Annotated in this window: 50 protein-coding genes (2 of these 50 cut by a window edge); 31 read left to right on the top strand and 19 right to left on the bottom strand. The window is 37.0% G+C overall.

Annotation, left to right across the window (positions count from 1 at the left end):
* The 5 genes in view from miaA to H4J66_RS10345 are tightly spaced (at most 38 nt apart) and all read right to left on the bottom strand, a layout consistent with a single transcriptional unit that may run on beyond the window.
* Window positions 1-124, bottom strand: partial view of a tRNA (adenosine(37)-N6)-dimethylallyltransferase MiaA gene (miaA, locus tag H4J66_RS10325; protein WP_182174267.1) — the 5' portion only. The gene continues 842 nt to the left of window position 1, outside the view; 124 of the gene's 966 nt are visible here — the first part of the coding sequence; the start codon lies at window positions 122-124; the stop codon falls past the left edge of the window.
* Between the two features lie 4 nt (window positions 125-128).
* Window positions 129-2,036 (bottom strand): DNA mismatch repair endonuclease MutL, encoded by a 1,908-nt coding sequence (mutL, locus tag H4J66_RS10330; protein ID WP_182174012.1) that lies wholly within the window; start codon window positions 2,034-2,036, stop codon window positions 129-131.
* Window positions 2,037-2,067: 31 nt separating this feature from the next.
* The gene (locus H4J66_RS10335) at window positions 2,068-3,372 is read right to left on the bottom strand and encodes an N-acetylmuramoyl-L-alanine amidase (protein ID WP_182174015.1); all 1,305 of its coding nucleotides are present in this window, start codon (window positions 3,370-3,372) and stop codon (window positions 2,068-2,070) included.
* Between the two features lie 38 nt (window positions 3,373-3,410).
* The gene (gene tsaE / locus H4J66_RS10340; protein WP_409049362.1) at window positions 3,411-3,884 is read right to left on the bottom strand and encodes a tRNA (adenosine(37)-N6)-threonylcarbamoyltransferase complex ATPase subunit type 1 TsaE; all 474 of its coding nucleotides are present in this window, start codon (window positions 3,882-3,884) and stop codon (window positions 3,411-3,413) included.
* Between the two features lie 19 nt (window positions 3,885-3,903).
* On the bottom strand, window positions 3,904-5,526 hold the full coding sequence (locus H4J66_RS10345) for an NAD(P)H-hydrate dehydratase (protein WP_182174021.1): 1,623 nt from the start codon (window positions 5,524-5,526) through the stop codon (window positions 3,904-3,906).
* A 44-nt stretch (window positions 5,527-5,570) separates the two neighbouring features.
* Between H4J66_RS10345 and queG the strand changes: the two genes are divergently transcribed.
* Window positions 5,571-6,731: a tRNA epoxyqueuosine(34) reductase QueG gene (gene queG, locus H4J66_RS10350; protein WP_182174024.1), complete on the top strand. Its 1,161-nt coding sequence runs from the start codon at window positions 5,571-5,573 to the stop codon at window positions 6,729-6,731.
* On the opposite strand, the gene H4J66_RS10355 is transcribed toward queG, so the two are convergent.
* The 5 genes from H4J66_RS10355 to orn form a co-directional block, all read right to left on the bottom strand.
* Window positions 6,718-8,382, bottom strand: a complete 1,665-nt coding sequence (locus H4J66_RS10355; protein WP_182174027.1) for a response regulator — start codon at window positions 8,380-8,382, stop codon at window positions 6,718-6,720. The genes queG and H4J66_RS10355 overlap by 14 nt on opposite strands.
* A gap of 12 nt (window positions 8,383-8,394) precedes the next feature.
* The gene (locus H4J66_RS10360) at window positions 8,395-8,598 is read right to left on the bottom strand and encodes a DUF1289 domain-containing protein (RefSeq protein WP_182174030.1); all 204 of its coding nucleotides are present in this window, start codon (window positions 8,596-8,598) and stop codon (window positions 8,395-8,397) included.
* A gap of 205 nt (window positions 8,599-8,803) precedes the next feature.
* Window positions 8,804-12,157, bottom strand: a complete 3,354-nt coding sequence (locus H4J66_RS10365) for a hypothetical protein (protein ID WP_182174033.1) — start codon at window positions 12,155-12,157, stop codon at window positions 8,804-8,806.
* A 176-nt stretch (window positions 12,158-12,333) separates the two neighbouring features.
* Window positions 12,334-12,819: a DUF4442 domain-containing protein gene (locus tag H4J66_RS10370; protein ID WP_182174036.1), complete on the bottom strand. Its 486-nt coding sequence runs from the start codon at window positions 12,817-12,819 to the stop codon at window positions 12,334-12,336.
* A 172-nt stretch (window positions 12,820-12,991) separates the two neighbouring features.
* Entirely contained in the window at window positions 12,992-13,537 is a 546-nt protein-coding gene (gene orn, locus H4J66_RS10375; RefSeq protein WP_070375104.1) for an oligoribonuclease, read from the bottom strand.
* A 325-nt stretch (window positions 13,538-13,862) separates the two neighbouring features.
* Between orn and rsgA the strand changes: the two genes are divergently transcribed.
* On the top strand, window positions 13,863-14,900 hold the full coding sequence (gene rsgA, locus H4J66_RS10380; RefSeq protein ID WP_182174039.1) for a small ribosomal subunit biogenesis GTPase RsgA: 1,038 nt from the start codon (window positions 13,863-13,865) through the stop codon (window positions 14,898-14,900).
* A gap of 68 nt (window positions 14,901-14,968) precedes the next feature.
* The gene (gene asd, locus H4J66_RS10385; RefSeq protein WP_182174270.1) at window positions 14,969-15,802 is read left to right on the top strand and encodes an archaetidylserine decarboxylase; all 834 of its coding nucleotides are present in this window, start codon (window positions 14,969-14,971) and stop codon (window positions 15,800-15,802) included.
* A 162-nt stretch (window positions 15,803-15,964) separates the two neighbouring features.
* Here asd and H4J66_RS10390 read toward each other — a convergent pair whose 3' ends face one another.
* Window positions 15,965-16,114 carry a hypothetical protein gene (locus H4J66_RS10390; protein WP_182174042.1) on the bottom strand — a complete coding sequence of 50 codons (150 nt, stop codon included), beginning with the start codon at window positions 16,112-16,114 and terminating at the stop codon, window positions 15,965-15,967.
* 196 nt (window positions 16,115-16,310) lie between these two features.
* On the opposite strand from H4J66_RS10390, the gene H4J66_RS10395 reads away from it, so the two are divergent.
* Both H4J66_RS10395 and H4J66_RS10400 read left to right on the top strand, forming a co-directional pair.
* Entirely contained in the window at window positions 16,311-16,691 is a 381-nt protein-coding gene (locus H4J66_RS10395) for a BlaI/MecI/CopY family transcriptional regulator (protein ID WP_070375106.1), read from the top strand.
* 71 nt (window positions 16,692-16,762) lie between these two features.
* Entirely contained in the window at window positions 16,763-18,745 is a 1,983-nt protein-coding gene (locus H4J66_RS10400) for a M56 family metallopeptidase (RefSeq protein WP_182174045.1), read from the top strand.
* A gap of 5 nt (window positions 18,746-18,750) precedes the next feature.
* On the opposite strand, the gene H4J66_RS10405 is transcribed toward H4J66_RS10400, so the two are convergent.
* On the bottom strand, window positions 18,751-19,248 hold the full coding sequence (locus H4J66_RS10405; RefSeq protein ID WP_182174047.1) for a Spy/CpxP family protein refolding chaperone: 498 nt from the start codon (window positions 19,246-19,248) through the stop codon (window positions 18,751-18,753).
* A 241-nt stretch (window positions 19,249-19,489) separates the two neighbouring features.
* On the opposite strand from H4J66_RS10405, the gene H4J66_RS10410 reads away from it, so the two are divergent.
* The 3 genes from H4J66_RS10410 to H4J66_RS10420 are packed head-to-tail and all read left to right on the top strand — an operon-like array spanning window position 19,490 to window position 22,701.
* Window positions 19,490-20,203 carry a response regulator transcription factor gene (locus H4J66_RS10410; RefSeq protein ID WP_182174050.1) on the top strand — a complete coding sequence of 238 codons (714 nt, stop codon included), beginning with the start codon at window positions 19,490-19,492 and terminating at the stop codon, window positions 20,201-20,203.
* Entirely contained in the window at window positions 20,203-21,606 is a 1,404-nt protein-coding gene (locus tag H4J66_RS10415; RefSeq protein WP_182174053.1) for an ATP-binding protein, read from the top strand. Before H4J66_RS10410 ends, H4J66_RS10415 begins: the two co-directional genes overlap by 1 nt.
* A 60-nt stretch (window positions 21,607-21,666) precedes the next feature.
* A complete protein-coding gene (locus H4J66_RS10420; RefSeq protein ID WP_182174056.1) occupies window positions 21,667-22,701 on the top strand; it encodes an alpha/beta fold hydrolase in 1,035 nt (344 codons plus the stop codon).
* A gap of 14 nt (window positions 22,702-22,715) precedes the next feature.
* Here H4J66_RS10420 and H4J66_RS10425 read toward each other — a convergent pair whose 3' ends face one another.
* The gene (locus H4J66_RS10425) at window positions 22,716-23,648 is read right to left on the bottom strand and encodes a cation diffusion facilitator family transporter (RefSeq protein WP_259369105.1); all 933 of its coding nucleotides are present in this window, start codon (window positions 23,646-23,648) and stop codon (window positions 22,716-22,718) included.
* Window positions 23,649-23,743: 95 nt separating this feature from the next.
* On the opposite strand from H4J66_RS10425, the gene trmL reads away from it, so the two are divergent.
* Window positions 23,744-24,208, top strand: a complete 465-nt coding sequence (trmL, locus tag H4J66_RS10430) for a tRNA (uridine(34)/cytosine(34)/5-carboxymethylaminomethyluridine(34)-2'-O)-methyltransferase TrmL (protein ID WP_182174059.1) — start codon at window positions 23,744-23,746, stop codon at window positions 24,206-24,208.
* A 43-nt stretch (window positions 24,209-24,251) separates the two neighbouring features.
* On the opposite strand, the gene gpsA is transcribed toward trmL, so the two are convergent.
* Genes gpsA through H4J66_RS10450 form a run of 4 tightly spaced genes read right to left on the bottom strand, consistent with a single transcriptional unit; the run spans window position 24,252 to window position 26,586 of the window.
* Complete coding sequence (gene gpsA, locus H4J66_RS10435; RefSeq protein ID WP_182174062.1) at window positions 24,252-25,259, bottom strand: NAD(P)H-dependent glycerol-3-phosphate dehydrogenase; 1,008 nt, start codon at window positions 25,257-25,259, stop codon at window positions 24,252-24,254.
* A 55-nt stretch (window positions 25,260-25,314) separates the two neighbouring features.
* Window positions 25,315-25,833 (bottom strand): protein-export chaperone SecB, encoded by a 519-nt coding sequence (secB, locus tag H4J66_RS10440; protein ID WP_182174064.1) that lies wholly within the window; start codon window positions 25,831-25,833, stop codon window positions 25,315-25,317.
* 43 nt (window positions 25,834-25,876) lie between these two features.
* Window positions 25,877-26,131 carry a glutaredoxin 3 gene (gene grxC, locus H4J66_RS10445; protein WP_182174067.1) on the bottom strand — a complete coding sequence of 85 codons (255 nt, stop codon included), beginning with the start codon at window positions 26,129-26,131 and terminating at the stop codon, window positions 25,877-25,879.
* 26 nt (window positions 26,132-26,157) lie between these two features.
* Window positions 26,158-26,586 (bottom strand): rhodanese-like domain-containing protein, encoded by a 429-nt coding sequence (locus H4J66_RS10450; protein ID WP_182174070.1) that lies wholly within the window; start codon window positions 26,584-26,586, stop codon window positions 26,158-26,160.
* 251 nt (window positions 26,587-26,837) lie between these two features.
* Between H4J66_RS10450 and gpmI the strand changes: the two genes are divergently transcribed.
* The 3 genes from gpmI (at window position 26,838) to H4J66_RS10465 (ending at window position 30,537) form a co-directional block, all read left to right on the top strand.
* Entirely contained in the window at window positions 26,838-28,379 is a 1,542-nt protein-coding gene (gene gpmI / locus H4J66_RS10455) for a 2,3-bisphosphoglycerate-independent phosphoglycerate mutase (RefSeq protein WP_182174073.1), read from the top strand.
* A gap of 28 nt (window positions 28,380-28,407) precedes the next feature.
* Entirely contained in the window at window positions 28,408-29,559 is a 1,152-nt protein-coding gene (locus H4J66_RS10460) for a peptidoglycan DD-metalloendopeptidase family protein (protein WP_182174076.1), read from the top strand.
* 213 nt (window positions 29,560-29,772) lie between these two features.
* The gene (locus H4J66_RS10465; RefSeq protein WP_259369106.1) at window positions 29,773-30,537 is read left to right on the top strand and encodes a divergent polysaccharide deacetylase family protein; all 765 of its coding nucleotides are present in this window, start codon (window positions 29,773-29,775) and stop codon (window positions 30,535-30,537) included.
* Window positions 30,538-30,543: 6 nt separating this feature from the next.
* Here H4J66_RS10465 and H4J66_RS10470 read toward each other — a convergent pair whose 3' ends face one another.
* Window positions 30,544-31,320: a serine protease gene (locus H4J66_RS10470; protein ID WP_182174082.1), complete on the bottom strand. Its 777-nt coding sequence runs from the start codon at window positions 31,318-31,320 to the stop codon at window positions 30,544-30,546.
* Window positions 31,321-31,472: 152 nt separating this feature from the next.
* Between H4J66_RS10470 and H4J66_RS10475 the strand changes: the two genes are divergently transcribed.
* Window positions 31,473-32,297, top strand: a complete 825-nt coding sequence (locus H4J66_RS10475) for a patatin-like phospholipase family protein (RefSeq protein WP_182174085.1) — start codon at window positions 31,473-31,475, stop codon at window positions 32,295-32,297.
* Between the two features lie 112 nt (window positions 32,298-32,409).
* Window positions 32,410-33,216 carry a PEP-CTERM/exosortase system-associated acyltransferase gene (locus H4J66_RS10480; protein ID WP_182174088.1) on the top strand — a complete coding sequence of 269 codons (807 nt, stop codon included), beginning with the start codon at window positions 32,410-32,412 and terminating at the stop codon, window positions 33,214-33,216.
* A 113-nt stretch (window positions 33,217-33,329) separates the two neighbouring features.
* On the opposite strand, the gene prsT (H4J66_RS10485) is transcribed toward H4J66_RS10480, so the two are convergent.
* On the bottom strand, window positions 33,330-36,077 hold the full coding sequence (gene prsT / locus H4J66_RS10485; protein ID WP_182174091.1) for an XrtA/PEP-CTERM system TPR-repeat protein PrsT: 2,748 nt from the start codon (window positions 36,075-36,077) through the stop codon (window positions 33,330-33,332).
* Between the two features lie 195 nt (window positions 36,078-36,272).
* Between prsT (H4J66_RS10485) and H4J66_RS10490 the strand changes: the two genes are divergently transcribed.
* The 17 genes from H4J66_RS10490 to H4J66_RS10570 form a co-directional block, all read left to right on the top strand.
* Window positions 36,273-37,127 carry a ThiF family adenylyltransferase gene (locus H4J66_RS10490; protein WP_182174094.1) on the top strand — a complete coding sequence of 285 codons (855 nt, stop codon included), beginning with the start codon at window positions 36,273-36,275 and terminating at the stop codon, window positions 37,125-37,127.
* Between the two features lie 80 nt (window positions 37,128-37,207).
* Window positions 37,208-39,931: an XrtA/PEP-CTERM system TPR-repeat protein PrsT gene (gene prsT / locus H4J66_RS10495; protein WP_182174097.1), complete on the top strand. Its 2,724-nt coding sequence runs from the start codon at window positions 37,208-37,210 to the stop codon at window positions 39,929-39,931.
* A 32-nt stretch (window positions 39,932-39,963) separates the two neighbouring features.
* Window positions 39,964-41,334 carry an exosortase gene (xrt, locus tag H4J66_RS10500; RefSeq protein ID WP_182174100.1) on the top strand — a complete coding sequence of 457 codons (1,371 nt, stop codon included), beginning with the start codon at window positions 39,964-39,966 and terminating at the stop codon, window positions 41,332-41,334.
* 187 nt (window positions 41,335-41,521) lie between these two features.
* Entirely contained in the window at window positions 41,522-42,535 is a 1,014-nt protein-coding gene (locus H4J66_RS10505) for a THxN family PEP-CTERM protein (protein ID WP_182174103.1), read from the top strand.
* A 214-nt stretch (window positions 42,536-42,749) separates the two neighbouring features.
* Window positions 42,750-45,095, top strand: coding sequence for a hypothetical protein (locus H4J66_RS10510; RefSeq protein WP_182174106.1), 2,346 nt, complete (start codon window positions 42,750-42,752; stop codon window positions 45,093-45,095).
* Between the two features lie 8 nt (window positions 45,096-45,103).
* Window positions 45,104-46,213 (top strand): glycosyltransferase, encoded by a 1,110-nt coding sequence (locus H4J66_RS10515; RefSeq protein ID WP_182174109.1) that lies wholly within the window; start codon window positions 45,104-45,106, stop codon window positions 46,211-46,213.
* A gap of 79 nt (window positions 46,214-46,292) precedes the next feature.
* Window positions 46,293-47,489: a glycosyltransferase gene (locus H4J66_RS10520; protein WP_182174112.1), complete on the top strand. Its 1,197-nt coding sequence runs from the start codon at window positions 46,293-46,295 to the stop codon at window positions 47,487-47,489.
* Window positions 47,476-47,991, top strand: coding sequence for a serine O-acetyltransferase (locus H4J66_RS10525; protein ID WP_182174115.1), 516 nt, complete (start codon window positions 47,476-47,478; stop codon window positions 47,989-47,991). The genes H4J66_RS10520 and H4J66_RS10525 overlap by 14 nt, the downstream gene beginning before the upstream one ends.
* Window positions 47,988-49,130, top strand: coding sequence for a glycosyltransferase family 2 protein (locus H4J66_RS10530; protein ID WP_182174118.1), 1,143 nt, complete (start codon window positions 47,988-47,990; stop codon window positions 49,128-49,130). Before H4J66_RS10525 ends, H4J66_RS10530 begins: the two co-directional genes overlap by 4 nt.
* Window positions 49,130-50,290, top strand: coding sequence for a hypothetical protein (locus H4J66_RS10535; protein WP_182174121.1), 1,161 nt, complete (start codon window positions 49,130-49,132; stop codon window positions 50,288-50,290). Before H4J66_RS10530 ends, H4J66_RS10535 begins: the two co-directional genes overlap by 1 nt.
* A gap of 7 nt (window positions 50,291-50,297) precedes the next feature.
* Window positions 50,298-51,293 carry a polysaccharide deacetylase family protein gene (locus H4J66_RS10540; RefSeq protein WP_182174124.1) on the top strand — a complete coding sequence of 332 codons (996 nt, stop codon included), beginning with the start codon at window positions 50,298-50,300 and terminating at the stop codon, window positions 51,291-51,293.
* The gene (locus H4J66_RS10545) at window positions 51,278-52,450 is read left to right on the top strand and encodes a hypothetical protein (protein WP_182174127.1); all 1,173 of its coding nucleotides are present in this window, start codon (window positions 51,278-51,280) and stop codon (window positions 52,448-52,450) included. The genes H4J66_RS10540 and H4J66_RS10545 overlap by 16 nt, the downstream gene beginning before the upstream one ends.
* Window positions 52,451-52,467: 17 nt before the next feature.
* A complete protein-coding gene (locus tag H4J66_RS10550) occupies window positions 52,468-54,192 on the top strand; it encodes an asparagine synthetase B family protein (protein ID WP_182174130.1) in 1,725 nt (574 codons plus the stop codon).
* Window positions 54,182-55,267 carry a GNAT family N-acetyltransferase gene (locus tag H4J66_RS10555; RefSeq protein ID WP_182174133.1) on the top strand — a complete coding sequence of 362 codons (1,086 nt, stop codon included), beginning with the start codon at window positions 54,182-54,184 and terminating at the stop codon, window positions 55,265-55,267. Before H4J66_RS10550 ends, H4J66_RS10555 begins: the two co-directional genes overlap by 11 nt.
* A gap of 10 nt (window positions 55,268-55,277) precedes the next feature.
* The gene (locus tag H4J66_RS10560; protein WP_182174136.1) at window positions 55,278-56,222 is read left to right on the top strand and encodes a sulfotransferase; all 945 of its coding nucleotides are present in this window, start codon (window positions 55,278-55,280) and stop codon (window positions 56,220-56,222) included.
* 73 nt (window positions 56,223-56,295) lie between these two features.
* Window positions 56,296-57,321, top strand: coding sequence for a glycosyltransferase family 4 protein (locus H4J66_RS10565; RefSeq protein WP_182174139.1), 1,026 nt, complete (start codon window positions 56,296-56,298; stop codon window positions 57,319-57,321).
* 28 nt (window positions 57,322-57,349) lie between these two features.
* A protein-coding gene (locus H4J66_RS10570; RefSeq protein WP_182174142.1) for a lipopolysaccharide biosynthesis protein crosses the window boundary here: on the top strand, window positions 57,350-57,671 show its 5' end (the start). It continues 1,175 nt past the right edge of the window; only the first 322 of its 1,497 coding nucleotides appear in the window; its start codon is at window positions 57,350-57,352; its stop codon lies beyond the right edge, outside the window.

A 57,671-nucleotide genomic window follows, 5' to 3' on the forward strand; every position in this document is an offset into this window, starting at 1 on the left:
AGGCATCATGTAATGCCATTGCTAACGCTGTTTTACCTGATGCAGTAGGCCCCATCAAACAAATGACTGGCGGTAATTTACGGTTTTTACTGTCAATATTGTTTGTTGATAAAGCGTCAGACATCAATTTAAGTAGCATTCGTTAACATTCTTATTGATGATGTGAGGTCTATCAATACCGAATTCAAGCGTAGCTGCTGCTCAAAGGTAGGATTTAATTGTTGCTGACTCAAACGGAGTAGGCTTTTAGCTTGTTGGTTATCGTAAGAATCAGCAGACAATAAACTTGCAAAGGCTTGTTGCCAATCACTATTTGTTAATTCTTGTCCATCTTCTAAACACAAAAGTGTTAAGAGCTTATTAAAACTTAAATTTACATCTTTATTTCTTAACAAGGCCGGAAACTCTCGTACTTGTATACTGTTCTTGGATAAAACATTCGCGACAATACCTATTTTTTTCAGTGCATCAGTCTGCGCTTCAACAAAAGTAACTTGTGCTTGCGTCAACGATATCTTAATCGGCAATAGTAACGGCTGGCTAACAAAATTATGCTGCCATCTGTTTTTTACTTCGAAGAATTTAACCGCTTGCTCTATTTTGTTTAATGCCAATAAACGTAGTTCATTGTCTAACGTTATCACCGCATATTTATCATCAATAATCTTGGTTAACACTAAGTGATCATTTTCATTCACCTCATGTATTGGCAGAGCGGCACTGTCTTCATCTGACTTTCCACTAGACAAAGGTGTCATCAATGTTTGATAAGCTTGCGCAGCATTTCTGCTCACTTGGTTATTACTGTGCGTATAAGATGAATAATTTTTTTGACTACCTGGCTTGCTACTTTGATAGGGTTCGCTTTGAACATCGGTAACTTTCGTCAATGGTTTAATATAATCACGCGTTAATTGCTGCCCGGTTTCATGTGACTCAAGCTGATTGTCTTGTCTATAATTTACCGCACGGCTTTCAGGCTGAAGTGGTAAAGTAGCCGAGGGTTGATCTTCTGATTCAGGTAATAAGCCAACATTAGCATTTTCGCTTAACGCGTTATGACAAACCGAATAAATAAAATCATGAATATAACGCCCTTGATGAAACCGTACTTCATGTTTTGCTGGGTGAACATTTACATCAACTTCTCGGACATCAAGCACCAGAAACAGCACAAAAGCTGGGTAAGTATCCGCAGGTAACAGATGACTGTAAGCTTGACGAATGGCGTGATTAATTAACTTGTCTCGCATCATACGGCCATTCACGTAACTAAAGCATAAATCATTTTGGTTACGGGCAAAGCTTGGTAGCCCTACCCAACCTGATAATTGTAAATCGCCATGCTGGCAGTCAATTTCCAGTGAATGCTCAATAAACTTTTGACCACAAATTTGTGCTACCCGTTTTGCGTATAAGCTTTTATTATTGACTGATTTAAAATGCTTAATCACTTTCTGATTATGTGACAAAATAAAACTAACGTCAAAGCGCGCCAAAGCGATACGCTTAATAACCTCTTCAATATGAGTGAACTCTGTTTTTTCAGTACGCAGGAATTTTCGTCTCGCGGGGGTATTAAAAAACAAGTCAACAACATCAATGGTCGTGCCATTGGGATGTGCAGCGGGTTGTAAGGCTACCGCCATATCTCGTCCTTCGGCAATGGCTTGCCAAGCTGATTCTTGCTCGGCAGGTTTTGACGTCAACGTTAAGCGAGAGACTGAGCTAATACTTGCCAGTGCTTCGCCACGAAACCCTAAACTACAAATACCTTCTAAATCATTTAAATCTTTAATCTTACTGGTCGCATGACGACTTAGCGCTAACGTTAGTTCATCTTTAACAATACCCGAGCCATTATCACTAATACGAATACGTTTAGCGCCACCTTTTTCAATGTCTATTTTAATGGTCGTTGCGCCAGCATCTAAGCTGTTTTCAACTAACTCTTTCACCACTGATGAAGGACGTTCTACGACTTCACCGGCAGCAATTTGGTTAGCTAGGCGTGCTGGAAGGATTTCTATGGTCATAAATTTTGATCTGTTAACTATTTATAATAAATTAATCGGCGCGAGGTATGGTTAAGGTTTGACCTATGCGAACGGTATTTGAGGTTAAATTATTCGCCATTTTTAATTCTCGTACTGAAACACTATAGCGTTGTGCAACCACAGATAACGATTCACCGCGAGTAATTTTATGTTGTCGTGTTTCAATAGAGGCATAATAACTGCCCATCGGCGGTTGAATCATAAAATGGTCTTTAATACCTTTAAAAATACCTTTCGCGAGCTTACGCTGATGAGCACTAGAGTTTAAATTTTGCTCTTCTCTATGGTTAGAAATAAAACCTGTTTCAACTAAAATCGAGGGGATATCTGAAGATTTCAACACACCAAAATTACCATGTTGGGGAACTTTCTTGTGCATCTTAGTAATTTTTTTCAGTTGTTTTAGTACGCTATTCGCCATACTAATACTGACACCCTGCGAATGCTCTTTATTCATATCTGCTAAGGTTTTTGCCAAGTTGTCATCGCGGGTATTTTTAATAACACCACCACCGCCACCTAAGAGCTCGGAGTTGTTCGAGCGGTTACGTAGCCATTTGGCCATTTCTGACTCAACCCTTTTGTGCGACACAATCCAGACTGAGGCTCCGTTAGGTTGTGGCGTTCTAAAGGCATCGGCATGGATTGACACTAAAAAATCTACTTGGTTTTTTCTAGCTATTTCACTACGTCGACCGACCGAAACATAATAGTCACCATCGCGCACCATTACCGCTTTCATGCCTTTTTCATTATTAATATAGGTAGCAAGTTTTTTAGCAATCGCTAACGTAACACGTTTTTCATAGCTGCCTTTACTCCCTATAGAACCCGGATCTTCACCACCGTGGCCAGCATCAATGGCAATAAGAATATCTCGATGATCATTTTTGGGAGTATGGTCGCCTTGGCTGATTTTCTCTTCGTCGAATAAATCAATCACTAAACGGTTACCGTATTGTCCTGCTGGTGCAAGCGGAAAAACAGCCAAAGAGTAATTATCCGCTAATTCTAATACTAAACGTGTTGTACCTTTAATACGTGATTTACTGGTGCGGATAAGTTTTATGCGTTTATCCTTTTTAAGGACATTCTTAAACGAAACATGATTCTTACTGTTGTTAAAGTCTATGACTAAACGCTGAGGATTTTTTAAACTGAAATATTTATAATCAGGCTGCTCACTGAGATCAAAAACAATGCGGGTATTTTCTGGGGCTGGCCAGACACGAACGCCATCGATGCTATTACCGTGCGCTTCAAAGAAAACACTAACGGTTAATAACATAGCTAATAATAACGATCGAATATTCATTTACTGCTGCCCTTTCCTTTTGTGTCTATTAGCGCACATTAACTAAGCCTATTTACTACGAGCTCACCCAAAGGGGTCTTTGCTTGTATGTTGATGGTTCTTTGCTCATCACTATACGCTAAGTCGATACGCAAATCAGGTGCCTTGATCATACCTAGCCCCTTTTCTGGCCACTCAATAAAGCAACAGCAGTTATCTGCAAAATAATCTCGAATGCCCATATATTCTAGTTCTTCAGGATCTGACAAGCGATATAAATCAAAATGATAAACTAACCAGTCATCTAATTCATAAGGTTCAACTAGAGTATAGGTTGGGCTTTTTACGTGGCCAATATGCCCCATACCTTGTACAAAACCTCGAGTTAAGGTGGTTTTTCCCGCACCTAAATCACCGTAAAGATATACAACGATACCTTGTTTTAGTTCTTTTTTTACAATATCAGCTAGTTTATTACCCATAGCTATAGTTGCTGATTCATCAGCTAAAAAGTAGTTTTTGTTTGTAAGCATTTCTTTCATCGATTATTTTCTAAAATTTATTATTTATAAGCTGCCGTATAATTGGCAATAGGTCACTTGCTAGCATACCAATTTTTCCATGCTTTTGCGCAATAATGTCAGCAGCCTTACCATGAATATAAATGGCCAAGGCTGTAAGCTTTGCAAAATCAGTTCGCGCCTGCAGTTCCTCCCCTTTTTCTGACGAGCTTTTTTGCATTAGCAATGCCGCAATAATACCTGATAACACATCGCCCATGCCTCCGCTTGCCATGCCTGAATTTCCCGTTGTGTTCACCCAAACCTGTTGACCATCACTTATCAAACTCCCTGCACCTTTTAATACGCTCACGCATTGATATTGTTGGGCTATTTTTTTTACGGCGCTAAAACGATCTCGCTCTATTTCTGTCACAGTACAATTTAACAGCGCTGCAGCCTCACCGGGATGTGGCGTTAAAACCCAAAAGTTACTTTTAATTTTATCCGTTAATAAATTTTGTTGGTAAGCTTGCGCCAACAAACTTAAACCATCGGCGTCAATCACACATAATTTTTTTTGAGCCAGTACTAAATCAAATAATGCCTGACTCCACTCATTTTGACCCAAACCAGGGCCAAGCACATAAGCCTTAGCTTTACTTAATGTCATTGATCCCACAAGTTGTTCTGCACAACTAGGCGCTAACATTAATTCTGGGCGGCCATTAAAGACTAATGCTCGATTATTTTTATGACAACAAATACTCACTAATGCAGCGCCACTGCGCAATGACGCCTCTGCCGACAAACGTATCGCACCAGCAAAACCTTCTCCGCCCCCAACAGCCAGTAATAATCCAATATTTCCTTTATGGCTGCTTGCTTTACGTTTAGGTAAAGCATCAAAAACTTCGTTGCCGAAAACCGTGATATTGGTATTCACTTGCTCTGTAAATGCTTGACCTAATGCTAAATCAGCAAAATAGATTTCCCCAACATGGTTAATTGCTTGTCCCGTCACTAAACCGCACTTTAGAGCAATAAAAGTTACAGTACTGTTAGCAATGATTGCCGTATTTTCAACAACACCTGTAGTTGCACATAAACCTGAGGGCACATCAACACTGATCACTTTTGCCAAATGCTGATTAATAGTAGCAACTAGTGTAACCAAAGTTTCTGGTAGGCTTCCTTTAAAACCAATACCAAATAGTGCATCAATAATTAACTTACCTTGAAAATTCGCTACCATCTCAACATTAGCCGTTTTTTGATCAAATATAATCAAGCCATTTTCAACTTTATTAACATTGATGTAAGCTTGATAAGCGCGTAAGGCATCGCTGGATAATTCTTCTGTTTTTGCCATTAATAGCACAGAAACCTTAAAACCAGCTTGCACAGCTAAACGCGCAATCACAAACCCATCACCACCGTTATTACCTTTTCCACAAATAACTAACAGCTTTTGGGTAGCTATTTTTTGACCTATATCATATTCATTTTGAAGATATTTTTGCTTGATATGCTGAAAAACAGCCTGACCTGCATTTTTCATCAATGAATACATTTCAATATTTTCTATAGCTGCAACTTTTGCTTCATTAGCTAACACTTGCTTCGCGGAAAAAGCAGCTTGTGGTAAGCTTGCACTCAACAGTTTTATTTCCATTTTTCTCTCCCTTTACCAAATTGTACTGCGATGACATGTTAACTATGACAACACCTAATATGAACTATCAAGAATTAGCTGAAAAAATCAAGCTTTGGGGTCAAGAATTAGGCTTTTCGCAAATAGGTTTCAGTGATATTGACTTATCAAGTCATGAACAAGCCTTAACAACGTGGCTAGAAAATAATTATCACGGTGAAATGGATTACATGCAAAAGCATGGTTTAATGCGCGCTAGGGCCCAAGAGCTTGTTGAAGGAACAACGCGAGTGATCAGTGTACGCATGGATTATTTACCCCCCGAAGCAAAATTTGCCCGTACGCTCAAAAAGAAAGACCATGCTTATATCAGCCGCTATGCCTTGGGGCGTGACTATCATAAATTAATGCGCAAACGTCTAAAACAACTCGGTGATAAAATTAGTGAGTACTGTGAAACCTTCAACTTTCGCCCATTTGTTGACTCAGCACCTATCTTAGAGCGACCTTTAGCAGAAAAAGCGGGGTTAGGCTGGGTCGGTAAACATTCGCTATTAATTAACAAAAGTGCCGGCTCATGGTTTTTCCTTGGTGAACTCTTGGTTGATATTCCGTTACCGACTAATGAAAAAGCAGCCAATGAATGCGGTAGTTGTGTTTCTTGTATTAAAATTTGCCCAACCCAAGCGATAGTGGCTCCTTATGTAGTAGACGCTCGCCGTTGTATATCCTATTTAACCATCGAATTACGTGACGCAATTCCAGAAGAGTTTAGGCCGTTAATTGGCAATAGAATTTATGGCTGTGATGATTGCCAACTCATTTGCCCATGGAATAAATTTGCTAACATCAGTCACGAAGGCGACTTTTCCCCTCGCCAAAATCTTGATAATGTTGAATTATTAACCGTATTTAGCTGGGATGAAGTGACCTTTCTCAATAAAACAGAGGGGTCTCCTATTCGCCGTATTGGTTTTAATAGCTGGCAACGAAATATTTCCGTTGCAATCGGTAATGCGCCATATAGTGCAGAAAATGTTAACGCGTTAAGTAATAAGTTAGCAACCGCAGAGCCTATGGTTGCTGAACATATTAATTGGGCATTGCATCAACAAGACAATAAGCGAATCGCTGCAGAACATCAAAGTGACTTTCCGATAAAAAATCAACGATTAACCGAGCGCTTGATCCGCAGTGTTGAAAAAGGTTTACCTAGAGATGCTTAGCAGGCTCGGCTGATTCAGCTTGCTGCCACTTTATTTTTAACTGCTCTATAGACTCAACACCGCTGCCTTTAATGTTGGCAGACAAGAGTAGAGCAAGCGCTTCATCGCCCAGTTTTTGATGACTTTCATCAAATTCATTACTTTGTTTAATCACCACCAATATTTTTAACATACGCATCGTTAATTTAATATTATGAGGTGTTAATCTTAGAGCTTGCTGGATAGTCTTAAGCGCGGGCTGCAAACGATTTTTTTCGAAATGTTCTATGGCCATATCATTCAGTTGTTTGGGTGAAAAATTAATTTCAGCACGCTCAAGACTTTCTTGCTCAATATATTTATTGATCACTTGGCTCGTTAATGAATCACCTGAGACTTGTTTACTGATAATCTCTAACATTTTTAGCGCTTCTTCGCGCATACCCAATTCGTGAAAGACTTTCACTTTATCTAGGTTGTCTTCAATATGCGGTGACGCAATAAAATTAACATGGTTTTCAACAAGTTTAGTGGCCTTCTCTTTTTGTTCACGAACAATATATAGCCGTGCTTGGATCACTAATAACTGCTGTTTAAACTCATTTGCGTCGCTATATTCATTTTGAAGTTGCTTAATATGCCTGTCTGTTTGCTGTAAAACTTTAAAGGATCGTTCGTCAGTAATAGCCGCCGCTAAATCAATGCCCGAACGAATAACATTTAAAAGCAATTCGGGGGAATCATGAATAGAGTTTTTCGCTTGCTGGGCGATATTTCGTGTCGCTATATATTGTCCTTCATGGTCATGATTGAGTCGTGCTAAATCCCATGATTTTTTATTACGTTCAATATTTCGTGGCGACAACGCAGTTGCTTTTTTTATCTCATCGTAGGCTCTTTCATACTGCTCATGCTCAATATAATATTGCGCCAGCATATCATGAGCCCCAAATCGAGTAGCGGGTTTATTGATTAACTTCTCAATCAGTTCATTAATTTCGTTTATACGCCCTTGCTTTAACAACGACTTTACATAGCCTAAATAAACCCAAGCATAGGTATAGGTTTTCAATAGGCTTTTAAAAAAAGATTCTGCCGTTTCAAATTCTAAAAGACTTAAGTAAGCCTCACCTTTCATCCGCAATATATTGGGATGATATTTGTGTAAACTTTGATTAACAAGATGACGGTCAGCAAAATATATAACTTTCGAAAAACTTTTAATATCAGTCGCTCGATACATGTTGAATAATTGCTTTTTGGTTTGCAAGGTATGAATTAAGCGTTGTTGCACTGTTTTAGGGGCGAGTGGTTTTACCCAAAAGTCATCGGGCTGTAATTCTACAATTGAATTAACAAGAGACTCATTCGTTTCAGTACTGAGAAAAATAAGAACCGTGGTTTTATTAACATGACCTCTGAATTTTAATTCTTCAAGTAAATGAAAACCGTCTTTATCACTATTTACATTGAATGAGCAAATAACAATATGAAAACGTGTTGTTTCACATAACCTTATACCGTAATAAGCACTTTCTGCACATTTTACGTGATTAATGCCGATATCATACAATCCTCTTTTTAGGGTGTCATGAACTAACCGGTTATCGTCTATTATCAGCACGGTAAGTTGTGAAAAATCGTCTAATTCACTTTGTTCAGTAATTTCCATTTAACTTTTACCTTAATCGTGCTTCGCTTGAATCACTATTCGTCTTTGTTGACAGTTATTAATTACCGTTATTTTTTCTTTACTTTTATAGCTTGTCCACGCCAAAATCTCATCAATATGGCGGAAACAACCAAGGCAGACATCATCGGCATTTAAGCAGCAGTTTCTAACACAGGGACTAGCAACATCCATTTCTTTTTCAGCTTTAAAACTCATTTAACTAGTATCCCTGTAAACACATAAAAAAAGCATTTAAAAAAATCCCAACACAAGGACTAGCGACATCTAACTCTTTTTCAACTTTAAAACTCATTTAACTAGTATCCCTGTAAACACATAAAAAAAGTCCAACACAAGGACTAGCAACATCCATTTCTTTTTCAGCTTTAAAACTCATTTAACTAGTATCTCAGTAGTCATATCATATTGCCTCAGCAAACTCATTTAACAGGCGTTGCTGTTCGCTTAATTGACTAAATAACGACATAACTTGTTGATGTTCTATGACCGTATTTGACGTAAGACTAAATAATAGCTGTTGGCTAATATCAATAAAGTCGTTAGCGGTTAATATTTTACTGGTTGTAAACATACTACTCGTTAAACTCATCGCTAATGGATAATTATGCGCCGCTAGTGCCGTTGGTAATTTTTTCATCGCATCATCAATATCAGCAAGGTAGTCACCTAGCATTAACATTGCCAATTCTACAGAACCCTGATTTTTTGCATAGTGTTCAAGGTTAAAAGGTTCAGGTTGATTTGTTTTCGCAGTAGGTGTTAAATCTAAGTTTGATAATACGTCATCAAGCTTTTCAGTTGTTTTTAACAGTTCAGCGTCAATATTAATATACTCTCTAGTCTTATTACTTTGTGCTTTTACTGTATTAATAGCAACCACTTTAGTTGGCTTTGCTTTTAACCAAGGCTGTAGAAGTAGCACCAAAGCATCGACATCATACAAAGCAGGTAAAATAGAAACAGCCCACTTATCTGCCAATTTTGGTGACTCTTCAGCGAAGAAATTACTTTGATTAAAAGTAAAAATGTCACGACGTACACTTTTTCCAGCAGACATTTTAATAAAAGGTGATTGTTCAAATTCGGTAAATAACAATAAGTATCTTCCAGAGCTCCACAATTGAGTCATCGTTTTAGGCTGACAGACAATTTTCACCTGTAATCCTAGCCATTGTAAAATACGCAGCAAAGTTAACTGTTTACTTGGATTTTCTACCGCAAAGAGCACTTCAACTTGGGTCGATAAATACTGATGTTTATTAAACACACTGGCAGGAAGTTGATGGTTAGTCGTTTGTTCTGTCGTTAAAAAATCAGCTAAGCTTTGCTGAAGTGTGAGTATTTGCAATGGCGTTTCTGTCTGTTCAAACAAGCCGTATCGCTCTAAAGGCGCATTAAGATAGGGTTGCATAACAAAAAGCTTTGGCTGAATATCTATCGATAAACTTGATATCTGTTGCTGTATTTTTTCGAATAACGTTACATAAAGATCACTGGCTAACATAACAACATCAATGCTTTTATCAATTAACTGCGCCGTACTCAGTTGTTCAATAATTTGTTCAGGATCGGCTAAGGTAGTCATTATGCCATTAGCTGAAATAATCGCTTTTTCTGTAATACTGCAAATGTCGTCATCACTTGCTAACAACAAAATATTGGCTTGATTTAAATTAACACGCTCTACCGATATCTCTTGTGCAACATCAGCAAAACCTATCGGCAGAGTAAAGCAGAACTGGTAACCCTTTTCTTGTAACTGTACATTTTTATCTGTGACATTAAGTGAATCAAACAGTAAGCATAAGTAATCAAGGGTATCGTTTGTATGGGCTTTTGCTGACTCAAGGCGTTCGTCTAATAATAAGCTCTCAAAGGCTTTAGGTAGTTTTGCGATTGTTTTTTTGCTGGTCACATAAAAATCAAAACGAACAATTTGCTGGCCTTCATTTTTATCAATAACAAGGGTACTAATATGTAAATTAGCTTTAAATAAATCAACAAGCAGTAATCGGCATAGGCCACTTAACAGCCGGTGAAATAAGCGTACGTCGACTTTTGCAGCAGTTAACAATTGTGGATCTTGTTGGTAATAGATTTTATTACACTGTAAATGAGCATCGGCAATAATATTAAGTAATGCCGCGTCAATTTCGTTGTGTAAAGCAACATCGCTTAGTGTCATAGGTTTAACCGCAGACAAAAATTCACTGCGAATTTTATCTTGTTGACAGCAATCAAAAATACGCGCGAGTTGTCGATAAACTTGTACCGAAGTAACGCCAGCACCAATAGAGACACTTTGGCTTTGCAACATACTACGCACCACCATATTGGTTAACTTGGCGGTGTTTTCATTGCCTTGTGATTGTCGCTCTAAAATTTGCGTATTATGGGTTAATGCGAGTTGCTGTAGGGACGCTTTTAATTTTTTAATTTCTTCATTTTGTTGATTTATATTGTCGTTAGCGGCTTGCTGCTCACTAAGCTGTTGCTGATACTCTTGCTCACTGTGCTCAGGGTTAATCATTGTTTCGAGCGCAGTTTCAAGCTGTTCGGCAATTTCTTTATTTTCCATCGAATTAAAACAGTCGGGGGTCAGCTTTTCATCACTATCTTTTGTTCTTTTTTCAATGAACTGCCTAAATAATTGCACACTCTCTTGGCCATATTTTTCTATTTTGCTTTTGCTTTTAAATAACATCGCCAATAACAACAGAAATAGTAGTGCTATCAAACTCAGCACAATTGCTTGTAGATCTTGATTGTTTACATTAACGTTTTGCTTTTCTAAAAAATCATTTATCTCAGCAGGCAGCCAATCGATTAATCGTAACTTTTTATCTGCAGATAAACGCCCTGGTGGTATAGATTCAAGCACTAATAGCTGTAATTTTTGTTGTTGTTGCTCAATAAATTCGACATATAAACGAGATAACCGTAAATGACTGCGCCACTTGGCTACCGAGTTCTGTTGTGAAAATAACAATTGCTCTAAGGTATTAAGTTGTAGCGTCAATAACTCACCCTGTTGGCTACCCCTGCTTTCTTCTGGTAAAAAGCTCATTAATACTAGCTTTAGCTCGGTACTAACATCATCAAAATCTAAAATAGAAGACTGTAAATTCAATTGTTGAAAGGCTAATAGTGCACGGATAATGGTTTGTTGTAATCGTTGTAAGTCACTCAATTCTTTAATTTGCTTTACATAGGCCTTAGCGCGGGTTGCGGTGACTTTATCTGTGTATTTATCTGAATTGAGTTGCTGTAACAGCAGACTTTTTTGTCGCTGTTTTTCCTTAATCTCAACCGTTAATTGATCATTAATTAACTGCAGTTGAATAATGGTATTTTGCTTAAGTTGAGTGTTTCTCTGATGATTTTCACTAAGTTTATCAATAACAGCTGAAAATTCTTTATGACCAACATACATCAAATCAAGCTGACCTTTATTATTTTTCACCAGTAAAGATATTTTATTAATTTGCTGTTGGGCGATCTCATAGTCAGTGGATAAATTTTTGGCATCAATACGTTTAGCTAAATTTTCTAATACTAGGTAAGTGATTAAAATTTGTTGTTGTTGTTTATTTTTATTTGTTAACCATGGCAGCTCGTTTTCGACTAACGAGGTTACTTGATTATCACGAAGAACTAATAGGGCAGTTAAGGCGCTAAAGAGAATAAATGAAAGAAAAGTAATCCGAGAGAATCGTCCTGATAATTGCTGAAAAAAGTAACGAGTAGCGTCCATAGTGATCAATACCTTCAACGGTAAATTTAGTTAAAAATACAGTGTAAGGAATTGTCACTAAGAATCAACGGTTTTTAATAACGATATGAGTAAGCTGTTTTAAAAATAACGCGCCTCACCGCCAACTAAGGTCAAATCAATCAGCGCGTTTACAGGCTCTTTTTATCTTCTCAAACTTAACGTCTTTTGGTTACCCAAGCCCACTCCATTTCACAAACAATAGGCTGTTGATCAGATTCATCGGTAATCTCGACACTAACCATCAAACTGCCTTTATCCGCATTTTCTATTTGTTCTATTTCAGCGAGACTTAATATAGCTACCGCAGACAAATTTCCCTGCATTCGCCTTTGAAAATGAAATGTCATACTTTTCAATAGCGGTACACAAGTGTCGGGAACATTCATCCCAAAAACGATACCTGTCGCCGACTCGGCCAATAATGCCGCAGCAATGGCATGAACACCACCAATATGGTTTTGTACTTTCTTTTTGTTTTCTAACGATAATACCGCTTTGGTATGAGAAACAGAAATCAACTTTATTGATGAAGTACCAGCATACTTTACTGTCGAACAGAAAATTTTAGTCAGTAAAAAAGAGCGCATAAAGCGCGGCATTCTATTAACTTTACTGATTATTTTTCCAAATTTGTTCGCCATAATTTATTTGCCTGCTGTTAATTTTAATTAAGTGTCGCGCAAACTGGTCTGACCTTCAAGTTTTTTTACCCCGTGGCAAACTTATAGTGAGTGTCCAGTTAAAAGTGCCCAGATAAAAGTGTCCATAAAAAAAGCGCCCTAAGCGCTTTGATTTATAGATCATTACTGAGCGTTATAGTTTAAAAAAGTGTTCTTGATAAACTTTCATTTCAGCAATTGACTCTAAAATATCATCAAGCGCTAAATGAGCGCCGGTTTTTACCACTTTATCTAACACTTCAGGTTTCCAACGACGCGCTAATTCTTTAACAGTACTAACGTCTATATTCCGGTAATGAAAGTAATCTTCAAAATCAGGCATATATTTATTAATAAAACGCCTGTCCTGCCCAATGCTATTACCACACATCGGTGACTTACCTTTTGGCACATATTGTTCAACAAACTTAATCGTCGCCTCAGTAGCATCGGCTAGCGAGCTAACACTTTCACGACAACGTGTAGTTAAGCCTGATTGACCATGGTGTTCGATACACCACTGACTCATATTGTCTAACACCTCATCACTTTGGTGAATAGCAAAAACAGGTCCTTGAGCTAAAATATTTAACTGACTGTCAGTCACTATGCTGGCAATCTCTAAAATCACATCTGTATTGGGTTCTAGGCCTGTCATTTCTAAATCTAACCAAATTAAATTTGTCTCATTACCTGTCATGCCGCTTCCTTAAAAATGCCAACTGTTTTACTGATACCCATATCATTAAATTATCACTCACTTGTGCCGCCTAAAGTGCGTCAAGGCTAAGTTGCTTTCAATCGAAATAGTTCACTATTATTCAATCAAGCGCCTTATCTGCATTTGTTTTCTTCGCCACAGCAAGGTAACAAACTTAGTGAGACTGATATTACTATTACAAGTATATTAGATGAATGGTGATTTAGTCAGTATAATACGTGACAATGAACTGTGATTAAAACTTTTTGTCGCATTACCCTTTTAAAAGACGAGTGAAACTCCATAATTATCATGATAAAACTCCATGTCTAAGCTAAAAAAACTGACTAAAGGTCAGACAAGGCGCATTAAAGATAATCAAGCTAAAAAACTGCGTAATAAACCAGAGCAAGTGCAATGGCAAGATACTGAGTTGGGAGAGCCTGAAAACGGTACTATTCTCAGTCGCTTTGGCCAGCATGCCGATGTAGAAGCAGAAAATGGTGATTGCATTCGTTGTAATATACGCCGCGGTGTTAAATCTTTGGTCTGTGGTGATAAAGTTTTATGGCGCAGGGGTAAAGAAACACAACACAGTATCTCAGGAGTCATTGAAGCGGTTCATGAGCGAACGTCGGTATTAAGTCGTCCAGATGTTTATGACGGCGTAAAACCGATAGCGGCAAATATCACCCAAATATTAATCGTCTCTTCGGTGTTACCTGCCTTTAACCCTGATATTATCGACCGGTATTTAGTGGCTGCCGAGCAAACAGGCATCACACCCGTGATCTTACTCAATAAAACTGATTTACTTGATAAAGCCAGTAAAGCCGAAATTGAGCAACATCTCGATATTTATCGTGAGATTGGATATCAGGTTATTTATGTCAGTAATGAATCTCAACACGGTATAGAAGAGCTTAAGAAACAACTTAGCGAACATACCAGTATCTTTGTAGGCCAATCTGGCGTGGGTAAGTCAACACTTACCAACACCTTAATGCCTGAACTGGGCTTAATGACAAAAATAGTCTCTGAAAACTCTGGTTTAGGTCAACACACGACGACGGTTGCTCGCTTATACCATTTTAAACAAGGTGGTGATTTAATTGATTCACCCGGTATTCGAGAGTTTGGCTTATGGCATTTAACGCCCGCAGAAGTTTATGGTGGTTTTATTGAATTTGAAGATTACTTAGGTGGTTGCCGATTTAGAGATTGTAAACACCAAAATGATCCTGGTTGTGCATTGATAGCCGCCGGTGAAGAAATGAAAATACATCCAAAACGTTTAGCGAGCTTTCAACGCATTTTAGCCAGCCTAGGCGATAATAAATTAACCTCTCGTTTTAACGACTAAATTAATATTAATAATATAAAGGAAATTCAGTGCTTTTAAATAAATTAAAAATCACCCTTCAATACCTTATGCCTAAACATTTGATTTCGCGTTTAGCTGGAAAATTCGCCGCTGCAGAATGTGGCCGAGTAACCACAAAAGCCATTGAAGCATTTATTAAGCATTACGGCATTAATATGTCAGAAGCAAAGCTTAAGAATGCTGAAGACTTTACCACCTTCAACGATTTTTTTACCCGCGAACTTGAAGATGGCGCGCGCCCTATTGACAATAATGAAACAACACTCTGCTATCCTGTTGACGGCGCTATTAGTCAGCAAGGCGATATTGAAGACGGACGTTTAATACAAGCAAAAGGTTTCGATTATTCACTGGAAACCTTGCTGGGTGGTTCATATAACACGGCAAAGCCTTTTCAAGACGGAAAGTTTTCTTGTATTTATTTAGCACCAAAAGATTATCATCGTATTCACATGCCGATGGCAGCAACATTACGCGAAATGATCTTTGTACCCGGTGATTTATTTTCTGTTAACCCATTAACTGCTAATAACGTGCCTAACTTATTTTCTCGTAACGAACGTGTGGTCGCTATCTTTGATACAAAATCAGGACCTTTAGCTATGGTCCTTGTTGGCGCAACCATAGTTGCCAGTATAGAAACAACTTGGGCAGGTACGATTACTTCACCTAGAGCCAAAGGAATTTTCAGAGAAACTTACCCTGCTGACGGCGCTGAGGCGATCACTTTTGAAAAAGGTGATGAAATGGGACGTTTTAAACTTGGCTCTACGGTAGTATCAACGTTTGGTCCTGGCATGATCGAGTTTGATGTTGATGCTCATCCAGGCACAGTGACCCGCTTAGGTGAACTCTACGCCAATATTGTTAACGCTGATTAACCAAAAAGTCATTGCTCATTAAATAGTCAGTAGTGTATTTCCTGAATATGCTATTGGCTTTTCGTTAGATTTCGGTAAAGGTTATAGAGCTTAACGTTCAGTAAAAACAGCAATCAGGGCAATAAGTCTGGGTCGATGATGCCTTTGTGACCAATAACATCGCTAATCACTCTGTTTTGATGTCTTTTCTAGAGTGGTATTCTTTTGATTCTTGATAAGTGCATGACACCCTTTAATCACAGAGCTCAGCCAAACACCATCGAAAATCACCGGGCGATGTTTAATTAATATCACACTAAAAGTCGCTGCCATTTTCACTAACTACCTCGCTCGTACTACATTAAACCTTGAGTAATTCAAAAATAAATTTAATTTAAAAACCTTTGTTATCATAGTGATGTTTTAAAAAAAAGCCACTAACAACAAAAGGTGTTGCTCATTTTATCAACACAAGATACGATTGCATTCGTATATAACTTATAATTATTCATAGTATTAAGGATTTTAGATGGCTCGAGATAATACAAATATCAAGCCTACAGAAGCAGAGTTAACTTTGCTTAATGTTCTCTGGAAAGTCGGTCCAGCAACAGTTCGTCAGGTACATGATGTTGTCAGTAAAACGCAAAAAACAGGTTACACCACTGTTTTGAAGATTTTACAAATTATGCATGAAAAAACCTTGGTCATTCGAGACGAAAGTAATCGTGCCCATGTCTATGCACCATCAAATAGTGAAACTTTTACACAATCTTCATTATTAAAAGACCTAGCTTCAAAGGCTTTTGGTGGCTCAACGTCAAAATTAGTGATGCGAGCTTTAGATGAATCAACCAGTAAAGAAGAAATTGCCGACATTCGTCAATTACTTAATGAGCTAGAAAAGTAAAAACTGCTACACTTGTTATAGTACAATTTAAAAAGTGCTATAACATGGAAGGATGTTGTCAGATTAATTTAATGAGTAGTCCATTTTTATACAATTTATCGTTAACCCTTATCCATTTTATTTGGCAAGGGATCTTCGTTGCGCTTGCGCTAAAGTTGGCATTAACGTTTACTTCTTATAAAAAACCACAATGGCGTTATGCGATGGCGTCATTGGCTATGGTGGCTAATTTATTATTGCCTTTTTTCACTTTCTATATTATCTCTCAAGCTGACTTTCAACAATTTGGTCCTTTATTGAATAACAGCATATTGCTGGGTGATATCATAAATAATGACGCCCAAAATACTGCTGTCTGGTACTCCAATGCGGTTGAATTCTTACCCTACTTATCATTAACATGGGTAACAATAAGCTTTGCCTTAGCGCTAAAGCTGTTCATCGAATTATATAATGTTAACCAACTACCCAAAATAGGCACCTCGCCGGCAAATGCTGAACTTGAAGCCAGGTTTCAGCAATTAGTAGAACAAGTAAAATTAACCTGCTCTCCTCGACTATTAATCTCGCTTAAAAATGATGTCCCTATGGCAATAGGTTGGTTAAAACCGATCGTACTTGTCCCCGTTACTATGCTGACAGGTTTAACACCCGCACAACTTGATATGTTGATATTACACGAACTGGCACATATTCGCCGACATGACTATCTAGTTAACTTCATTCAGACCTTGGTAGAAATCTTTTTATTCTTCCATCCTGCTGTGCGCTGGGTGTCAAAGCAAATGCGTAATGAACGTGAATATTGTAGTGATGATATTGCTGTGCAGCATTGTGGTAACCCTGTTGCTTATGCGCACACTCTGGCAGATACCGCTTCAATATGTGACAGCCACCGTCATCATTCTATTCCCGCTATGGCAATGGCGGCATCGGGTGGTGATTTAAAGCAACGCGTTCTGCGTTTAGTTGACCACGACCAACACTGCTCAACAACGACTCACTCAGGAAAATGGTTAGCGTCTATCGTCATTATTTTCTCAATTATTGCTGTGGGCAGTAATAAATACATCCAAATTCCTAGCTTAGATATAGGCACTGATACCATTCCTTTATACCGCAGCGCCGATGATGGCTTCAAAACATACACAGATAGTGGCGATGAAATAGCGTTACCTTCTTTGGCGCAGCAATTATTACACCGAGGCAATGAAAGTAATGCCTTAGAAAACAAACTACCCGCAAAGATGATAGCGCCATTTTTTCCTAAAAAGACCAATGAAAATCCAGTAAATGCTGAGCTCGTAGTCGCGCAAGCTTACTTTGTGAGCAACGATACTACTGAAAACACGGATACTGCCATCAATCCCCAAGAAAAGAACACAGTCGATACCTTAACGGCAGTCGTAAACAATAAATTAGTCGAACTAAAAAAGGCTCAATCTGAACCTTCAAGTCATTTTACTGAGTCTTTGACAGTTAAAAAAAATCAAGCTGAACAGCTTACTACCCAAATAAAGATAAAAAAATCTTTAGCTCAATTGGCATTAAGCCAAACGGTTACTATGGGTAAATCGCCAGCAGAATTAGCCTTTGAGCGCACTGACTCAACAAAAAAAGCTTCATTATTAAAAAACCCATATGCGGCGCAAATAGCTGATTTGACTCAGCAGCCATTAGCAATAAATTCACACTTAGCGTTACCAACGACTCGTCGCTCACCGATGATAGAGCAAGTGCTTTCCTCGACAAGTGAATCGACAACTAACTACATGCCACAGCGCGCACCCGCGCAATTACTGACATCGACATACCCGAAATACCCTGCCAATGCTAAGCGAAAAGGTATTGAAACGGATGTAGAAGTTACATTCACCATAGATAAAAATGGCTATGTACGTGATATTCAATACGATGGTGAAGGCAGATTCAGTTATTTTCGTAACACTATTCGTTCATCATTAGAAAAATGGCGTTTCACCCCGGCGAGTTATAATGACCAACCGGTAGAAAGCACCATGTCTAAAATATTTTCTTTCAGTATTGCTAGATAACAATATTACTCAGCAAGATGCTTTCTTCTGCCATCATGCTTTTGGTGTGACTGCATTTTTTCTTTTTGTCCCTCCGTTAATATCATCATAAAACTGTGCTCTTTCTTTGCTTTAATTAAGGCTTTTTGTGCAATAATATCTTGGTATTGACTTTGTAAATCAATAAAAGCTTGTTCATTAAAGTGCTCTTCCTTCAGTAACGCTTTACGTTGTTGATGAAAACCTTGCATACTCTCTTTTAATGCTGAACGACTTGTTTTTGCTGTTTTATTTAACGCCTTTGCCTGCTCACGTTGTTCGTCAGTAAGCGCTAAATACTTTGCCATTCTTTTAAAGTCACCTTTCATGCCACGCTTTGATTTGTGCTGATGGTTACCGGTATGCTTGGCATCATGACGGTCATTGTTAACGACATCACCGTTATTAATCGCCAACGCTGCGGTACTTGCTAAGGATAAGGTTAATAATGCACTGGTTAATAAAACTGAACGTTTACTTTTCATAAGATTTACCTCTGGGTTAAATAGATAATAATATTGATTAAGTGAATGGATCGATTACTGAGCGAGCCCGTTGAATCGATTCATTCTTCTAAGTGAGGTAACTATAAACCTTGCAACGCAAAGAAACGCAAGGCAGTGTAAAGTTTTTGTAAAGGCAACAACAAAGTCAGTTTTCTAATAACAGTTAAGTTAATATTAAGATACGCCAAATACCACCACTAACAAAAGATAACAAAACCTCATGAGCAAACAGAAAATATTAATCATCGATGACGACAAAGAACTCACTGAGCTATTAACTGAGTATTTGTCGTATGAAGGATTTGAATTAGAAGCCTGCCATGATGGTGTTAGTGGTCTGGCACGTGCTTATGATGAAAAATTTTCACTGATATTACTTGATGTTATGATGCCCAAACTAAATGGCTTTGAAGTATTAAAAGCCTTAGGTGGCCAGCATAAAACGCCAATTTTAATGTTAACGGCTAAAGGTGATAACGACGACAGAATATTAGGCTTGGAGCTAGGCGCCGATGACTATTTAGCGAAACCTTTTCAGCATCGTGAATTACTGGCACGTATTAAAGCTATTTTACGGCGTATTAAAATAGTTAAGTCCAATGAAAGTACTATCAGCCATCAACAAATTAATGAGGTCAGGCTTGAACATAGCACTCGTCAGGCTTTTTGCCATCAACAGTTAGTTGAATTAACCGGTACCGAGTTTCAAATATTGGCTTTGCTGATGAATAATGCCAGTCAAATCGTCAGTAAAAATGAAATATCAGAACAAATATTGAAACGAAAATTAAGTGCTTTTGATCGCAGTATCGACATGCACATCAGTAATATTCGCCGAAAGTTACTCGAGTTTTCTGCAAGTGATAAATTAAAAACCATTCGCGGCGCGGGTTATATCTTCCTCACAGGAGAGAGCTCGGGGATAAATGATTAATGCTCAATAAAATTAGACAGTCACTTTCATCGATTGGCTTTAAGATATTTTTATGGTTTTGGCTGTTCGCCTTGAGCTCTATTATAGCAACACGATTTATCTCAGCGCAGTTAGCACAGAACAGTATTGTTTTGCCTGCGCACCATGGCGACTTAAAAAAATTGAACCGTATCGCTAAACGTATTGAAAGAAATAATATGTCAGCCGATGGTCTTTTGCGATATCGAGGAAAATCGCCTAATGAGGCTATTATTATCAGAAATATTGATAGTGGTCAGCTCACCACTGATAGTAGCCGTTTTTTAAAAGACTTGGTTAGCTACCTAGAAAAAAATCGCTTTTCAGCCATTACCTCCATTCAATTTCCAAGATCTCGTATTACTGGCCCTAAAAATATCATCTTAGATAATCAACCCGTCGAACTATATTTAGCCATTAAAGGTCAGTCTCGACATTTTGATTCTTTTATTATGCAACTGCCTAATTGGTTGAAACTTGCCATCCCCATAGCGGTCAGTGCTCTATTAGCCTGGTTATTAGCACGAACATTAATTAAGCCAATATTGGCAATACGACGTGCGGCAACCGATATTGGTAACGGCCAGCTTGATGCCCGTATCGAACATGCCAATAAAAGAAAAGACGAACTGGGTTCACTTGCCATCAGCTTTAATACGATGGCCGACAAGTTATCATTAAATCTAACCGCTAATCAGCGATTATTAGCTGATGTTTCCCATGAGCTTCGTTCCCCGATGACTCGCTTACAACTTGCGGTTGGTCTAGCTCAGCAAGCGATTAACAAACCCGAGTTACAAAAAAAACATCTCGCGCGCTGTGAACTAGAAGTCAGCCGTTTAAATGAAATGATAAGCGATGTGCTTTCTCTTTCTCGATTAGAAAACACCTTTCAAAAAATTAATTTGCAAACCGTTCATCTCGATGAATTATTAGCCGATATTTGTCAAGACTGCCAGTACCTTGCTGACGAAAAACATATCTTAATTACTATGAAGCACTTTTTCTCTTTGGATTTACCCGGAGATCAAAATTTATTAAGCAGTGCTTTTAGCAATGTCATTATTAACGCCATTAAATATAGCCCAAAGCACAGTGAAGTCGTCATTTCTATGGCGAGTGTTATTCTCAATCAACAAGACAGTATTAAGATTATCATTAGCGATAGCGGTAATGGCGTTCCTCAAAGTACCATCGAAAAACTTTTTCAGCCTTTTTATCGAGTCGATGAAGCCCGAGATAGAAAAACGGGTGGCACCGGCTTAGGCTTAGCCATAGCACAGCAAGCAGTATTAGCACATAATGGTGCGATAAGTGCTAAAAACAACGACTCTGGTGGCTTATCTGTAACCATTATTTTGCCAATAAGCACAACACTGACATAAAACTGATGGACATAAGTGAATTGTCACCGCTAATGTCATGCGACCTTAGGATTAAACAACATGGCTTTAGCGAAAATCAATAGTAACGACTATGGCAAAGAAAGTGAGCTTAGTGCTCGCTTATCAACTGAAATAAAACAGTTTTGGCAACAAGGTTACTTCTCATTTTTTAGTGGCGTCGATAAAATAAGAGTAAATTACGCAACCTTTACTCACAGTAAAAACCAAGAAAATCTTGTACTGGTTACTGGACGGTCTGAAAGTTATCTAAAATATCAAGAGCTCGCCTTTGACTTGTATCAGCAAGGTTATAATATATTTATCGTCGACCACCGTGGTCAAGGTTTGTCACAACGATTATTGAATGATGGCCAAAAAGGCTATGTAAAAGAATTTGATGACTACGCCGAAGATCTTAAAAAATTTATTGATGATGTTGTTTTAGAAAGTGCCACAAATATTCCCAGTAAAACATGTCCTAAAAAACCCCATCTATTAGCACATTCCATGGGGGGAGCCATTGCTGTGCGCATGATGCAGTTATACCCACTGTCAGTAAAGTCTGCGGTGTTAACCTCGCCAATGATTGCAGTTAACAACGGCAATATCGCTAACTGGCTTGCCAAAGGGATTATTTATTTAGGTGATTTCTTTAACGCTTGCTTTAGTGCTGAAGCTAATTTTTTTATGGGACAAACCCCCTTTAAACACACACCTTTTGCTAAAAATGAACTTAGTCAATCGACTGTTCGCTACCAAACTTTTGTGGAACTTTATCAGAAAAATAAAGAGATACAATTGGGCGGTGTCACCACTCATTGGCTCAAAGAAGCCATTATCGCTAAGAAAAATATTTTTGCAGATTTAGCTAAATTGACTACACCTATTTTAGTCATGCAGTCAGGTAACGACACGATCGTTTGTAATAAAGCGCAAAACACTTTCTGTCAGCAATTACACCAATACCACCAACAGTCTTGCCCTGAAGGCAAACCTTTCACTATCGACAATGCGCGGCACGAGCTTATGTTCGAGCAAGACCAGTACCGCAGCCCCGCCTTAAAAAAAGCACTGCAGTGGTTTGATACACATTAAACTTAATGTTATTTCTATTGCAGTTCTTGGTTGATATTAACCGTTTTAATTGCTACCACTGAAGTGGGGTCATGATGAATAAACACTTCGCAAGGCGAGAATTTCGCTTCAATTTCTTCTTCTATCGCTTCACCAATATCGTGAGCTTCCAGTAAAGACAGTCGGTCATCGAGCTCTAAATGAAATTGAATAAAGCGATGTGGGCCTGATTGTCGGGTTCTCAAGTCATGAACACCTAAGGTCGAATCATGAGCAATCACAATAGCGGTAATTTCAGTCTGCTCTTCTTCACTCAGTTCATGATCCATTAAGTTGTGCACACTTAAGTAAATAATTTTTAAAGCGCCACTCAATAACAACACTCCCACAAGACAAGTAAATATCCCATCTGCATATAAAGAATAGCCACTGCTTAAAATCAACGCCGCTAATACGCCCAGGTTTAATAATAAATCTGACTGGTAATGCAAAGCATCTGCACTAATGGCAACAGAACGGGTTTTGGCAATCACAAAACGTTGCAACACCACTAGTAACAGTGTCATCACGATAGCTATAATCGTCACCACTATGCCTATTTCTGTTTTAACAACCAGTTTGGGGTGAATAATTCGGTCAAAGCCATGAAAGATCAATAACAAGGCAGAACCGGTCACAAAAGCGGCTTGTACCAAACCGGCTAAACTCTCGGCTTTACCGTGACCAAATTTGTGCTTTTCATCGGCGGGTGCCAATGCATAATGAAGAATAACCACATTCATCAACGAAGCAAATAAATCCAACATCGAATCAGTGGCCGAAGCCAGCATTGAGCTAGCATCTGTTACCACCCAAGCATATAGTTTCAAAAGAAAAAGTAATAAGGCCGTTCCAGTAGCAGCGAAAGCAGCTACTCTTACCCAAAAACTGTAGTCATTTTTTTTTGATAAAGCTTCACTCATAGTCATTACTTTTCCATGCTTGCTACTTAAGCGCTAATTTGTACAATATAGTAATTCGTTTGGTATAATACCTTATCATCTTCGAATTTAAGTACATTTTTATGTTAGACGTCGTTTTGTTTCAGCCACAAATCCCACCGAATACCGGTAATATTATCCGCCTCTGTGCGAATACAGGCTTTAGATTACACCTTATTGAACCCTTTGGCTTTGATCTAGACGATAAAAAGCTTCGCCGCGCGGGTTTAGATTACCATGAGTTTGCCGCCATTAAGCGCCATAAAGATTATCAAGCTTTTATCGAAAGTGAACAACCTGAACGAGTTTTAGCGGTGACCACTAAAACAACCAATTACTATGGTGATATTGCCTTTAAACCTGGGGACTATTTACTTTTTGGCTCAGAGACCAGTGGTTTGCCAGAAGAAGTAAGACAGCAAATACCCGATAAAGATAAAATTCGTATCCCTATGCTAAAAGACAGCCGGAGTATGAATTTATCGAATGCCACCGCAGTACTTATTTTTGAAGCTTGGCGACAAATGGGCTTTGAAGGCTCAGTTTAACTTCACAATAGTAAAGATAAACTGAGCCAAACAAAGTGTAAAATTATTCGACAGTACGGTCGCGAGAAAGTAAATCAGCAGCGGCTAGCTTTGCTGATTTGCCACAATAAAGTACCTGATAGACTTGCTCGACTATCGGCATTTCTACGCCCATACGTTGTGCTAACATATAAACTTCTTTGGTATTACGATAGCCCTCAACAACTTGGCCAATATCAGCCATCGCTTTTTCAACATCAACGCCGCTGCCAAGTGCTAAGCCAAATCGACGATTACGTGATTGATTATCAGTACAGGTTAAGACTAAATCACCTAATCCAGCCATCCCCATAAAAGTACTTGCCTCGGCATTAAGTGCACAGCCTAAACGTGTCATTTCAACTAAACCACGGGTAATTAACGCAGTACGAGCATTGGCACCAAAGCCAATACCGTCAGCGATGCCAGCACCAATAGCGATAACATTTTTAACCGCACCACCGAGTTGTACACCAATAAAGTCTTTATTTGCGTAGACCCGAAAGGTTTTGCCACAATGTAATAGATCAGAAATTTCAGTGACAAAATCATCATCAGTTGACGATAATGAAATAGCCGTTGGTAAGCCAGCAGCCATCTCTTTTGCAAAGGTTGGCCCAGAAAGTACGGCCAATGAAATATCATCCCCCAGAATATCACGGGCAACATCTTGCAGTAATCGACCTGTTTTATGATCTAAACCTTTAGTTGCCCAAGCTATTTTAGCCTTTGATAATAAGTAGGGTTTAATTTGGCTGAGCATTTCGCCGAAGGCATGGCTGGGGACAACCACTAAAATGTTTTCACTCGCTTGAACAGCACTTTCAAGATCGTTAGTCGTTGTTAGTGAGGGTGGAAACTCACTACCCGGTAAATATTTCTCATTCGAGTGAGATGCTTGCATTTGCGCAATGTGTTGAGGATCTCGTCCCCATAATACGGTTTTGTGACCATTTCGAGCGAGACAAATAGCAAGGGCAGAGCCATAAGACCCTGCCCCCAAAACCGTGATTTTTGCCGTTAATTTCGACATATCATCACTTCCATTTTATTGTTACTACTAGCCGATTTTGAAGAAAAACCGTTAATTAGTGAGTTTCACTGCTCGCAGGTATCTGTTCAGTTTGTGCTTGTGCGGCACGTTGTTGAACATATGAAGCAAATAGTGCTTCAAAGTTTACTGGTGCTAAATTAATTTGTGGAAATGAACCACGACTCACTAAATTCGCCACTGACTCACGTGCATACGGAAATAATGTTGTTGGGCAGAATGCACCAATAGTATGAGCAAGTTGTGCTTCAGGTAAATTACCAATAGAAAAGATACCAGCTTGTTGGACTTCAGCTAAAAAGGCCGTTTGCCCTTCAACAGTCGCGGTAACGGTTACCGAAAGAACAACTTCATATGTATCTTCAGCCAATTTATTTGATTTAGTATCTAAATCTAATTGAATTTCAGGCTTCCAATCTTTTTGGAAAATAGCAGGAGAATTTGGCGTTTCAAAAGAGATATCTTTTGTATAAATACGTTGAATAGCAAATTGCGGTGCGGCTTGTTCAGTAGCGGCTTCTGGCGCATCAGCGTTATTGGTGTTCTCATCAGACATAGTTTTTTCCTATTGTATTTATTATTTTATATAATGATGACTTTTAATCTCTTGCTAAAAGTTCATCTAATTTATTAGCGGCGTGAAGTGCGAATAGTTCATCGCAGCCCCCGACATAATGATCACCAATAAAGATTTGTGGCACAGTTACACCGCCACTACGCTTGATCATGGCATTGCGCAATTCTGTATTATTGTCAATTTTAATTTCATTAAAGCTTACTTGTTTCTCTTCGAGTAAAGCTTTTGCTCGCATACAGTAAAAACAAGTTACTTTAGTATAAATATCAACTGTCATATCAAACCTTTATTAGTTATTAGCTATTATTTTTTAACCAGTGGTAAACCGGCATTAACCCAAGAATTCATACCACCCTTTAACAAACTTACTTTAGTAAAGCCTGCTTTAAGTAATTGATTAGCAACCGGGGTAGCAGTAATTCCTGCGGTACATACAACTATGATGGGTTTATCTTTATAGTTTTCAAGGGTAGCAAAATCATTATTTGATACTTTCTCTTTCACTAAATTTTTTGAATCGATGATACGACTCGCTTTAAATTCTTTTTCGGTACGAATATCAACGACTACACCTTCTTCACGGTTTACTAAAAAAGTAAGTTCCTGTGTAGATATTTGCTTAATAGGAGACATTTGAATACGAATAGTCGTCACAATAATAAGAACGACAATAGCTGCCCAAGCAGCGCTTAGCACTGGATGATTACCAGCAAAAATAATTAATTGATCCATAAAAATAATAAATATTGGTTGAATAAAAAGTTAACGATAGTATACAGAATTACCAAGCAAACCCAAAAAGAACTTTACGTGATAAGTGATTAAATCAATGAAAAGGTTTTTTTTGTTGATACAACCGACCGATAACGAATAAAAGCACACAATCCATTTGAAATGTTTTGTCTAATACCACACAAGCAATTCTTGATTTGCCTTGGTATACTGGTGAATAATTAGCTAATTTCACCGTTATGGAAACTAAAATGCCAAATAAAAAACCTACCGTATTACTGATTTTAGATGGTTGGGGATACCGAGAATCTACAGAATCTAATGCTATTTTTCATGCAAGAACGCCGGTACTCGACGATTTAAATGCTCGCTATCCACATATGTTAATTGGCACCTCAGGCATGGCAGTAGGTTTACCTGACGGACAAATGGGCAACTCAGAAGTGGGTCACGTTAATTTAGGCGCTGGTCGTATTGTTTATCAAGACTTCACTCGTATTACCAAATCGATAAAAGATAAAGAATTTAACAGCAACAAAGCACTTAATGATGCGGTTGATAAAGCCGTTAAAAATGATAAAGCCGTACATATTTTTGGCTTATTATCACCAGGTGGCGTTCATAGCCATGAAGATCATATTTTTTCAATGCTCGAACTGGCTAAAGAAAAAGGTACCCGTAAAATTTACTTACACGCTTTTCTAGACGGTCGTGATACACCACCACGTAGCGCAGAAGCGTCATTAATTAAAGCACAAGAAAAATTCAAACAACTAGGCTGTGGCCAGATAGCTTCGGTAATTGGTCGTTATTATGCCATGGACCGTGACCAACGTTGGGATCGTGTCGAATTAGCCTACAACTTAATGGTTAGTGGTGAAGCACAGTATAAATATTCAAGCGCAACTGAGGCATTAGCCGCCGCTTATGCCCGTGATGAAAATGACGAGTTTGTTGCCGCTTCAGCAATTTTAGACGAAAACAACCAAGCCATAAAAATTGATGATGGTGACTCCTTAATTTTTATGAACTTTAGAGCCGACCGTGCTCGTCAATTTACCCGCTGCTTCACTGAACAAGACTTTTCTGGCTTTAAGCGTAACAAGTGTCCTGGTATTGCTGACTTTGTCATGCTCACCGAATATGCCGGCGACATAAAAGCCAATATCGCTTTCCCTAAAGTGGCACTTGAGAACGTACTGGGTGAATGGTTAGAGAAGAATAACAAAACACAATTACGTATTTCAGAAACAGAAAAATATGCGCACGTTACTTTTTTCTTCAGCGGTGGTAAAGAAAATGAATTTGTTGGCGAACAACGTATTTTAGTACCTTCACCACAAGTTGCCACCTACGATTTACAACCAGAAATGAATTCAGTGTTACTCACTGATAAATTAGTCGCCGCCATTGAAAGCGGTGAACACGACTTTATCGTTTGTAATTATCCAAATGGTGATATGGTGGGTCATACTGGAAAGTTTGATGCTGCCGTAGCCGCTTGTGAAGCGGTTGATGCTAGCGTAGGCCGTGTTGTTGCCGCTCTAGAAAAAGTGGGTGGAGAGTGTTTAATTACCGCTGACCATGGCAATGCTGAACAAATGGTTGATAACAATTCAGGCCAAGCACACACCGCGCATACCTGTGAACCTGTGCCGCTAATTTATATTGGCCGACCCGCTCAACCAGCAGAAGATGGCGCGTTGAGTGATATTGCGCCAACAATATTACAGCTGATGGATATAGAGCAACCCAAGCAAATGACCGGTCATTCGTTAATGAAGTTTATCTAAGAAAATTATTATTAAAATGAAATTTACCGTGAAAAAAATATCTTTATTTGCATCAATATTCAGCCTTAGCTGCGTATTGATGTCGGTGAACGCCACTGAGCAGACGTCGAGTAATGGTGATACGACCAATAAAACCAATCAAGCATTGTCGAAAGTTCAGCTGCAAATAGTTGAGCAAGAAAAATCGATTAAACAAACGAGTAATAAACGCTCATCTTTAGAAAATCAATTAAGAAATGACGATATTTCAATCGCTAAAATAGTAAAGGTGATGATTAAAACCCAAGATGATTTTGAAGATACTCAGCAAACATTAAAAGAACTCGCGCAAGAAAAAATAACCTTAACGCACAAGAAACAGCAACAAGAAAAAGTGTTAGCCCAACAATTAAGAGCCGCTTATACATCGGGACATCACGACTATATTAAATTATTACTTAACCAGCAAAGCCCTGCTAGCGTAGAACGTACCGTTACCTACTATAAATATTTGAACGATGCTCGCATCAAAGAAATTGACCAATTTCAGATTGTCTTAAGTGATTTGCTCGCCGTAACGACACAACACCAAGAGCAAGCTAAAAAGTTAAACACTATAAAACAACAACAAGCCGAACAGAAAATCGTATTTCAAAACACTAAGCAAGAACGAAAGAATACTATTCGCGCATTAAATAAAGAGCTGCTTGGTAGCAAACAGCTGTTAGCTCAATTAGTGGCAGAAGAACAAAATTTAGTGGTGGCATTACAACGAATCGCAGCATTAGCAAAACAAAGTGCAGAGTTAGTTGGCCTAAAAAAACTTAAAAGAAAACTTTCTTGGCCGGTTAAAGGCAAAATTAGCCACACTTTTGGCTCTCGCAAACAAGGCTACTTAAAATGGAAAGGTATTTTATTAACCGCTCCTGTTGGTAAACAAGTTAAAGCCATTCATAACGGCACGGTATTGTTTTCAGATTGGTTAAAAGGTTATGGTTTAGTCACCGTATTAGATCATGGCGCCGGCTATATGAGCCTATATGGCTATAACCAAGCGTTATTAAAGTCGGTAGGAGACCGGGTAGAAACCGGTGAACCGATAGCACTTGTTGGACAAAGTGGTGGGCAGAGTCAATCTGGATTATATTTTGAAATACGCAGCGATGGTCAGGCAGTTAACCCTAAAGCTTGGTTTAAATAAAGTAAAAATATATATTGCCTACTGAGGCTTATTTTTTCTAATAAATAAAAACAGTCAATCCGCTGTAATTATTTCGAAATACGCAGCGATGCGTCAGGCAGTAACCCCTACAGTGTGGTTTAAATGAAGATAAAAAGTTAACTTCTCCTCGATTTTAACTTTTTCTACTGATAATCTTGGTCAATAATAATGTATTCCAAATTAAGAGTTCTTTTGCCTTTATTCCTACGACTAGTTATTTTATTGACGTTACTAAGTATAACGCCTTTAGCAACCGCTAAAAACGCACAAGTTGCCATTATTATTGACGATATTGGTTACCGAAAAAGTGATGCTGCCGTGCTAACCTTACCCGGCGCAATAACCTTCGCTATTCTCCCCCATACGCCTTATGGTAAAAGACTGGCTTTAGAAGGCTATCATAAAAATAACGAAATTATTTTGCATATCCCAATGGAAGCAGAAAATGGTAAAAAGCTAGGGCCTGGCGCACTAACCGTCAAAATGAATGAAGAGTCAATCCGCGATCAGTTAGCACTTGCTTTCGCTGAGATACCTTTTGCTATTGGCATCAACAACCACATGGGGAGTAAACTAACCAAACTTTATAATCCAATGATGTGGACCATGCGTTTTTTAAAAGAGCGAGATTTAATTTTTATCGACAGTGTTACTACCAACAAAACCAAAGCAGAACATATTGCCCTTCAGGTAGGCGTTCCAACAACCCACCGACAAATATTTTTAGATAACGAATTAACCACTGACTATATTGATCAACAATTTATGCAGCTTATTGAGCACGCCCAGCAATATAAATCAGTGGTGGCTATTGCGCACCCTCACCCTGAAACGATCGCTGCACTCAATCGTTTAATACCGTTACTTGCAGCCCTTGATATTGACTTAGTGCCCGTTTCATCCTTAATAGACTCACCCAAAATCCTGCAAGACCTTACTGTCATAACTGAAGACTAAAAATTACTAATTAGTACCGAGATAATCAATGTTATCTTTTTTTAGTAAGGCTAATAAATATTTAACCGGAATCGCGTATGTTATGCCACTAGGATTAGTAATAACCGCTTCCTTTGACTCCTGCACAAACACCTTATTAATAATACCAATTACTTCTCCTGAATCAACATCATATAAAGCACTGCCACTATTGCCAGGGTAAGCGGTAGCATCAAGTTGATAAACTAAATAAGGATTACGTAACATTTTCAACATTTTAATACTAATTTGCTGAGCATTATCCACCGGGATTATCGTTGGCGTAATACTGGCAATAATACCGCGGTGGGTCACAGGGTATAGGCCTAAAACAGCGCCAATAGGAAAGCCCGTAAAAGCAACATAGCTGCCCTCTCGACTAAACACTTTACTTGCAAGTTGCATCGCGGGCAGTGGCGCGCCATGGATTTTTAGTACGGCGATATCGTGCAACTGCGAACTAGCAACAATATCAGCGGTTCGCACTTTCGCCGCTTTCCCAGAGCCAGTAAACACCGCCATCTGTTGAAGAATATTTGCATCAAGTTCTTTGGGTAAAACGTGAAAGTTGGTGACCACATAGCGGCCATTACCGATAACAAAGCCACTGCCGTTCAAACTATTTTGCTGTCGACCCGATGGCGTATGAACACCAATACCCACTACTGACGGTTTTATTTTTTCAACGGTATCCGCTAAATCGGCTAGTACTGAGCTGGTATAAAAAATTAAATAAACACTTAATATTATTTTCAAATAACGCATCTTAAACCCTCCATTCATTATAAATATTATTTATCGTCAATAAGTTTACTGCGTTTTACTCGCAAAAACAGCTATGATTACTCATAATTAAAATAATCATAACAATATGTTATATCCCTGTAGGCAGCTATTTCTTAAGGTCGTTAAACAATATGACAAAAAAAACGGTAGTTCCTATCTTCGCTGGCGGAGGCACACGACTGCCTGCACACGTTGGTATCTTACATGCGTTACAAGCTTATGACATCGACTTCAATCACTTAGTAGGAGTTTCGGGTGGCAGTATTGTTAGCAGCTTATTTGCAGCTGGCTTAAGCCCTGCTGAAATTAAAGATATCGCGTTAAATACTAATTATAACAAGTTCCGAGAATTTTCATTATTAAAATTAATTCGCAACGGTGGTTTAAGTTCAGGTGACCGTTTTGAACAATGGATGGATGGCCTACTCGGTGGAAAAACATTTGCCGAGCTCGATTATAACTTACATATTGTTGCCACAGATGTCGCTAAAGGTACCCCCGTTATATTCAACAAAGAGCTCACCCCTGATGTAAAAGTATCGCTGGCGGTACGATTCTCGATGTCCATTCCCTTAATATTTAGTTTCAAGACTTTTGGCGAACAGGTCATGGTTGACGGCAGTATTTTATCTGAAGACGCCCTCCATCGAGACTGGGCAAAAGACGGTACACCGGTACTATGTTTTCGCCTTAAAGGTGAGCATGAAAATAATGAAGTTAATATAAAAGGTTTTTTCCCAATTTATATGTACGTGACCCTGCTTATTCGTACCTTTATGACCACGATCTCGCGCGAATATATTAATGAAGCCTTCTGGCACAATACCGTAGTAGTTAATATTGGCAATTACTCTGCCGTAGACTTTTCCATGACGACAGAGCAAAAACAAAGCTTATTTGATATTGGCTTTAAAACAGCAGAGGAAATATTACCGATAAAACTGGGAAAAAAATAAAATTTTTAACAGTTAATAGTAATATTTCTCAGATATTAGGTTATATTAATAGTATGTCTCGTGACGTAATGACTTCTATCACGAAATAACATGAAGACAAATGGATGAGAAAATGAGTCTAAGCAAATTAATATTAAATTCCCCTATCATTGGCGATGTCGCAAAAAAAGTGGCGTCGTTTAAGGTCAATCATGATGCCGGAAATATTGCTGAGCATTTTACCAAGTTTCTCAAGCCACAATACGCCTATACTAATAGCCTACGTAACGAAGTATTTAAAATTCGTCACAATGTTTATTGTGAAGAATTAGCCTTCGAAAACCAAAAAGACGATGGCATGGAAATGGATGATTTTGATTCTCACTCTATTTTCGCTCTAATTCAGCACAAACCAACCAATAATTACACCAGTTGCGTACGTATAGTTCGCTCAAGCAATGAAGATGAATTGTTACCGATTGAAAAATTTTGTTATGGCGCGATTCAAAACAAAGACTACGATCCTAAAAGATTCAAACGTGAAGAAATTGGTGAGATTTCTCGCTTGGCCGTAAAAGCTGACTTCAGACGTCGTAAATCAGATCGTTTTAAGGGTTCTGCCATCGGTGCCATTAGTGAAAGTTCATATTCTGAATCAGAACTGCGATGTTTTCCATTTATTGCGATTGGTTTATATATGGTTGCTGGCACTTTAGCTATCGATACCGGTATAAAACATGCCTATGTAATGATGGAGCCACGTTTAGCCCGTAGTATGAAGTTTGTTGGCATTAAATTTGTACAAATTGGTGAGCCCATTGAATATCATGGCTTACGTGCTCCCTATTATATTAATGCTGAAATATTTTTAGAAAACCTAACAAGTGGCTTTAAGAGCTTGTATAAAGAAATACAAAAAGATATCCGTAGCCAGTTTTAATTAACTATTTCGAATATCCACTGGTCATAATAACCTCAGAGAAAATACTGATAAAAGTAGCGAAAATAAAATGTACTTCTTCTCTTTTCGCTACTAATACAACAAACCTTCAACTATTCAGACAATTTCCTTTTTTTCTCTATTTGCTCCGCTGATACCACCGTTATTTCGCTCAATATACGTTGGGCTTCTACTCTATTATTATTTACTAATAACGTTTTTACGTAGTTTAAAGCAATATCAGTATCTTTCCCTTTAGACAAATAATAAGCTGCTTTTGCTTTTGCTAATGCTTCTACTTTATTATCTAACTTTAATAAGACCTGAGCGTAAGTATCAACGACATTCGGTATTGTAGAATTAATAGCATAGGCTTGTTTCGAATATTTCAGGGCCTGTGAATATTTTTTGTCTTCCATATACAGCCATGATAAATTATTTAAGGCCACAATATTGTTCGGGCTAGCTTTAATAAGTCGTTCATATTCAATAATAGCTTTATCTTTATGTTCAGCTAAATACATATTTGCTAAACTCAGGCTAACGCGAGGATCAATTTTATTTTCTATGTTTTCCTTATCAGAAAACTGCTCTAACAGCTCAATAGCTTGCGATTTTTGATTATTTCCTTCCAAAGCAAAAGCTAAAAACGACGCATTATTACTAGTAGCTCTGGCCTTATACTGCTGCTGAAGTTTAGGTATTGCATCAATAAAATTTCTTTCCAGTAAGAAAATCCTACCTTCTATTCCTGCTTTTAAATCTTCATTAACATCAAATTGGTCTAATGACTTAAACAAATCTTTCGCATCCGCTATGCCACCACTGTCTAATAAAACCTGCATTTTCACCAAATTAATCATTAGATTGTTAGGATGCTTTTTAGAGGCTTCATCTAATACACCCAATGCTCTGTCAGGAGATTTTTTACTCGTCCAATAATTTGCTAATAAAAAGGCAGGTTCAATATGATAAGGATTATTCTTAAACCACTTATCTAAGATTGAATAGACATCTTTAGCATCTGGCTGTTTAGCATTAGCCATAAGTACTAACTGCCAATAACGTTTTGGCGTTCTTCCACTTAATTGGTAACCATTCAACATCGTACTAGCTTGCCTAAATTGATCTAACTGTATAAGAACTTCGGCTAATAGCATTCCATGTTTGACATTATCGGCATTACTTTTTTGAGCCTGAGCAATCACCTCTAAGCCTTCTTCATTTTTGTGAAACTCAAAGTATAGGCGAAGTACTTCAACATTATTCGGATGTGCTTTAAGTGCCTGCTCTGTCAATAACGTAGCTTGTTTGGTATCTTTTTGATAAGCAACCAACTTTACAATTTCTGTTAATGCATACACATTATTAGGCTCTAATGCTAGACTTTTCTCTAATGCAGCCTTTCCTTCCTCAAATTTATTGTTTTTGAATAAAATTGTCGCCTGTAGATTATGTCCCCCTGCTTTATTTGGGTATAACTCCAACCACTTGTCTGCAATTTTAGTTGCTCTAGCCAAGTTTCCAGACTGAATTGAAGCAAAGGCCAGTGCAAGCTCTGCTGAAATCAATTCAGGGTCTTGCTGTAAAGCTAATTCTAATTTTTCAATGCCAGAAGGGTCGTTCATCATCAGTTTCAAAATACCCGCTCTTGCAACTTCTTTAGCCGTCATATTCTCTGCACTAGAGGCATAATTAGCCATTTCTTGTGCTTTTTCGTAAGCCCCTACTTCTAGTAACCCATAACTTAATGTAGATAAAAACTGTGCGTTTTCTTTATTATTTGAGTCGTAACCATTTAGTGTTTCGCTAATATCATCAATCAAACCTAACTGTAATTGACTTAACGCAAGCATTCTTTTGACCGGGTGTTCTGCGGGTAAATATGAAGTCAAATCTTTCAGATGAAGATGGCTTTGCTCATAGTTTTGCAAATAAAAAGCACTTGCCCCGGCAACTAATTTCAAGCTAAAAGAATTAAACCCTGAACTTAACGATTGATTAGCAAGAACGTTTGCCGTTTTGTAGTCTTTATTTTCAAAGCGTGCTATCGCCTTAATATATTGTAAAAAAGGTTGAGTCGGAATTCTTGCTAAAATAACATCGGCAATAGCTTCAGCCTCATCATACTGGCCATTTTTGATTAACGAATCAGCGATAAAAAATTGCACTTTACCTGAATTTGGTTGCATTTTTTGATATTGCTTAAAGCTAACAACAGCTAAAGCATAGTTTTTTTCAACCGTCGCAATCTGACCTTGCAACATAAGTGCATCAGCATTGTTTGGCATTGTCGTTAAAATTTGCTTCACAAGTGAACTTGCATGATCAATATTTTGTGTTGAAAAGGCTAAATAGGCATTCGCTAACAGGCTGTAGCCATCGGATCCAAATAGAGAAAGTGCTTCATCAACTATTGCCTGTGCAAGATCATTTTTTCCAGATCTCAATGCTGCTAAAGTTTTATAGGCGAGGTATTGAGTATTTGGTATTGATAAAGACTTTTCGTGTATTTCAAGCGCTAAAACATCATCATCAGATTCTGTCAATATATAGGCACGAGCTAATAAAGGTAGCACTTTATCAAGGTCATATTTTAATGTATTAGCACGCTCTAACTCTTTTACTGCATTTTCAGCATCTCCTGCGCCAAGATATAACTGGCCTAATAAGAATCTAGCATATGCATTTTTACCATCAACTTTAAGGGCATTTTTTAATGAAATAATTGCGGCGTTGTTTTTCTCTGCTAAAATTGAACTCTCTGCTTTAGCGATATATGTTTGTGCCGACTCATTGTCAGAACATGCAGATAAAACCAAAACAACACTTATACACATTATCGACTTTAAAAATCTCATTAAACTTCCTGTATCTTTTGTTGGATTAAATACTTACATATAATAGTAAAGCATTAAGTCATCTTATTATATGAAATATAAATCATCACAACATATACAAAGTATAATAAGGTTGGGCATTTGTAACATGACTTACTGGGTACAATTTAATTTCTTCGGCTATTCACATAATTACAAATTTTAAAGGTATATAGAATGTTTAACTATGAAAAAGCTTTTTCTAGAAACATTGGTTGGGTTACTGAAGATGAGCAACAAATTCTTCGTGGGAAAAACGTAGCTATAGCTGGCGCTGGTGGCGTAGGCGGAGTACATCTTCTGACTTTAGCCAGACTGGGTGTTGGAAATTTTCACATTTCTGATTTCGATGATTTTGAAGTACATAATTTTAATCGTCAATCGGGCGCCTTCATGTCAACTTTAGGAGAACAAAAAGTTGATGTAATGGAACGAATGACCCTCGACATCAACCCTGAAGCACAGATAAAGTCTTTTCCGGAAGGTGTTTTTGAGCATAATGTAGATGAATTTCTAGAAGGTATTGATTTATATGTTGATGCATTAGATTTTTTTGCCTTAGAAGCTCGAAAAACAGTGTTTAAAAAATGTTATGAAAAAAACATCCCCGTAATTACAGCTGCGCCTCTTGGAATGGGAGCTGCTTTCTTATGCTTTCTGCCTGGAAAAATGACTTATGAAGAGTATTTTCGTTTTGAAGACAAACAAACTGAAGACGATCAACTCATTCAATTTTTAATCGGTTTATCTCCCGCCATGTTACAGCGCTCATACCTAGTAGATGAAAGCCGAGTTAGTTTTAAAGAAAAACGCGGCCCTTCTACACCTATGGCAGTTAACCTTTGTGCTGGCATAGCAGAAACTTATGCACTTAAAATATTATTGGGTCGTGGAGAAATAATTGCTGCACCACACGGTCTTCATTTCGATGCTTATCGCAATAAATTCAAAAAAACATGGCGACCATTTGGTAATGCAGGCTTAATACCAAGAATCATGTTTCATATTGCTAAAAGGATTGTGTGTAAGTAGACTAGAGGTAATAAAACTAAAACATTATAATCATAATTCAACCTCTATAGTCTTGGGGTGGGTATGTAAAAGGACTTCAAATGAATAACCGTTGCCGAAATATTCTCTTCCCTACACTGCTTTTAACTCTTATTTCTTGTTCATCTCCAAAAGATAACGAACAACTTTTGATCGAAGCAAAAACATTAATTTCGCAAAATGAAAAATCTGAAGCGGCTATCAATTTAAAAAACATTCTACAAAAAGAACCCGAACATAGCGAGGCTCGTTACTTACTAGGTAAAATTTACCTTAGTGCCGACAATTATTTGAGTGCAGAAAAGGAGTTTAAGCGAGCTATAGCTAACAATCCTCAAAATTATCAGGCAATTTTAATGTTGGCAAAAACGCAACTCTCATTAAGTCAATTTGACAATGTTATTAATACATTGAACCTTATAGATTTCAAAAACCTTGAAGATCAAATTTATTCACTATTACTTACATCACAAGCTTACTTAAGTACTGACAAAATAGACTTAGCAAAAGAGAATATTAATAAGGCGAATAATCTTAACAGTGACTCTCTACAAAGTATTTTGGGGAACGCATTAATTGCTGCCTATGAAAATAACACTGATGAAGCCTTGTCGCTTTTAAAGCATTTACTTGAGAAAGATAGTACATTTCAAGAAGCCTTATTATTGAAAGGTAGTATTCTCAGTAATAACGAACAATACCAAGAAGCTGCGGAAGCCTACTCAGCTTACTATAAATTGAAGCCAGCAAACTTTGGTATTAGGACACTTGTCGCTCATAACTATATTAAAGCAGGTAACTTCGACGCAGCAAAACCACATATAGAAGCGCTTCTTCAGATTAATGATAACCATCCAACAATCAATCTATTAGCTGCACAAGTAAAATATTCAGATGAAGATTACCAAGCAGCAAAAGAGCTAGCAGATAAAGTCGTTAATAGTACCAATAATGCACTTGCTCAGATGATTTCAGGACTAAGTAGTTATCAATTAAAAAGCTATAATCAGGCTTATTATCAACTTAATGCCATTGCCGACTTATTACCTAAAGACCATAGAGTACATAAAGTTCTTGCGTTATTACAAGTGAAATTAGGCTACACCGAAGAGCTTAATGAAACACTAGCCCAATTCTCAAACTTAACGGCTGACGACGCTTCACTTTATGTCAATATAGGCAGAGAGTTAGCTAATAAGGGTGACAAGAAAGCGGCACAAGAAATGTTCAGTATGGCTAATAATTTGGCTCCTGATAATGCGACTATAAAAGCTCAACTTGGTATAATAAAGCTACTTAATACAGATAAATCTGGCTTAGATGAACTAAAAAAGGCGATTAAATTAGACCCTGATTTTAAAGCAGCAAATATTGCTTTAGCAATGAATTACCTGAAAGATAATAAAATATTAGAAGCAGAAAAAATTGCCGACAAATGGCTAAAAACAAACCCTAGTAACACTGCCGCAATAATCCTTCGTGGAAATATTGCAATGAAGTCAGGGAATATTAGTGATGCTAAAAAATACTTTAATCAGGCCCTTACAATTAAACCTGAGAGCATAATTTCATTCTTTAATTTGGCAGTAATCACTGCTGACGAAAAAAAATATAGTGAATCAAATGCCTACTTAGATAAGCTATTTTCGATTGATTTAGAATACCCATACGCTTACCGCTTAGCGATAAGCAACTCATTGAAAGAAAATACACCTCAGTTTTTAGAAGCAAAAATATTAAAATTCATAAAAGAGTCGCCTAACGCTATATGGCCTAAAGTGATAATGTCTAGACGTTTAATCATTAAAAAAGACTACCCACAAGCTATATCGATTTTAGAAACATTAACCGATTACAACGTGTTACCTAATTTCTATTTTTTAGCTCTCTCTAATGCTTTACTAGCTAATAATAATGATGAAAAATTAGCTGATATGTATAAAAAATGGCAAAATGCGCAGCCAAACAATTCAGCTGCTTTTTTGAGTTATATAGATATATTAGATCAAAAGAAACAATACAAACTCGCATTATATGTAACAAAGGAAGCATTATCACAAGAGAAATTACATAATCATTTTCAACTACAAGTACTAGAAGGCTATTATCTGTTAGCGACGAATCAAATTGAAACTGCTAATAAAAAAATTACACGCTTATCAACAATTGAGCCAAACCATGCCTTTCTATTAAGAGTTCAAGGACAGCTTGCGCTAGCACAGTCGAACTTCCCTCGTGCTATAGATTACTTATCTCGCTCTTTAAAGTTAAACAAAAGAACATCTACAGGACTTTTTTTAGCAACGGCATATAGGGATAATGGACAGGTGGATGAAGCGATAAATTTTCTTGAAACTGAATTAAAAATAGCACCAAACACACCTTTATTCAGTAGATTACTTGCTGAATTGTATGTAAAGAATTCTCCCGTGGATGCGATAAATAGCTATAAAAAGATGATAGAAAAAAATCCTAATGATGTTGTCGCCCTAAATAATATTGCTTGGACATATTTAGAGCAAAACAGTTTAGAACAAGCATATTATTTTTCTGCAAAAGCTATAGAATTAGCGCCTAACCACCCACAAATACTTGATACTTACGGTATAATTTTGACTAAAACCAACCGATTACCGAAAGCACTTAAAGTACTCACCCTTGCATATGAGTTATCACCTAGTAACACCGAAATCATCGTTCACTTAGCTGATGCTTATAAGGCAGACAATCAACTCGATAAAGCAAAAGAGTTATTAAAAGAAAATAACTTGGACGTAAAAGAGTAGTGATATAAACTAATCTAACGAAAGGTGCTCAATTGGGCGCCTTTATTTCTAATTACAATTTGTTTAAAAGGCTAGCTGTGTTCTATATTAAACAATATTTTCCTCTCGTTATTCTCACTCTAATTTACTTATTTATTGCTCTTACGCAGCTACCTATTATTGAGAATATTTGGATATATAGCTTCGATGATGGAACATATTCTCACGCATACCTTATTCCAATAATTAGCATCTATTTATACTGGATATTATTTAACGAGGGGAAGCTGCAGTTCAGCAATAAGTTAAATCCACTATGCATTGTCATTACCATTGTTTGCGCTTATGCATTATCCACTTTTAGTTTAGCGCAATTTCCATTTGGCTATAGAACCACATTAGTACTCTTTCTTACTTCTATAATTGCTATTATCTTTAAACCAACGCTTAAAGTGCTTTTCCCTTCATTATTTTTAATATTTCTTATTCCCGTATGGGGAGCTTTAACATCTACTCTGCAAAATATTTCGACAGATGCGGTTACTATTATTATGGGCTATACCGGCATTCCCACTTATGTTGAAGGTAATATTATAACTATCCCTCCCGGTGTATTTGAAATAGCAGGAGGCTGTAGTGGTTTACGGTATTTATTGGTTTCACTTGCCATATCAAGTTTATTTATTTTTCTTAATATAAAAAAGGCATCGCATGGTGCATTATTTTTATGCATTGCTGTTCTAGGGGCATTGCTAACAAACTGGATAAGAATCACAGGCCTTATAGTTATCGGTAATTATACCAACATGGAAAGTAGCTTAATGGCAGACCATAATTCTTTTGGCTGGTATTTATATATACCATTTATGGTTTCGCTATTTTATTTTGGTCAGAGATTCGTCACGGTTGGTGAAACTAACGCTAAGAAACAGAACCCGCAAAGCGATCGAGTAAATACAACAGCAATAATTTTCTCTGCATTGCTTGTACTAGTAATTTCCGATTTTGTAAAAAAAGCTATTCCAAGTGTGGCTTTTTCAAAAAACAATATCTGTCACGAAATCACTACTTCTATACCTCTTCCCCAATTACATAATCAGTATCAAGTTTGTCAAAACAAAATAAATGACCAAGAATTCATCATCACATATAGCTTCGATTCAAAAGGGCTCGAAAACTCAGTTGATTTTTATTTAAATGAGTTTATTCCAGAAAATTGGCAAGTACTCAAGAGCAATGAAACTGTAAACTGGAATTATATGCAAGTTATCAAAAATGGTAGCAGCTATGATATCGCTTATAAGTTTCAAGCCCACATGTTCGAAACAGTAAGTTTAACTAAATTGAAGAAAGTAAAACTAGTGAATGCACTGCTGGGAAAAAGCGGAACTAAATTAATATGGAAAATTCAACAAATAAATTAAATACGATTTTAAACTCTTATGTGTTGCAAATAAGGTGTCAGTATATTTTACAACTAAGATTATTTCTGTTATTCGAAAAAAATTAAGTTACTGTTAAGAAAGAAGTTTAAAGTATTGGCATGGACAGTGCATTTCATGGTCAGACAACGAATTTAATCAATTTTAATAAACAGCACAAGGATATAGCATGAATACGAAACTTAAAGTCTGCGCAACTATACTAGCAGCAACATTAGCAAACGCAGCAAACGCTGGTGTAGTTACAGAATGGACTTATAACAACCAAGCAGGTTTCGCTACTTGGACTAGTGAAGGTGCTACAACAACTACTGCTGATGATGTTGTTGCTTCAGGTAACTCTTCAACTGGTGATAATAGTGCATTAACTGTAAATGGTGATAACATTTTAGATACGAACGGCAATATCATCGTTGATGGTACTGACAATGCATTGCACACAACCTTAACTTGGGGTACTCCTGCAGCAGGCGCGAATAGTGGCGACCCTCAGAGTAGCTTATACATTGATAGCCCTATTGAAGGCAGTATTTCAACTAATGATTTGAACTGGGCTCAAGGTACTTCGATGACTCATGAAAACTGGGTTATTACGGGTGATTCTTTAGTTTCTGGTAGCTTATTTGATGGTTTAACATTAACACCAACATCATGGGTTGCACTGCCTGGCGAAAGCGACCCTACAGCTGATGCACCTTACTTTGCTCCTCAACTTCAATTTGCAATGACATTTACAGAAACACCAAATAAAGGTGTAGATGTTAATGGCCTTTGTCCTAACGGTGTGGAAAATTACGTTGACGATAACGCTAACGGTTGTGGTGATATATTCGCACTAACTATCCCCACAATAGCTCAAGATTTCGTAACATTTGGTGATAACTTTTTAGAATTTACCGTTCCATTTGTACTTTTAACAGCAACAGGCCAACCAATTCCAGGTTGGAGCGACACTTTATACTACGTAACAACTCGTTTATCTGGTCTAACAACATTAGCACCTGAACAATGTGGTATTAATGGTGCTGACTTATGTGCTGGTTTCGTAACTAAAGAACAACAATCAAACGAACTTATTGCACAATTTAAAGTACGTACAGTTCCAGAGCCAACAGCTATCGCATTATTTGGTTTAGGTCTAATTGCTACAGGCTTTGCTGGTAGAAGAAAACGTAACGTATAATTGCAAAAGTAATATTATAAAAACTGGCTTTTAATAAGTCGGTTTTTTTTTCATTAAATTATGATAAAAATCTTAAACTTAGTTATATTTCACCGTCGAATCATTAATTTTTCCCCATAATTAAAAATATTTAACTACAATTAATCAAACTAAAACATTTTTCTTATTGGATTTTTGTTAATTTTCAATAAAGGTTTGCGTTAAGGATATAGCTATGATTTCAATAAAACTAAACTTCAGTATACCCATTCTACTTTTCACTTCTTTTTTTACATTCGCAGACACCTATAAGGTTGGGCCTAACCAACCATATGAAAATTTAAATACAGTCCCATGGTTAGAACTTATAGCTGGCGACACCGTATTAATTCATTATCGAGAAGAACCTTACAGAACAAAAATAGGTTTACGTAGCATAGGTACTAAAGACAAACCAGTCACCATATCTGGAGTCGCCAATTTTGAGGGTAAACTACCTATTATTTCGGGAGAGAATGCAACAACCCCTGATAGCCTTATCAGTTTTTTTAGTGAGCAATGGGATGAAGCAAATGGACTTATCCTAATTAAAAGAGATCGGAGCATGCGTTGGGGATTAAAACCATCCCACATCATCATCAAAAACTTAATTCTCACTGGCGCCTCAACTACGAACCAATTTACCGACCAATTTGGTCAAGAGAGAAATTATGCCCAAAGTTCTGCTGCAATATGGGCCAGTTTGGTAGACACTTTAACCGTAAAAAACTGTCAGATTATTGATAATGGTAATGGTATCTTTGTTCTCTCAAAAAATAGTGAAGAAGAGATTTCACGTGATATTATTATTGAAGGCAATACATTTTCGGATAATGGTGTAAAAAACAGTTTTAGGCAGCATAATATCTATACGCAAGCAGCAGGGATTATCATACAGTACAACAAAATAAATTCTCTTAGACCTTTATCGAAAGGTGCCGCAATTAAAGACCGTTCATCTGGCACTGTTATCCGATATAACAAAATTTTTGCAGGTGCATATGCGATTGACCTCGTCGACCCTGAAGACAGTTACAAGATACTCACCCAAGAACCTAATTTTCATGATACATGGGTTTACGGGAACACAATAATTAGTGCAGCTAATCACGAAAATAGAGTTTATGCTTCACGTTTAATTCATTATGGTGGAGATACAGGGGTTACTGATATATATCGTAAAGGCACATTACACTTTTTCCACAACACCGTTTTCTTAGATATTTATTCGACACATGATTCTTTGCCCTTAAGCTGGCGAACAAGACTATTTATCATGGACACTAATGATGAGTCAGTAGAAGCTTCAAATAATATATTTTATTCGCATGGTGACACCAATGTTAGTTGGCTATCTGGTTTTGGTCACCTCACGCTCTCTGGTACCAATTGGGTAAGTACAAATACGGCAGTCAATGCTGATAACATAGAATTTTCAGGAAGTTATACTAACAACAGTAAGATGATACTTGGTAAAACGATTGGATTTACCGACATCGACAGTTATAACTTTAAACTAAGAAATGGCTCTTCTGCACTTGACAGCGCTACCTTATCGGATAAAAACTCTAGCGATCTGCATCCTTTAACGTCCCAATATAATGAAAATACTATGACCTCTCCTAGAACAATTGAGGGAGCATATCCAGATTTAGGCGCATTTGAAGGAAAGACTATTGGTGATGGTCCTTTCGATTCGAAAGATAACATTATTATTGATCCTGAGGCTATAGATAGCTGGCCATTAGCTACTGCAGGCCCATTCATTGAAAGTGTCACTGGGATCACAAGCGTATACCCTGCTCCTCTAACAAAAGTATCATTGCTCGATAAGCTTGAAATACAATTTTCCAGTGTCACTGTATACGAATGGACAAGTGACCGTAAATTAAAGCTCTATGATAATAATGCTAACCTCCTTGCCGATATAGATTTAGAACCTGGAAGTCCAAATGAAGGAGAGCATAGTATTTCATTTTTACTCTCAGATCTTGGTATTAAAAACGTAGGTATCTATTATATAACTATTGACTCTGGCTTTGCAAAATTTCAAAGTACGCCTTGGAAAACAGCAAAAGTAAGTCATAGTCAATGGATTTTTGCAGTTGTCGATAACATTAACCAAACAGTGCCAGTTGATCCGGACAACTCTGCAACTTGGCCAATAGCATATAAAGGGCCCCTTACGGAGCCTGTTGCAGGTATTACAGAAATATACCCCGCCCCTATCACAAAGGTACTAAAAACTGATAATTTAGAAATAAGCTTTTCCAGTGCGGCAACATTTGAATGGACCTCTGGTAGAAAGTTGTCAGTATACGACGAGTATTCTACATTGATTTCAACACTTGATTTGAAAGAAGGTGATATAAATGAAGGCAACTCTAAACTATCATATTCTTTAAATGAATTAGGTATTTCTAATACTGGGGTATATAACCTTGTTTTAGATTATGGCTTTGTTAAGCTAGCACAATTCCCTTGGAGAAATTCTCTAATTGATTATGGTCAATGGAAATTTATTGTCGTTGAGAGTTATTAAAGAATAAAATGAATAAAAAAAAGAATTTACTCGTTGTAACAAATGTTTACCCACTTCCATGGCAACCTACACGAGGGACTTATAATAAAATTCAGCTTGATTTATTAGCAAAGGACTTCAATATTAATATTGTTGTTCCTATCGCATTTCCTGAATGGATAAAAAATGATACTAAATCAACCGAAAATATTAAGTATGCTTGGCAGTTTTATATTCCTATTATAGGCTCCCCTATTAATGGGATATTACTATTTTTATCATTATGGCTAAACTCTTTTAGCTGGATCAAGCGGACATCTCCAGACCTACTATTAACATGTTGGGCATATCCCGATGGTGTAGCAGGTTATTTATTGTCGAAGCTACTCAAGATCCCTTTTTTCTTAAAAGTCCACGGCAGTGATATAAATATTCATACCAATTATGCAGCGAGGCGAAAGCAAATTTCCTGGGTAGGAAATAAAGCCCAAAAGATCATTTGTGTTAGCAGCGCACTCAGTGACAAATTAATTTCCATTGGCGTCGACAAAGATAGGCCAACAGTTATATACAATGGTGTGAATTCAGTACTCTTTAGTCCTACAAATACACCAGCAAAAGAACAAATTTTATTTGTTGGTAACATAAAAAGAAGTAAAGGAGCCTTTGAAGCATTAGCAGGCTTTCACCTGATTTTACCAAAGCATCCCTCTTATCAACTCATTTATATTGGCAACGGACCTGATTTAGCTGAATTAAAACAGGAAGCTACAAAAAAAGGTATACTGGGAAATATTCAGTTTTTGGGGGCTAAAAGCCACCAAGAAATAGCAAGTATTTTGAAAGAGTCAAAACTTTTATTATTGCCGAGTCACGCTGAAGGTGTACCAAATGTTGTTTTAGAGGCCATGAGCTGTGGCATCCCTTCTGTTGCGACTGCTGTTGGCGGGATACCAGAAATATTAGTCAATGGTGTTAATGGCTATTTAGTTAATGGTATAGACAACAAAAAAGTTGCTGATGCACTTGAATTAGCACTATCTCATGAATGGAATAAAACCGATATTATTAAGAGTGCAGAACAGTTTAATTGGGAAAAAAATGTAAATTTATTTAAAGGTGCGTTAGAAGAAGTTTGAATATTTTAGCGTTGATTTAATTAAAACTTAATCGAGAAAACTAAGTTTATATATAAAAAAAATGGAGAAAATTACATACATGAACATATTATACCATCACAGAACGCGAGGAAAAGGAGCAGAAGGCGTTCATATATTAGGTATTGTAACTGCATTACGAAAACTTGGTCATTGCGTTAATATTCTGTCATTTCCAGGCTCAGATCCTGAAAAAGACAACAATAGTTCCGAAGTTACTAAAAATCAGGCAAAAGTAGTTAAAAGCTCCCCTTTCACTTTTTTGGCCAAAATTACTAAATACTTTCCAGAATTTGTTTTTGAACTCTTTGAACTCGCTTACAATCTAATTATTTTGTTTCGCTTACCTAAATCTTTAGCGCACAAAAAAACGCAGCTCATTTATGAACGCTATTCTCTTTTTATGTTTCTTGGGATCAAAATTGCCCAACGACGTAATATTCCTTTCATTCTTGAAATTAATGATTCGGTATTAGTAGAACGGGTAAGGCCAATATTTTTACGCTCTTTAGCCAAATATATTGAAGAATGGTGTTTTACTAATGCTACCGGACTCGTATTCATTTCTACTTATTTTCAAAAACTATCTCAGACTCACTATAGTAATATAGCCCCATCAATCGTTTGCCCTAATGCCGCAGATCCTGAGTACTTTGATCCAAGTAAATATGAAAAAGAGAGTGTTAAATCTACACTTGGGTTAACTGATAAAATAGTGTGTGGTTATGTTGGTGCTTTTGTAAAATGGCACGGAATTGTTTGGTTTATCGAAGAAATCGCTCCACAACTAAAAAAAAATCCTCATTTGTCCATACTATTGGTGGGTGATGGCGTTTGTTATCCTGATATCATCGCATTAGTAGAAAAATATGACCTACAAGATCAGATAGTACTTACCGGTAAAGTAGAACATAAAGATGTTCCAAAATATGTTTCTGCAATGGATTTTGGTATTTTACCTGATTCTAATTTATATGGGTCATCGATGAAGCATTTTGAGTTTATGTCAATGGCTTGTGGTATGGTCGTGCCAGCATTTGAGCCTATGAAAGAAGTAGTCACTGATAAAGAGAATAGCTGGCTTTTTGAAATAGGCAATAAGCAACAATGTGTTGATGCTGTTTTATCACTATCTCAAGATGTAGAGCACCTAACTGCAGTAGGTATAAATGCTCGAAATTATATAATTAACGAAAGACAATGGTTACATAACGCAAAAAGTATTTTAGGCTTGGCATTTAACAATGAAAATATTTAACGATTTAAAAAGTAAACAACGCCTATTTATTGACGACGGTGCTAATATTAGTTTATTACGGGTCATTTTCACAGATGGTACTGGCGCTAATATTTTATATCGATTAACATCTTATCTCACAAAATTTAAACTATTATTTCCTTTAGTTTTGGTAATACAATGGATAAATAAGGTGCTTTATGGCTGTGTAATAGGAGCAAAAGCAGAATTTGGTGATGGCTTTGTCTTAGTTCATCCCATCGGTGTAGTGATCAACTCAAAAGTTAGAGGTGGTAAAAATGTCATTATTGAAAGTGGCGTTGTTATCGGTGATGAAAAAGGAAAATCGCCCGTATTAGGTAATAATGTTTTTATTGGGGCGGGTGCAAAAGTTATCGGAAATGTAATGATTGGCAATAATACCAAAATTGGTGCAAATGCAGTTATTGTAAAAGATGTTCCAGATGGGGCAACCGCAGTTGGTATACCCGGTAGAATATTAAATAAAGGAACTGATAAATGATAACTTTATTCTGGCTAGCATTATTTTTGATTATTTATTCGTACCTACTCTACCCTTTGCTTCTTAAGGTATTTGTTACGCCAAAAGAAATTAAAATGGAAATGCCGACAGACCTACCAAGTGTAGATGTGATTATCGCGGCTTATAATGAAGAGTCTTGCATTAAAGAACGTATAGAGAATGCATTGGCTCAAGATTACCCTGGAAAAGTTCAGGTTTTAGTAGCTTCTGATGGCAGTGAAGATAATACAGGAAAAATTATTGAGTCATTCTCAGATCCTAGGGTTATCGCTTTTAACTATGAAGTAAATCGTGGAAAAATATCAGTATTAAATGATTTAATTGCAAAATCTAAAGCGAAAATATTAGTATTTACCGATGCTAACACAGATTTTAATACTGATGCTATTTCAGTATTAGTCTCAAGCTTTAACAATAATATTGGAGCTGTATCTGGTGAGTTAATTTTAGAAACAGATGATGGCAATCAAAATTTAGATGGCTTTTATTGGAAATATGAACAATTCCTTAAAAAAGCAGAATCTCAACTTGGTTCATTATTAGGTGCCAACGGTGCAATTTACGCACTTTATAGAGATCTTTATATTCCCTTATCTACAGATACCATTGTCGATGACTTCTGCATTGTCATGAATGTTAAAAAGCAAGGCTATGATGTTGTTTACAATAATAAAGCAATTGCGAAAGAAGAAGTAGCACCGTCAATGCAAGATGAATTTGGCCGCCGTGTACGTATTGGTATCGGCAACTATAAAGCATTCTTCGCCAATCTTTGGGCACTTTCACCAATGTTAGGTATTATGAGTTGGTGCTACTGGTCACATAAAGTTTTGCGATGGTTTGCTCCTCATTTAATGCTTATTTTATTTATCGCTAATGCTAGTTTACTAGGAAACGATTTTTTTAATCTTATTTTAGCCCTGCAAATAGCTTTTTATGGTACTGGCCTTATTGGTTTGAAAAGAATTAATCAACAAAAACACGTAAATAAACCCGTTGCAATTATTAGCTTTTTTGTATCAATGAATATTGCGTTAGCCCAAGGTTTTTTACGTTTTTGTAAAGGTCATAAGAGTGGTGGTTGGAAAAGAACCGCCCGTCAAGGAGAGAATTCTTAATGTTGTACATTGTTATTGGTTTAATCATTTTATCAGCTATCGTTTTTTGGCGAGTATTGAAGTTGAAAGAAATGCATATGTGGTTTGTGCCATATATCAAACAAATTATTTCACGTCCAAAAGTTGATGGGACAACCCATGTTCTTTTCTGCTTTGTTGATCATTATGAACCGCAATGGAGAAATGACGATATTGAAGTAGAGCGAGCACGCGTAGATCGTTGGTTCAATGAATATCCTGAAATGGCTAAGCAGCATAAGGATGCTGATGGACATATGCCAAAGCATTGTTTCTTCTATCCAGAAGAGGAATATCGATATGAACATTTGGCCAAACTTTCTGACATGTGTTACCACGGTTTTGGTGAAATAGAGATTCATTTACACCATGAAGATGACACTGCTGAGAACTTTACTAAGACCATTGAGAGTTTCGCGAAAACACTAAATGAAGATCACGGAGCTTTATCGATACACCCTGATACGGGACAAATAATGTATGCATTTATCCATGGAAATTGGGCATTAGATAACTCATTACCCGGTGGTGCTCATTGCGGTATCAATAATGAACTTAGCTTATTAAAAGCAACGGGATGCTATGTTGATATGACATTGCCATCATCTCCGAGCCCAAGCCAAACAAGCAAAGTAAATGCTATTTATTATGCAACGGGTAAAGATGGCCATTGCAAAGGGCATGATACCGGTATTGATGTTAGAGTGAACCAAACACAGCAAGGTGACTTAATGATGATTCAAGGCCCAATAGGCTTGAATTTCAAATGGAGAACAGCTAAAGGTTTACCTCACATCGAAAATGCCGATGTACGTAAAAAAGTCCCACCACTTCGCTCTCGAATAGATCAATGGGTTAGTTCACACATACATGTAAAAGGACGTCCGGAGTGGGTTTTTATTAAAGTTCACACCCATGGTACTCAAGAACCTGATATGGATACACTTCTCGGTCAAGATCGTCATGATATGCATAGCTATTTAGAAACAAAATACAATGATGGCGAAAAATACTCACTGCATTATACATCTGCACGTGAGATGTATAATATAGCGAAAGCAGCAGAGGCAGGGGAAACAGGTAACCCTCACCTTTACCGTGATTTCATCCTCCCAAAACCAGCATTTAAAAAATTATCTTAAGGGTCTTATGGGGTTTCGCTTAAAAAAAGGATTAAGAAAGTTATTAGAGCTATCTGGCATTCTTCATGCTAGGTGGCGAAACCTGCCTAACGGTGTATATGTATTCAATTATCATAGAGTTGGTGATAAATACACAACCATTTTTGATAGAGCTATTTACTCATGCTCGACAAAAGCATTTAATGATCATGTTATAGCCATCAAAGATAACTTCACCATTATAAATACTAAACAATTGCATGAGCTTAGCAAAGATAATCAAGTCATATCCCAACGATATGCGATTATAACTTTTGATGATGGTTATATTGATAACTATACTGACGCATACCCAATTCTTAAAGCACATAATGTTTCAGCTACTTTCTATTTAGTCACTGACTTTATCGATTCGTGCCATATTCCTTGGTGGGACGAAATTGCATACTTGTTAAGAAACTCTGTTGGTCAATATTACCGTTTACCAAACAGTTCAAAAAAATATGACTTAAGACCTCAAGATATAGATAAAACTATTTACCGTATTATGCGCCACGCAAAAGAAAGTAATACTGTCAGTATTGATGATATTTTAGCGGATATTAAAATAAAATTCCCCCAGGCTTACCAGAAACTAACTACGCAACAGCATCAGCTTTTTATTAATTGGCAACAAGCACAAGAAATGGTGAATAATGGGATGGAAATTGGTTCTCATACGATGAATCATAAAATATTATCACAGTTAGATGACCTTAGCCAATTACACGAAATAACCCACTCTAAAAAAGTATTAGAAGAAAAATTAAAACAATCGATATACTCAATCGCTTACCCTGTAGGGCGCCAAAATTGCTATAATCAAAAGACACTCGACTATAGTAAACAAGCAGGCTACCTCATTGGATTTAACAATATTCCAGGGAGAAATATAGCTATTAATGATCCTTTCGATTTAGTTCGTTTTTGTGTTGAACAAGATGATTTAGCCATTATAAAGTTTAATAGTTGTTTTCAAAAGTGAGTTTAGATAGCCAAGCCATCATTCTTGCCGCTGGACCTAATGGTTTAGGTGCAATAAGAAGCCTTAATTTAGAAGGTATTTCACTTGATGTTATTGCAGCAACTCCTGATGACGTAGTGTTATCTTCAAGACTGCCTATACGTAAAGTTGCATTACAAAAAAACAAGAATGAACAAGAACTTTTAAGCATATTACTTAATTGGCCTAAGAGTAACCTAGTACTGATCCCAACATCAGACTGGTACGTTAACTTCCTGTCAAAAAATCAGCAGATACTTACAGAGAAATTTTCATTTGTTATTCCTAATGGTGATCTTTCTTATCAACTCATTGATAAGCAAAAAGAAGTAGAACTGGTAAAAAATCTTGTTACTTTACCAAAATCACTACTGATACTACCAGATTCTGCAGAGCAACTTTTAGCCAATATTTCGCTACCCATTATAATTAAACCCCGCTCGAATGAAATGAATTATATTGGTCAAAAAAATATACAAATATATAACGATATAGAGTTAGATAGCTTTTATCAAACGTTTGCTGACAAGCTACAATACTGCATTGCTCAAGAAATTATTGTTGGTGACGATGCTAATTTATGGGTATGCAACTGTACATTCGATTTGAAAGGAAAGTTGATTAATGCCTTTACCTTTCAGCGCTTACAACTTACCCCTCCTCATTTTGGTGTGACTAGCTATGCAATAAGTCGACCTAACCCAGAAATCATTGAACAAGTAGCAAAGCTCGGACAAGGTTTGAATTATGTAGGTCCTGCCATGGTTGAATTTAAACTTGATGACCGTGATGGACAATATAAGTATATTGAAATAAACCCAAGGTTAGGACTGTGCAATTACTTTGACACTAGTTGCGGTAAAAATAATGTATATGCCAGCTTCTGTGTGGCAAAATCATTACCATTCACCGAAAAAGAACAAATAAATCAACGTATGTTTTTAAGTTTATACGAGGATTTATTTTCTCGTCATAAAGATAAGCAAGATAGTTTATCTATTTTCAAAACATACTTTAGCAACTTGCTAAAATCCCATACATTTATCTATTTTTCTTGGTGTGATCCTAAACCTGCATTTTATATGTTCACTAAACAATTCAAAGCAACGATTACCTCTCTCAAAAGAAAAATAACTTAATAATAAGCAGCATTATCATGAATGGATTTTTAATCTCAAGAACTCTTAGAGATACAAATGAAAGCAGAGGCGGCACTACAACTAATCTCTTTACCATAGGTGATTATAGTTATCGTATTTCACATAAAAATTGCCAAATCGTTCACTTAACTGACATGGTATTATTAGTTGATGGTTACTTCTTTCCTTCGACCTTGAATAAACTTAAAGAAACGATTACTTTGCAGAATTTTCATGAACTTATTCATGAGAAAGGACATTTTTGTGGTGTATTAATAACAAGTGGTGGCATGACTTTTTTTAACGATGTTTTCGGTGCCAAAACTATCTACTGGCAACAACAAGGTAATAAGTTACTGATTAGCTCTAGAGCACAATTAATGCCCATTTATGATCTAGTAATAGATCCTTTAGCAAAATTTGAAATACTACTCTATCGCTATACAACCAGCTCAAATACCTTACTTTCGGCAATATCAAAATTAAAGCCTAAGCATACAGTTAAAATAACAGGTGAAGAAATTCATCAACAACAGCAATATTGGGTCCTACCGAAACCAAAGTATTCTGCTGTTCCCCTGACAGAGAAAATAAAAAAGACTAAAATTGCATTGCAAAATAATTTGAAAGTCGCGAGTAAACACTACAAAAAAGTCGCCATTTTTTTAAGTGGCGGGGTAGATTCTTCATTATTAGCCGCCCTTAGTAAGGACATATTTGAAGAATGCTGCTTAATAACACCTGTTTTTAAAGATGAAGAAAATCCTGAATTAGCCACAGCCAAAGAATTTGCTAAAATATTAGGAATGAAACATTATCTTGTTGAAATTTCAAATGAAAGTTTACTTAATGACTTACAACAACTTATCAAGCTTAACAGAGAACCCCTTAGGCATTATAGTTCTTTAGCAATGACAGCGATGATGAGAGAAATTCCACAAGCTTACCAAGCCGTTATTTATGGTGAAGCGGCAGATACGCTGTTTGGTTCTAACGGTATTAAGCGACTTGAAACACATCTGCGTTGGAAAAAACAGTGCTCATATATCCCTATAAGCTTACTTTCTCTAGGTGAAAAGTTTCTCCCTGGTCGTGTAAAAGTACTTAAAAATTTAAAAAGTACATCCTTACAAATCTTATTTTTAAACTTATTCAGAATACATTATACCTCCACGGAACAAGAGATTATTGATAAGCTTCAAGATAATAATTGTTATACCGTAGATAGTTGGTCTTCAATCAAAAATGGTTCTTTATCTGATATTCGTTATCAAGCACAAAATTTATTTATTGATTGTGATATGCCCATACATTTTAAAGAAGCTGAATTAATTGCTGGGCTACATGATAAGCATTTTATCTCGCCTTTTTTTGATGCTGAGGTCATGGAAGTATCATCAACATTATCTAATGATGATTTCTATGGCAGTGACTACGTAAAACCTGTACTTAGAGAACTTGCCTGTGAATACTTTCCTCGTGAACTAATTTATCAAAAAAAGCATGGTTTTCCTGTTCCTTTTATTTCATGGCTCAATAATCCTTTTCGAGCAATGATCAAAGAAGCAGTTGCCGAGCAATTTCTTTTTAGTAAAGAACAAATAGGAAAGCTAACTGTTGAGCATAATTATGAAAGCTATTGGCTACTGCTTAATTGGCACTTAGCGCAAAAGAATAACAAAGATTGCTTAGAAAAAAATCAGCAAACGGCAACTAATAATATTGATCGTCATGTCATTTAAATTAGTAAGACTCAATCCATTTACGAATGCCATAGCAGTAAAGAAAGTGTGGACACTTCTTGAACAGGAAGCAGAAGTTAGCTTTTTTAATTCATGGGGCTGGATTTCTACTTGGCTCAACTGCCTACCTGACACAACTCAACTTGAATTGATTATTAACTATATTGATAATCAGCCGGTCTGTTGCTTTTTTCTTGGTGTGAAAAAAGGTGTTGAACATAAAATCTTTAACAAAAAACGTGGTTATTTCAATAATACCGGTCATGAAGAATATGATGACTTAGTCGTTGAATACAACTCTATTCTTTGCAATAAAAATATCCGTGACCGACAATTGACCTTAGCAATAAACCATCTAGAAGATATTAACGAATTTAGATTACTAATTTCGACAAACTTTAGTGCCTTTAATAGCTCTGCTTTTCTTGTGAGAACAATATCTCAACCTTCATATTGGATCAATTTAACTCAGTTCGAGCAACCAGCAAGTTACCTAGCTCATTTAAGTAAAAATAAAAGATCACAAATCAAACGTTCTTTAAAGGAATATGAAACTCAAGGGGGCGCTAGAATTCAATTTGCTAAAACCGCTGACGAAGCAAAATTAATGTTTAATAAGTTAGAGGTCCTTCACCAACAAGAATGGATAAAACGAGGGAAAGAAGGAGCTTTCGCTAAGCCATTCTTTAAAGAATTTCATCTGAGCCTCATTAAGGCTCGATTTGAAGCGGGTGAAATTCAACTCGTCAGGATATATACCGACTCGGAAGATATTGGCTACCTTTATAATTTCATATTTAATCATGAAGTATTATTTTATCAATCAGGCTTTAGTTATAAACAAAGTAATCATTGTCGTCCTGGTTTGATTTCACATTACCTCACTGTTTTATCTTGTATAACGGCCAAGTATAAAAAATATAACTTTCTCGTGGGAAGTACACTGTATAAGAAAAGCCTGTCGACTGATGCAGACCAACTTGACACAATAATTATTGCCAGAAAATCGTTTCAATCCTATATTGAGCTATTTCTTAGAAACATAAAGACAAAATTTCACCCGAGTAAAAAATAGAGATCCTATTATGAGTGATACAAACACCTTAATAACACCCGTATTTATTTTTGGTTCATATCGCAGTGGCACAACAATGCTAGCTTCACAATTAGCGGCAAATAGTAACGCAATAGCACTGCCTGAAATGCCATTCATTCAAATGTTGATTACTTCGACTGCTTCCACAATGGATGAGATTACGACGCTTTATCATAGAATGACAGCAACGTTTCACTTTCGAGCTTCGGGGATAGACATTGACTTACCTACTTTCTCGCAGCCTTTCTTAGTTAAGGCGGAGCCAGCAGAGCGTGTTTATAACTTACTTCGACACCACTTTCAGCTCAATGAAAATAAGCCAAAAACTTGGATCGAGCATACCCCACATAACCGTGAGCGAGTAGACTTGTATAAGGCGATTTTTCCACAAGCAAAATTCATCCATATAGTTAGAGACCCAAGAGCTGTTTATGCCTCAATGCATAATTTATTACGATGGAATTCACATGATCCAATAGCTTTTGCCAGCAATTGGAATATCGCAACAACGTATAGCTTTACCGCTAAAGCACGTCAATCTCATTGTAGTTACGAGCTTCGATACGAAGATTACATTCTTGATCAAGAAACTAAACTGATTGAATTATGTGGTTTTATTGGAATGACGAACGAAGAATGTATGAAAAATGGTGGTGGAATATCACTACCGCACTACACTAAAAAGCAACATAGCTTAGTGGGTAAACAAGTTGATAAAACTAGAATTAATGCTTGGCAAAGCAGTATTTCATTACGTGAAGCACAGTTAATCACATGGCGCTGTTTACCTTGGATGTTACATTATAATTACTGTAATAAAAATGAGGCTATACACCCCCCCCGCTCATTAGAGGCTTTAAAGTATAAAATAAAACAAAAATTACTTTCTCCATTATCTAAGATAAAGCGTATTAAAGATAATCTATCAACGTAAAGTATCCATTTAAGATTTATAAAACAAAATAAAATGATAGAATCTGCAAGATATAAAATTAAAAGGAACATTAATGCGAGTATTACACGTAGTCAGTAGTCTCAATGTCGGTGGGGCAGAAAGATTTGTCATTGATCTCGCATCAGAACAGCTAGCTAATCAAAAGTTATCTGTTGGGATTTTAAGCATGGGCCTGCAAGGTGAGCCTCTTGAGACAGAAATTGCGAAAGAAGAGTTCCGTCTTCATTTTGCTACAAGCATATCAAAAATAAGAGCTATTCTAAAAAACTATGATCTAGTACATGTTCATAGTAGCCATTCTTTACTAAGAATATTGTTAGCATCTTTTTTTACCCACATTAGAGTTGTTTATACACGTCATAATGAGCGTGTACACCAAAGCTTAAAATGGAAGTTTATTTATTTTCTTGCCAGATTAAAACTAGATAAAATGATTTTCGTCGCAGAAAAGGCACTAAAAAACTACTTATCTGTTTATCCGCAATTTGCGAAAAAATCAGTAACGATACTTAATGGTGTATTACCAATATCTCCGATTAAAAGCGCGAGTACAAAGCTCAGATTGAGCCATGTAGGTCGTTTCGTACCATTAAAAGCACAGCACTACCTTATAGAAGCCGTTGCAAAACTTTCTCCTGATATCCAGCAACAGCTCTCTTTATCATTCTTCGGCACAGGAGAGTTGATGGCTTATAACCAGCAACTTGCGACTGATCTGATACCAAATGTTGAGGTTACATTTCACGGTTTTGTTACCGACCGAGATATTATCTACCAGCAAACTGATGTTTTGATTGTCACGTCTGAAACAGAGGGGCTTTCTTTGGCTATATTAGAAGCACTCGCCAGTGGTACACCGACCATCGCCTCTAATGTTGGAGGTAATCCCGAACTAGTGAAGCATCGACACAATGGGTTATTATATTCTTACGCAGATGCAGCAGGCCTAGCTGAACAAATAAGTCTATTTTTAGAAGACCAGTCCCTTTTAAAAGAGTACAGCCAACGTTGTATTGATATTTATCAAGCCGGTTTCTCAATGCAGCAGTGTGCAAAGACCTATCGATCACATTATTAGCACATAACCAGAAGATTAATAACTCACAATGAAAACATCTTTACAAGCAGCAATGGCTGCCATTAATTTATACAGTGAATACTTTTTAGGCTTAATTGTATCGATGACAATTGCTCGACACTTATCGACCGAAGACTATGGTATTTACTCGAGTATTATTTGGCTTGCTGCCTTAATGACTCTAGCTATTAATGCCGGAGTATCATTAAATGTCACTAAATTTATAGCTGAATTTAAGCATAAAAATAGTGACGCATTACCTGCTGTCATTGCTTATTTCTGGCGAATTCAATATAGCAGGTTACTGATCGTTGCCCTGATTGTCTTTACTATCCTGTTTTTTGATTTGG

Source organism: Colwellia sp. MB3u-55 (genome assembly GCF_014076785.1).
In the GTDB taxonomy this organism is placed as follows: domain Bacteria; phylum Pseudomonadota; class Gammaproteobacteria; order Enterobacterales; family Alteromonadaceae; genus Colwellia_A.

Coding starts and splice junctions, on each gene's coding strand:
- H4J66_RS10420 (WP_182174056.1), top strand. CDS start 21,667: ATGGCTTTAGCGAAAATCAATAGTAACGACTATGGCAAAGAAAGTGAG.
- tsaE (WP_409049362.1), bottom strand. CDS start 3,884: ATGCTTACAAACAAAAACTACTTTTTAGCTGATGAATCAGCAACTATA.
- gpsA (WP_182174062.1), bottom strand. CDS start 25,259: ATGTCGAAATTAACGGCAAAAATCACGGTTTTGGGGGCAGGGTCTTAT.
- H4J66_RS10550 (WP_182174130.1), top strand. CDS start 52,468: ATGAATGGATTTTTAATCTCAAGAACTCTTAGAGATACAAATGAAAGC.
- mutL (WP_182174012.1), bottom strand. CDS start 2,036: ATGACCATAGAAATCCTTCCAGCACGCCTAGCTAACCAAATTGCTGCC.
- H4J66_RS10535 (WP_182174121.1), top strand. CDS start 49,130: ATGTTGTACATTGTTATTGGTTTAATCATTTTATCAGCTATCGTTTTT.
- orn (WP_070375104.1), bottom strand. CDS start 13,537: ATGACAGGTAATGAGACAAATTTAATTTGGTTAGATTTAGAAATGACA.
- prsT (WP_182174097.1), top strand. CDS start 37,208: ATGAATAACCGTTGCCGAAATATTCTCTTCCCTACACTGCTTTTAACT.
- prsT (WP_182174091.1), bottom strand. CDS start 36,077: ATGAGATTTTTAAAGTCGATAATGTGTATAAGTGTTGTTTTGGTTTTA.
- trmL (WP_182174059.1), top strand. CDS start 23,744: ATGTTAGACGTCGTTTTGTTTCAGCCACAAATCCCACCGAATACCGGT.
- H4J66_RS10475 (WP_182174085.1), top strand. CDS start 31,473: ATGACAAAAAAAACGGTAGTTCCTATCTTCGCTGGCGGAGGCACACGA.
- grxC (WP_182174067.1), bottom strand. CDS start 26,131: ATGACAGTTGATATTTATACTAAAGTAACTTGTTTTTACTGTATGCGA.
- asd (WP_182174270.1), top strand. CDS start 14,969: ATGCCTAAACATTTGATTTCGCGTTTAGCTGGAAAATTCGCCGCTGCA.
- H4J66_RS10405 (WP_182174047.1), bottom strand. CDS start 19,248: ATGAAAAGTAAACGTTCAGTTTTATTAACCAGTGCATTATTAACCTTA.
- gpmI (WP_182174073.1), top strand. CDS start 26,838: ATGCCAAATAAAAAACCTACCGTATTACTGATTTTAGATGGTTGGGGA.
- H4J66_RS10400 (WP_182174045.1), top strand. CDS start 16,763: ATGAGTAGTCCATTTTTATACAATTTATCGTTAACCCTTATCCATTTT.
- H4J66_RS10505 (WP_182174103.1), top strand. CDS start 41,522: ATGAATACGAAACTTAAAGTCTGCGCAACTATACTAGCAGCAACATTA.
- H4J66_RS10540 (WP_182174124.1), top strand. CDS start 50,298: ATGGGGTTTCGCTTAAAAAAAGGATTAAGAAAGTTATTAGAGCTATCT.
- H4J66_RS10345 (WP_182174021.1), bottom strand. CDS start 5,526: ATGGAAATAAAACTGTTGAGTGCAAGCTTACCACAAGCTGCTTTTTCC.
- secB (WP_182174064.1), bottom strand. CDS start 25,833: ATGTCTGATGAGAACACCAATAACGCTGATGCGCCAGAAGCCGCTACT.
- H4J66_RS10360 (WP_182174030.1), bottom strand. CDS start 8,598: ATGAGTTTTAAAGCTGAAAAAGAAATGGATGTTGCTAGTCCCTGTGTT.
- H4J66_RS10365 (WP_182174033.1), bottom strand. CDS start 12,157: ATGGACGCTACTCGTTACTTTTTTCAGCAATTATCAGGACGATTCTCT.
- H4J66_RS10390 (WP_182174042.1), bottom strand. CDS start 16,114: ATGGCAGCGACTTTTAGTGTGATATTAATTAAACATCGCCCGGTGATT.
- H4J66_RS10470 (WP_182174082.1), bottom strand. CDS start 31,320: ATGCGTTATTTGAAAATAATATTAAGTGTTTATTTAATTTTTTATACC.
- H4J66_RS10530 (WP_182174118.1), top strand. CDS start 47,988: ATGATAACTTTATTCTGGCTAGCATTATTTTTGATTATTTATTCGTAC.
- H4J66_RS10520 (WP_182174112.1), top strand. CDS start 46,293: ATGAACATATTATACCATCACAGAACGCGAGGAAAAGGAGCAGAAGGC.
- rsgA (WP_182174039.1), top strand. CDS start 13,863: ATGTCTAAGCTAAAAAAACTGACTAAAGGTCAGACAAGGCGCATTAAA.
- H4J66_RS10415 (WP_182174053.1), top strand. CDS start 20,203: ATGCTCAATAAAATTAGACAGTCACTTTCATCGATTGGCTTTAAGATA.
- H4J66_RS10335 (WP_182174015.1), bottom strand. CDS start 3,372: ATGAATATTCGATCGTTATTATTAGCTATGTTATTAACCGTTAGTGTT.
- H4J66_RS10565 (WP_182174139.1), top strand. CDS start 56,296: ATGCGAGTATTACACGTAGTCAGTAGTCTCAATGTCGGTGGGGCAGAA.
- H4J66_RS10355 (WP_182174027.1), bottom strand. CDS start 8,382: ATGGAAATTACTGAACAAAGTGAATTAGACGATTTTTCACAACTTACC.
- H4J66_RS10370 (WP_182174036.1), bottom strand. CDS start 12,819: ATGGCGAACAAATTTGGAAAAATAATCAGTAAAGTTAATAGAATGCCG.
- H4J66_RS10490 (WP_182174094.1), top strand. CDS start 36,273: ATGTTTAACTATGAAAAAGCTTTTTCTAGAAACATTGGTTGGGTTACT.
- H4J66_RS10480 (WP_182174088.1), top strand. CDS start 32,410: ATGAGTCTAAGCAAATTAATATTAAATTCCCCTATCATTGGCGATGTC.
- H4J66_RS10555 (WP_182174133.1), top strand. CDS start 54,182: ATGTCATTTAAATTAGTAAGACTCAATCCATTTACGAATGCCATAGCA.
- H4J66_RS10515 (WP_182174109.1), top strand. CDS start 45,104: ATGAATAAAAAAAAGAATTTACTCGTTGTAACAAATGTTTACCCACTT.
- H4J66_RS10560 (WP_182174136.1), top strand. CDS start 55,278: ATGAGTGATACAAACACCTTAATAACACCCGTATTTATTTTTGGTTCA.
- H4J66_RS10525 (WP_182174115.1), top strand. CDS start 47,476: ATGAAAATATTTAACGATTTAAAAAGTAAACAACGCCTATTTATTGAC.
- queG (WP_182174024.1), top strand. CDS start 5,571: ATGACAACACCTAATATGAACTATCAAGAATTAGCTGAAAAAATCAAG.
- H4J66_RS10425 (WP_259369105.1), bottom strand. CDS start 23,648: ATGACTATGAGTGAAGCTTTATCAAAAAAAAATGACTACAGTTTTTGG.
- H4J66_RS10410 (WP_182174050.1), top strand. CDS start 19,490: ATGAGCAAACAGAAAATATTAATCATCGATGACGACAAAGAACTCACT.
- H4J66_RS10395 (WP_070375106.1), top strand. CDS start 16,311: ATGGCTCGAGATAATACAAATATCAAGCCTACAGAAGCAGAGTTAACT.
- H4J66_RS10450 (WP_182174070.1), bottom strand. CDS start 26,586: ATGGATCAATTAATTATTTTTGCTGGTAATCATCCAGTGCTAAGCGCT.
- H4J66_RS10510 (WP_182174106.1), top strand. CDS start 42,750: ATGATTTCAATAAAACTAAACTTCAGTATACCCATTCTACTTTTCACT.